The sequence below is a fragment of the Coprococcus ammoniilyticus genome (genome assembly GCF_025567345.1).
Lineage (GTDB): Bacteria > Bacillota > Clostridia > Lachnospirales > Lachnospiraceae > Coprococcus > Coprococcus ammoniilyticus.
The window spans coordinates 455,213-512,883 of record NZ_JAOQJS010000001.1 but is presented as its reverse complement, the minus strand read 5'-3'; the positions used below and the strand labels follow the sequence as shown (position 1 = coordinate 512,883).

Here is a 57,671-nt window from a genome sequence, read left to right as displayed (position 1 = left end):
AGCAGGATACCGGGGTATGACATCTGCCATCTGCATCGGTACTGTTATCTGCATAATTGCAGCCATGGCAGGAGACACCTCGCAGGATCTGAAAACGGGGTATATCGTCGGTGCAACCCCATATCTGCAGCAGATTGGCGAACTGATCGGATCGATCGCATCCGGTCTTGCGATTGGCGGCGTTCTCTATCTGCTGAATGCCGCATGGGGATATGGTTCTACCGAGCTTCCTGCTCCGCAGGCAACCCTTATGAAAATGGTCGTTGAAGGTGTTATGAATGGCAATCTTCCATGGGGACTTGTTATTGTCGGCATTTGCATTGCTGTCGTTGTCGAGATCTTAGGTATCCCGGTTCTGCCATTTGCCATCGGACTGTATCTGCCGATTTACCTGACAGTTCCGATCATGATCGGTGGTCTGATCCGCCTTTTCGTGGAGAAACGCCGCTTTGCCGATGAGGGTTCCCGCGAAACCGTCCGTAATAACGGTATCCTTTTCTCCTCCGGTATGATCGCAGGTGAAGGGCTGGTTGGAATCCTGCTTGCCATCCTTGCCGTATTCGGCGTAAGTGATCGGATCAATCTGGGACTTATGGGATTCCATCTTGGAAAATGGGGCGGCTGCCTGTTCTTCCTTGCCCTGCTTTTCAGTATGATCTACATGATCCATAAAACGAAGGATAAACAATCATCCAATAACACACTTTAATATCTTCACCCGGAAAGGATTTATTTTCTCATGCAAAAATATAATATACAAAATGTCATTGCAAAACAGAACCATAATCGTAAAGATACCCTCTCGCAATTTTTTATAAAAAGATCAAAATCCGGTTTTCTTTCCCATACTGCAAACTATATGGACAAAATCCCCTGCATCAATCTGAATTATACATGGGAACAGTCGCCCGATGGAATTATTGTGATTGAGATGCCGCATACCGGTTTTTATCACAAGATCGCCCAGAAATATTTTCACAAACCAAAGAAAAGCCATATCAGGCTTGACCGATATGGCAGTACCTTATGGGTTCATATAAATGGCGACAACACGGTATTCAATCTGGTATCCATCATGGAAGAACAGTTCCCCGAAGAAGCTCCTGATATGTTAAAACGTGTTATCGCCTTTCTTGAAACGCTGGAGAGAGTAAGGTTTATATATTTTTAGTATTATTGTGTGTAGTCTTCCCATACAGCATACTTATAATCAGTCTGAAAACTAACTCTTTTGGAAAGCTCTGCGCCTATCCCTGGAAACATTTGAAGGTTTTCAAATTTGTTATAAATCTCCTGTACTGTCCGTGCTGCATACTCCTTATTATCTTCTGCAATATACTCTCGAATTTCTTTCAAATCCTTAACAACAATCGGATTGATCCGTAATTTTAACATTTCATTCCCCCATTTGTTCTTTTAGTTCTTCTATGCTAAGCCAGCCTTCACCATCCTTTACCGCTTCTTCTGTTTCCTTTTCTTCATTGTCCTGCTGCTGAAGATAGAACATTGCCTTTTGAGTTTCAATCTCCGCTTTCAGTTCTTCTTTTGTCGGCAGGTATAATTTGTACTTTGAAGCAAATAATTGTTCATTTCCGTGCATAACAGAATAACGGGCAATATCATCATCTGTATCGGAACAAAGGACAATACCGATTGTTGGGTTATCGCCCTCGCTGCGTTTCAGTTCATCATACATACGGATATACATATCCATCTGTCCTACATCTTGATGTGTTATCTTCTCTGTTTTCAAATCAATAAGGACAAAGCATTTCAGTATGTAATTGTAGAATACAAGGTCGATATAGTAGTCCTGCTTCTCCGTATGAATATGCTGCTGTCTTGCCACAAAAGCATATCCTTTTCCAAGCTCCATCAAGAATTTCTGCAAATTGGAAAGAATGCTTTTCTCAAGGTCACTCTCTGTAAAATCTGTGTTCTGAGAAAATCCTAAGAACTCTGCAACTACCGGATTTTTGATAAACTCCAACTTATCATTCTGATACGGTGCTGTCAGTTCCTTCATTTCACTTTCTACAAGCTCTTTTTTCTGTGTCTTGAGCATACGGTAATAATATTGAGAAGAAATGTTCCTCTGCAAAGTACGGACACTCCAAGTTTGTTCTGCGGCTTCTTTCTCATACCAGTCACGAGCTTCCTTATCTTTAACCTGTAATAACGCTGCATAATGTGACCAAGACAGTAGTCCAACAGATTTTCCAGACGGTGTCTGGAAAATCTCAGGGTAAATCTTATAGAAAGAATAAAAGCTGTACAGATTTGACTTTGTATATCCTTTTCCATATTCAGCCGATAATTCTTTTGCTAACTTTTTTATAATTTCAGCTCCATATTTTGCCCTATCCTCGCCCTGCAATTCTTCACTTGCAATTCTATAACCAAGGAGCCAATTTCTCTGTATCAGCGTTGTATTGACCGCCCGATATGCAGCTTTTTGTGAAGATTCAATAATCCCACACATATCCTTTAAAATGTCATCGGTTTTAACAAAATTATCCATAAAATTATTTTGACCGATTTTTTCTAATTTATTCTCCATAGCCATCGCTCCTTTGGATTTCATTTTCAAATTATTCGCTTTCCTGCATATTCTCATCAGCTTTTGCAATCATCTGTCTGTACTGTTCTTTCACACTTCCCGGTGCAAGTATCTGTACCTTGCCATTGAAGCCAAATACCCAACCGAAAAAGGTAGGACTGGCTGATACTTCGGTCTGTACCCTGAAAGACGTCATATCATACGCAAGGGTTGTCACATCTTCTCCGAAACGGTCAACCATTGTTTTCATCAGACTGTTATCACACCGTAAATCCACAAGAACTTTCTCGCCTGAGAACATGAAGAAAACTTCCTTTGCGTAATTCTCAATATCAAAATCATCAGGCATAGGAATAATATCTTTATCCAATATTTCCAGCTTGGAAGCAATACGGTCTACCCTGAAATTGATAACCTTGCTTTTCTTCTCTGAATATCCGAGAACATAATAATAGTCCCCACACCAGAGAAGTTTATACGGACTGAGCTTATACACTTCGCCCTTGTTCTTCAGAACCTTTTTCTTTAATCCAGTATAATCGTAATACTGGAAAGAAATCTGTTTACCTGCGTTGATGGCATCATTTATAGCGTCGATGATGTAATATATCTGCTCATTATCCGGCTTAATGCGATTGACCACATAGTTATTACGCTTCAGCTTTGCCACCTGCCCCGGACTGGTCATCGTATGTATCTTCTCAATCAGAGTTTCGCTTTTCTTCTTTGTAATGAACTTCGATGACTCTACTGCATCTATCAGCAGTTTCAGTTCCGGCAATTCAAACTTATGACTGGCTACAAAGTATTTGCTCTGAGTAGAATGGATAGTAACGATGTCAATTCCAAACTCCTGAAGTGCTGCAATGTCTTTCGTAACAGTAGTTCTATGTGCAGATATTCCATATTCATCATTCAATATATTGATTAACTGTGTTGTGGAAAGAGGATTTTCTTCATCTGTTCTTTCCAGTAAAATCTTTTGTAAATATAAAATTCTTGGCTTTGTTTCCATAATTCTTATATACCAATCGCTCCATCAATAGTATCTGTCTGCTTTTTCTTTTTTGGCTTAGGTGCTGGTAATTCATCGTACATTGCATTAAATAGTCCTGTTAAAAATTTCTTATTATCCACATCTTCTACAAGCAGCATTTCCTTTGCCCCATCATACGGCAATTCATAAGCAGCTGTCGGCATATATGAAATTGCTGATTTTATCGGTTTTACAAGTAATCTGTCATCATAAATTCCGCCGACAATTTTACCACGATAATAAATAATAAATTCGCCCATCATCGCACGGTAAGTAATCTCGTCCAATTCTGCCAACTGCTCTAATACAAATTCCAAATATTCTTTACTTGATGCCATTAGTTGTCCTCTGACCTAATTTCATTTTACTCAATTTATGCCTTCTTTATTGGGTGTCTTATTACTGTTTTGCATTTCTCCGGTGCAACTTTTCTTGGGTCTGATAAATAGATTTCATGATGGCGTCGCTCACCAATAAAATCATTTACATAACCGTTTTCTTCAAGATATTTATCCATCATTGTCACGGTTGCAGGTTCATCATCAAAAGCTCCTATATGCATTATCTGTACGCACAAACCTTCGTCAATACTCAAGAACTCTGCACCAGAGCAATCCATCTTTTTCTTTTTTGAAGCAGTTTCCACCGCCCAATCAAAATCTTTCTTTGCAATAAAATCGGGCAGACGAATAACAGAAATCCAGTTGAAAGCTGATTTATCGGTATAATCTACACCTTCAACATTATCCCGCCACCAAAAGCCCTCAAGCGGTGGTACAACATATTCAAAAAATCCTTCTATTTTGTAATCCGTCTTATAGCTCATCTTGAGAGTATATGCAACAGCATACAAAACACCAATAGCAGTTTTATATTCTCCGCCTTCTTCATTAGGATTTCCTTTACCTCTTACCGCTATATAATTTGCCTTTGGAATTGTCACAATCTGTGGCTTATTCTTCGGCATATAGAACTCTTTATATTCTTTCTTAAAATCAAATGCCATTCGTTTATCCTCTCTGAAAAATCATTCTACTTACCTTATAATTTATAAAACACAATTTGTATATATTTCAAATAAGGCTAAAAGGAATAAATCTTCCATTGTTTCTATAACTTCTCCATCGTATCCTCCCGGAGAACCGTATGATTTATCAATGTTTTTATTTTTATTCCCATAGATTGCTGCAAACTCTGCTATAACAGTGACCAACTGGCATGCCTCTATTTCTTTGCAACTTCCAAAATTATATTCTACCGCCAACTGCTGAATTGGTGTTTCTTTTTTGTCATTGCTATTAAACGCATTGGCTAAAACATCTGTAATATGATTTTGATATCCAAACTCTTGATGTGGAATTGATTTATCTGCATAGTATTCTATGCTACGAGCAAAATATTTTCCTCCATCGTAAAAAACACTTTTATCATCAGGAAAGTATTCACTTAGCACACTTTCTATTGCAGCCAAACACTTTCCATAAATATTGGACTCACCGACTCGTAAATCCAAATCACAATATTCCAAAATTCTATTTTGAACCTCTTTAGTACAACAGCAAAATTCTCTATACATCTCTCTGTTGTAATAAAACAAATCATTATACATCGTGGCTATTGCACATAATGGAATAAGCCCTCTGTCCTTATAATATTTAGAAATGAATGATACCGCTTGTGCTTTTACACTTTCTTGATGACGTTGCTCATCACGCTTGTCCTGCCTTTTTTCAAACCTCTCCATACGGTTGCTTTGTCTTATTTGCAGGACTGCAATAATAACTGTGACTATTAAAGCAACTCCCGCACAAATAATACTTATCCAATCTGAAACACTCATCATATAGTTTCTCCTTCTACTGTAAACGATAATTTAGAGCAACAAATGCACCTGATTTTTGAAAATATGATGGCTAAAGCAGCAACCCACAAACTTTCTGGAAAATACACTATTGCTCAAAATCTTGCAACCGTTGTTACGGGTAAAGAAGATGCTAATTTTTCTGTACCTAATGGAAAATACAAATTCTTTACTTGCTCAAATACGCCTTTGTCGTGTGATGAGTATTCGTTTGACGCATCTTCTATACTTATAGCAGGTAATGGAGATTTTAATGTCAAACATTATTCTGGAAAGTTTAATGCGTATCAAAGGACATACGTTCTTACTCCAGATAAAAAATATTTTGGTCTATTATATTTAGCAAGCCTATACAGGATAAATTCTTTTAAATCACGTTCTTCAGGCTCGATTGTAAAATTTATTACGAAAAGTGATGTAGAAAATATTCCTGTATTTATACCAAACGACAGGTTTTACTTGCAAGAATTAAACAAATTAATTTATTTACAAGAACAAAATAAACTTGAAAACGAATTACTTGTTAATCTTCGTGACTGGTTGTTGCCTATGCTGATGAACGGTCAAGCCACCATCAGTGATTGATACAGTAAATTATCGTTTATATTATTATTCAAAGCGATTTTTTCATCAATTTTTGAAAGTATATTAGCAATTTTACGCTGCACTTTAATTGAAATATTAGGAACTGTATATGTCGGAAAATCTTCTACAGAAATTCTATTTACAGTGCTACCTTTTATAATCTTGCTTTGAATAAATTGTTTCCACTCCGGCGAAAGAAAATAATAGTACAGCCACAATGTGTCAATATCCTTACTTACATTTCTGATAATAGCTAATCTTCTTCCTAAACACCCATAAAAGTCTTTAGGTATTAAAGCGTACCTTCCCAATGTTGCTTCATACGAAAAAACAATATCTCCATACTGTGGGGTTACTCTTTTTGTCCACTTAATATAATCTTCTTCTGACAAATGAGCAAATTCTTTTGCATTTATTTTTCCATCATCAGTTATTGCATCTATTCCCAAGTAAACTGGACCATCGACTGTTTTCTTTGGTGTAGCGTGTGGACCATCGTACACTTCGCATATCTCTTTTATCACTATTCTTTCTGACATAAATTCCTCCGCTATCCGATATATTTTCTATGAGCCAATTTAACATTGCTCTGTTTGACCATTGCATACTGCAAAGTCGTATCTATTTTTCTATGTCCCAAAAGCTGCTGTAACTGTTCAATAGGCATTCCTTTATCTATTGCCATAGTTGCAAGAGTACGTCTAAATTTATGTGGATGTACCTTGCTAAGACCTAATTGTTTTCCAAAATTTCGCAATCGCACTTCAATACCCCCTATTTTTAATCGCTCATAAGGAGCTTTTAACGATACAAATAGTGCCGGATTATTATCCATTCTGCTCTGCAAATAATTCTGCAAATGTATTTTTGTTCTGGCGTCAAAATAAACAACTCGCTCCTTATCGCCTTTTCCAAAAACAACACATTCACGCTCATTGAAATCTATATCTTCTCGATTTAACAGAACCATTTCTCCAACTCGCATACCCGTTGAAGCAAGCATATCAATCATTGCCAAGTCCCTGAGTTCCGTGCAATTATCTCTCATCAATTCAAGTGCTTCATCTGAATAAGTTTCCTTAATATTCGTTCCAGTTTTAACCTTATGTATTCTTCTGACCGGACTTTTCAAAATATAGTCCTCGTCCTCAAGCCAAGAAAAAAAGCTGGAAAGTATTCGTCTTATATTATCAATCGTAACTTTACTTGAATTTTTATTTGACTGATATTCAGTAAGGTAACAGCGTATATCATCGGTTACAATATATTTAATACCTTTACCTATACTATCAATCATTGCCTGTATAGTTGCTTTGTAATATTTCAAAGTTTTCTCGGAACAGCCCTCAATTCTCTTTGCCGATAGAAACAGTTCAACCAAGTTTTGCTCCGATAATCCTTTATCACTTTCTGTTTTTGCAACTTCATAATCAAAAAGCGTATGTTGCAGTACCTCCTGCAATCGCTGTGTTTGTGCATTGTTCAAATAAGGTAGCATACCCTGAACAATATCCATAATTAAATTCTGTTTCATAGTCAATTCTCCTTTTATTTAACTTAGAGAACAACTATGAGGCGGTAGTCCCCTAATTTAACTCCCGCCACCCACAAGAGTTATGGGTTATATATTAAACGATAATTTATCGTATCAGTCGCTGATGGTCGCCTGACCGTTCATTAACATAGGTAAAAGCCAATCTCTAAGAGATGTTAGCTGCTGATTTTCTCTTGTGTTTTCAGAAATAATATCAAACATCGGCATTACTTGACGGTTAAATGCTTCTAATTCCATTTTTTCAGGAACATAGATAGGTCTGTTTTTAAGTAAAGGCTTTTGCAAATGCTTCAGCCCTGTTCCTTGGAAGAATTTTTGGTCAAGTTCGGGCTTAATTGAAAATAACATTAAGTAGAGATAGTCTGACATTTCGGATTTTGCAGAAATGCTCCAAGTATCTGTTGAATAAGCTGCTTTACCAACATAAAATTTAACATCAGCGTTACCACCAGTATTTAAAAAGCAATTTCTACCATCAACAAATGGTTCGTTCCATTTCAAAATAGTTGCACCACTTGTAAAGAATGGATATTTGCCATTTGATGTTTTTGCTTCTCCGACCTGAATAGCTGACTTTTCAGCTTCAGTTAAAATATCTTTCAGTTTAGCATTAGGCTTTTTGGGGAAAAAAGTATGCATATAAATGTCATAAGCCATTGCTGATAAATTATCGTTTATCATATTATTTATAGTTCTTTTTCTATTAATCATCTCAAAGAAACTTGCCACTTCTCGTTGCCCATGCTCTATAACAGGTATAATTATTTCCTTCAAATCAGGAATACATAAATTACTAACAATAGAACCTGTTGCATCAGCTCGTCGAAACTGTGTTTGAACAAAATCAGACATTAAAGTGTTTAGCAAATAAAATGGATCACATTTTTGCTTATTAACTTTTAACAAAACTAGCCTCTGTCCCAGGCAACATTTTAACCCTTTGGGAACAATTCCAACCACTCCCATAGGTGCTTCTCTTGATATGATTATATCACCCTCCTCAGGAACTGCTCTTTTAGTTCTTTCTATATATGTTGCTTCATCAACAAAATATCCGTCTATAAAATCAATATTTCCATCTTTTAAATTAAAATTACGAATAACCCGTATCCCCTCATTCTTCCAATTTGGAGTGGAATGAGGACAGTCAATGATATCTATACATAATTCCTGTAGCTTATAATACTTCATTAAACATCCTCCCTAAGTTCCGCATATATTTTTTTCCATTTAGCCGAAGGATGTTTACAAATACAATCTTTTGAAGCGAACGCACATACCCCTTCTATATAACAATATCCACATATATCAGGATTAGTTTGTCGACAACCATAAGTTTGTTTTTCTGTATCATTTTCGTTAAGAGGAGAGCGAATAGGGATACATAACTCTTTAGGAAAACTACTCATACTTTACCTTCTTTAACTGCTCCATAATTTCTGTTTTCAGTTTATCGCCCTCTGCAAAATATTCCTGTAACTTCTCTGCATAAGCACTCATACGAGCATTAAATTCGTCCTGTGATAATTCAACATATTCAATTTTCACATCAAAATACTGTCCTGCTGAAAGTGAATATTTCTTTTCTTTGATTTCATCATAGGTAACAGCAACTGAAAAATCATCAACAGCTTCTTTATTAAGGAATGTATCAACAATTTTATCAATCTCAAAATCACGAAGTCTGCGTTTTTGATTATTACCGTCCTTATATTCTTCTCCCAGTTTTGAAGCATCTATCAGTACAACCTTATCTGTTTTTCTTGAATTATCGAAAAACAATACTGATACATTCGTTCCGGTATTAGCAAATACATTTGACGGCATACTAATACAGCCATAAACTATATGCTCGTCCACAATATGTTGTAATATTTTCTTTTCTACACCTGACTTTGCAGTTATAAATCCGGTAGGAACTACAATCGCACCTTTTCCGGTTGATTTCAATGAATTAAGAACGTGCTGAATGAACAATGTGTAAATTGCCATACTCTCTTTCTTCTTGGCAGGTACTTTCGGAACTCCCGCCCAAAAACGAACAGGCATTGCTGCTATACGTTCTCTTGTATCTGAGAAATCCATTTTAAAAGGCGGATTTGAAACTACATAATCAAAAGTTCTTAATTCCTGTCCATTATCACTCTTGTGATACGGAGCAATCAGTGTATCTCCCTGAATTGCGTGGTCAAGAGAAGATACCAGACTGTTCAGGATAAGATTAAGTTTCAACATTTTATTGCTTCGCTGTGAAATATCCTGAGCAAAAATCGTACACTTATCTTCGCCAATTTTATGAGCAAGAGCCATCAAAAGTGTTCCTGTTCCGGCTGATGGGTCATAACACTCAATGCTGTGTAAATCAGTTGCATTTCCAACAAGCAATCTTGCCATAATCGTTGCAATGGCGTGAGGTGTATAATACTCTGCATACTTACCACCGCCTGCGGTATTGTAGTCCTTTATCAGATATTCAAATATATCTGCGAAGAAATCATAGTGCTTCTCAAATGCTTCTTCAAAAGAGAAATTTACCAACTTGTCAACCAACGCACGGGCAAAAGGTGCTCTTGCTGTATCGTCCGTTACATACTGTGTCAGCTTTTCAAAAAGCGGTATTTTAGTATTCTGAGCAGTCTGAGTTGAAAATATATCAATGTTCTTATCCGCTATATCTGTCATCGTGCTGTCAAAAATCAAATCAAAATCGCCCTTTGCCTGCTGATTCCATAAGTTGGCAATAAGATGTTCCGGGTTAAGTAATGGAATATCTGACGGTAAACTATCAAAAATATCCAATCGGTCATCTTCCGACATTTCAGCATAAGCAAGTTCCCATTTTTCGGCATTTTTAAGAACAGGACTGACTTTTTTTACTTCATATCCGAATTTATCATTAAGAAACTTATAAAGGAAAACCTGAGTGATAATTTTATATTCATTACCATCGTTTCCCATACCATAGGTCTGACAAGTTGCTTTTAAGGCATCTATCAATTCTATGGTTTTTTCTTTTATCGTCTTTGTTTCTTCCATTGTGTTCTCCTTTATGCCACTGAATAAGTCTGGTTGTACTGATCAAGATACTGTTTTGTAATCCTGCTCTGTATAAATACTCTATCCTCACGAGCACTCGCTACTCCCAACTTATCAATGCCTGCTTTTATTTGTGTCATAACCGTTCTCTCAAAATATGCGTCTTTCTTCAATATATCATTTCTGTCATACACTTTCTGGTCAATATCAGACTTAATAGAAAGCAAAACATTCATAATAGACATATCATACTCTGAAACAATCGGCTGTTTATTTGCTGCTTTTCGAGCAAGATTTTCTTCCCTGATTCTTTTATGAACCCTTGCGAATTTCGCATCGCCATTATATTTCCTCAGCAGAACCGTGTTTTTCTTCTGCAATTCATCAAGCTTTTTTAGAATATCTTCCAGTTCTTTTCCTTGCTCCTCAATCTCAGATACACTCTTAGGTTCAAAGCCGTGTTGCTTGAAGCGAAGCAAAAATGCTTCCTGCAAAGTAATAAACTCAGGGTCATCAGGGTCGATATTCTGTGTAAAAGCACGAACAGTCTTTTTATACTTTTCTGTTACTGCGTCTTTACCACCGACAATTTTTAATTCTTCTTCACTAATTTTGCTGAAATTAAATGTAATATCCTCCATTGCTTCATTGACAAGCAATTTCGTGGTATCATCACTTGCAAAAAGTTCCTTCTGATTTATGCTATCAATATGATGTTGCACCTCTGAAATCAATGATGGCAATTTTGTTAATTCCATTTTTGCAAATGTTTCCTTTAACTCATCATCGCCAAAGGTTCTTACCAAATTACAACAATCACGAGCAGCAATAAGAATTTTTTTAAGTTTAAGCAATTCCTGCTTATCCTCAATCGTGGATATTTCAGAACTAAATTCTTCTGCATTATCTGTGGTGTAGTTAAAAAGAACCTGCTGCACTTCCTGCATTTGTTTAATGAGTTCTGCCGGGTCTTCAATAACCTGTTTGAATGTATCTGTTTCATTTCCAGCACCAACTTCATTCGGGTCATTAAAACGGTTCAGCTCTTTGAGGTATGCTTCATTTGTTTCCTCAAAATTCCTTTTTATATTTGCAAAATCAATGACATAACCATAATGGTTTTCTTTATATGGTCTGTTGACTCTTGTAATTGCCTGCAACAAATTATGGTCTTTCAATTTTCGACCAAAATACAGGCGTTTCAATCTTGGTGCATCAAATCCGGTAAGAAGCATATTGAAAACGATAAGAATATCAACTGTCATATTATTTTTGAAGTCATCAATAATCTTATCTCTTGTATCTTTGTCATCACTATCGTGAAGTATAAGTCCAGCTCGCAAATGACTTTTCATAGAAACGTCTTTATTAAGTTCCGTTTGAATTTCATCAAAATATGCAAACAGCTTCCTTGCCTGCTCACTTGTTTCACAAATGACCATACTGCCGAGCGTATTATCTCCCTGAATTTGTCTAAATCTCTTTAGGTCAGAAATAATATATCTAAGCAACTCTTTGACATAGTTATCGTGTTCAACAATCTGACTTTTCTTTACATCTTTCTTTTCTACCAAGGTTTCAAGTTTTTCATAAATTTCAGAAAGTCGCTCCTTATACTGCGTTTCTATATCCTCACGGATAATTTTCAGCGTATATCCATCTAAAATTGATTTGTCATAATAGTATGTATGAATATAATTACCAAAAACTCTCCAAGATTCTCTTTCTTCTTTCAAAAGCGGTGTTCCTGTCAACGCAATCTTAATCGCATTTTTATCCGCATCAAGAAGATTAGCCAAGAATGAGCCTTCTGGTTTATATCCTCTATGTGCTTCATCAATAATAAATACTCTCTGCAAATTCGTTGCATACGCAGGAAGGTCAACTTTTGACCTATCTTCAGCAAAACGCTGTATATTTACAACTGTAATTTCTGGTTTTCCCGTATTTCCCTCTTGTGCCTGATTGTTACGGAACTGTTCCATAAGTTCAGCACGGGAACTTGCTGTTTTTACAACCAATCCACGAGCTTCAAATTCTTCTGAAGCCTGTTTCAGCAAATCAAGACGGTCAACAATGAAATAAAACTTTGCAACCTTATTTTGCTTGCTAAAATAGTCAGAAAGAACATAAGTCAGGTAATAAGAAAGGGCTGTTTTTCCACTACCTTGAGTATGCCATATAACACCTGAATTAACACCTTCATCAATCTTACTTCTTACTGTTAATGCAGCAAACATCTGTTGATAACGCATTATATGTTTCTGCTCAATAAACTCTATCTTGCCATTTATTTCTTTATGAAAACGAACATAGGCAATTCCATATTTTAATATAAATAACAATCTTTCAGGACTGCACATAGATGTCAGTACTCGATTGGTCGGTGTATAGGTATCTAAATTTGTTTGATATTCCGGAGAAGTATGAATAACCTGACAATTAAAGTCAGTCAATATCTTCTTTTCAACAATCGGGTCAATATCCTTATATGGGAAATCTGCATTATAAGGTGCAATATCCAAATTTGTAGGATTTTCTTCTCTGAAACAGTTGAACGGTGCAGACTGTTTTGCCGTCGTACAATAGAATGCCCCCTGAACCGGAACAATACCACCCATAGTGTCATATTCCATATTATTAGAGAAAATCATCAACTGTGTAATATTCAAAAATCTCCTAAATTTTTTATTAGGAAATCTCTTTTGGTTCATTCTCTTGCTTTCTGCAACCATACCGCCGTGATTATTCGGCTTTTTTACTTCAACAAATACAAGTGGAAGTCCATTTACAAACAATGTAATATCAGGTCTAAATTCATCTTGGTCACGCTTACAAGTGAACTCGGCGGTAAAATGATATGTATTATTCTTTGGATTTTCAAAATCCACCAATCTAACAGGCGAAACAGACGATAAACGCTCGTAAAAACTGCGTCCTATATCATCATTATCTAATTCCTGCCTAATAGTTTTCAATGTCTGTTCCGCTTCTCCTGCGTAGGTAGGATTAAGCCGTGCGAACTGCTCCTTGAAAACGTTAATTAAGATATTGGTATCAGGATCATATACTGTGCCTGCCATATCTTCAGTTATTTTCCCGAAATAGGTATAACCAAGGCGTGTCAAATGAACCATTGCTGGCATTTGAACACGAGTAGCTTCGTTAAACATATTTTTCTTACCACTTGCCGCCATCTTCAGACCTCCTCATATCATTCGTCTAATATGACTTCACATACATCGCCAATATCACAATGAAATACTTTGCAAATTCTCATAAGCACATCAAGGGATACTGTTTCATTCTTATTTAATTTTGTTGCAACAGACGATGAAATCTCCGCAGCACGCATTAAATCTTGTCTTTTCATTTGATTATCAATCATAAGTTTTTGAAGTTTGTTGTAGCTTATTCTCATCTGTAACGCTCCTTCGTATTCTCCGTTCCTTTTTGTTACAGTTACTCATTTGACATTATACTATAAATAATCTATTTTTTCAAGATATAGGGGGTTATTCGCAACTCTCAACCGGAAAGGTGTCACTTTTTACCAACACCTAATACGACATTTTTGAGGATAAGAAAACGTAAAGTGCGTTTCATCGTATCCAAAACATCTTACTATTTACTGTAACCCTGTATTAAAATATCCGTATTCTGTGTCCACATTATAGATTGCATAGCAGTCAAGTGCCTCCGGTATAGGCACACTGTAATAATGGAAACCTAACCAACGCTGCATCCCTTCCGGCATATCTGCTGTCGGTGCACCCGGAAGATACACTGTAAATGTCGTTCCACCCGCAATTCCGTAAAGTTCTGTAAATGTGGTTTTGTATCCGTTATCATTTGCAACCACTTTACCGATCTCATCATCATACTTTAAAGTGTCCAGCTCCATTGTGTAAGTATATTTATCAACCTGTTTAATATTCTTAAATGATCCGGAACCGCTGGACGTTGATCTGCCCTCATAATTGCTATCATAATAAGATGCCGTAAAGGTTCCGTCCGGCTTGATATCCATACTGGCTCCCCATGCGCCTACTCCACTCGTCAGAATAAATTTTTCCGGCAGATCCTCCGGCAATGTCATTGCTACCTCTCCTGCATTTCCGGCAGAGACTTCTTTCTTATCGGCAGATTTCTCCTGCTTTTTGTCAGATGCCGTTTTGTCCGTTTTTTTCTGTGTGATCTTTCCCAGATATTCCATAGCTTCATCATAGGTCATGGCGGTATCATCCAGCGTACCAAGAACCTCCTTGGCTTTATCCTTGCCCTGGCCATTATACATTAACAAGGTATCAAAATTCTTCTGTAATTTCTTTACCTGCGTATCATACTTATCCTCTGATATCTCAGATCCATTCTTGGTACATGAAACAACCGTTGCCGAATAATCCTCATTTGGTCCTTCTTTTCTTGCCCAGGTTGTTGCTTTCTGAAGCATACCGGAATCATCTAATGCAAATTTGATATACTGATCCGTATATCCCTCATCTCCGATTCCACTATATGCATATAAGGTTCCCTTCTTAGTCGTAAACAGGTAATAACTGGTTCCGGAAGCGGCATTTATATCCCAGCCACCATATTCTTCCATATCCGTTCCAAAGATTCTTTTTGCATTTGTTCCGTCAAAGCTATATATATCCATCTGCGCAATTGAAGCTTCGTTCTGTTCCGATCTTACCAAGATCATCTCCGGCACACCATCACCTGTAACATCGGCAAATACGATCGGTGTCTGTTCCTCTTTTGCAGTCTTTGTGGAATAATCATATTCATACTGCCAGTAATAATTGTCGATCTGTGTCTTATAGGATTCAAGTACCTCTTTGTATGCTGCTTTATAAAGACTTTCATCAATGGCTGCCTCTGTCGTTACCTCTGTTGGTTCTTCCGTTGTAACTTCAGTGGTTACCTCTGCCTTTGTTGTCACCTCTGTTGTAACAGTATCATCACTTGCTTCCGAAGTGACTTCTGTTGTTGCATTCTGATCTTTCTTCTTATCCTGTGAGTGCTTATATGCAAATCCTGCTCCGACCGCACCTCCTACCAGGGCAACGGAAGCGGCTGCGATCACGATCTTGCCTGTTACCGTTTTTATAAATGCCTGCTTTCCAACTGTAGCTGCGATAGCCTTTCCGCCTTCTACTGCACCAGCAGTCGATCCTGCAGCTCCTGCCTGAGTGACCCCTCCTGTTGCTGATCCTGTGGCTCCTGCCTGAGTGACTCCTCCTGCTGCCTGTCCTGTGGCTCCTGCCTGTGCAGCTCCTCCTGCTACCTGTGCAGCCCCGCCTGTAACATTGCCTGCCATCTGCATAGCACCACCATGAATGATGCCGGCTGCAACATTTCCACCAATGCCTGCCATCTGCTCAAATACATGCGTAACGATCATATTTCCACGTTCTGCCATAAGCAGATATACAAGAAGACACATCGGTGTGTAGCTGTAAAGCTTGTAGCCTTTCTTCTGAAGCTCCTCTGCCTTTGCCTTGATATTCTTACGTCCATAATTCAGTCTGGACTTTACGGTGTTCTCGGAACAGTTCAATACTGTGGCAATATCCTTGATACTGTAACCCTCCAGATGGAACATAAGCACACAGATTCTCTGTTCATTCGACAGGGAATCGATCAGCTCCCGCACCATATCCTGTGTCTCCTGCACGGTACATGCCATCTCCGGCTGTGTGCTCATGTTTTCATCTTCCAGAGTATACTCAAAGACATCCCCTTCATCATTTTCATTCTGCAGATCAGAAAACAAGATTGCCTTTTTCTTCTGAAGTGCATTGATCGCAGTATTTGCCACGATCGTACTCATCCATCCCGGAAATACATTTGCATCCTGCAAACTATCTAATCTGGCAAATGCCTTTATATATGCATCCTGAAGGACATCCATTGCATCCTGCTCATTCTTCATATACTTCATTGCAATGTAGAGTTTATTCCGATATGTATTCTCATATAAGAACGTAAATCCTTCTTCACGCCCTGCCTTTGCCTGTTCCACTGCCTGTGTATAATCCACACAGCTTCCGCAAAACGGACAGTTGTATTCATTCCCCTGTAAATCATTTCCACATGTTCTGCACTTCATGTTATCCTGCTCCTCCTGCTTTTTATCTTATTTCTGTAATTTATATATTATCTTTATACCTTTATTTATCTGGACTGCCTGTCATGCTCGATTCGATCAAATAATTCTTTCTTGCGTTCCGGATCGTCCGGCAGCTCCTTTCGTTCTTTTCTTAACAATGCAACAAACGCGCGCACTGCCTTCCACACATCCATATATCTCACCTCCTGTTTATTGGACAGATCAGGTGGGTAAAAAGTTTTAAGTTTTTGGATATTTTTTTCTTTATTATAGCATACCACAAAATCAGGATAACATTATATTCTATTTCTTTATCTTTACAGTCTTATATTTGCCCCATGCAGAATAACATTTCTTCTCGCGGAAACCTGCCTTTACATAAGAACGGACACGGACATAATAAGTCTTGCCTTTTTTCAGATCCCAGAATGTACAGTTATTGTAATTCTTAAATGGTGCATCATATACCTTCTTATTTTTCTTGAATTTCTTATCCGTTGCGATCTGGATCTGATATCCGGTCGCCTTGCTCTTGCACTTCCATGTTACTTTTAATTTTCCGGATGAAAGATTCTTTACCTTGCTTACAGTGGTCTTCGGAACATCTGTAAATGTCGTCTTAAATGTATACATTCCGGCATAATTTGGATCAACACTATATGGCCAGCCTTTGGTCATCGTGATGTAGTAGGTTCCCTTTGGCAGGAAAAATGTGTATTTTCTGGTTCCCGGTGTAACACCCGTCTGAATATAGTGAATGTCACCATTCGTATTCTCGATCACAACATTCATTTCCTTGATCTTGCTGTTGATCTGAATGTTCATGTACTGGTTCTTTGTCATCTTCATCTTATAGATATCTGTTGTCTCGTTAAATGCAAACTGTCCTTTATAGGTCGTACCTGCCTTATAGGTAAATGCCATCGTTTTCTCATCGTTCTGTGACAGCCATGCCTCGGAACGTGTCTCGCCGGATGCCTTGTATGATGCGGTAAATGTAAACTTGCAGCCGGTATAAAAACCTGCACACAGTGATAATTTATAATCACCTGCTAATAATTCTGCCTTATAGCTGCCATTTCCTTCACTGACTGATGCTGTATAGATCTCATTATCATACATATCGCTGACTTTTATATAATTAAGCCCGGTGTGGGTCTTTCCAATTTCCTCCGTCGCAATCGCAAGAGAAAATGTACCGGATTTCTTCATCGTAAATGTATACTCATATGTATTCTGTGCATCCTCCAGCTCGCCACTGTAACTCTGTCCCCATACGATCTGCTGTGGACTGTTTAACACCTCTGCGGATACCTTTCGTGCAGGACTTACTGCACACATCATCACCATTAAAATTACTGCTAACATGATCTGTTTCATTTTTCTACTCATAATAATCTGTCCTCTCTTTCTACATTCTTTTTACTCAACTACTTCAACATCCATCATCTGCTCTTTGTATGCCTTACGGATCGGGATGATCGGCAATCCGATAAAGACCATGATCGAGATGAAGAAGGATACCATACCTGTAACGATGTCATATGGAAATGGTACGATGAGCCAGCCCCATTTTGCTATCTTGCCTGCCATTCTCACCGCAGTTCCAAACCCTCCGAAGAAGTAGGAAACAATGCCTGCCATAACTCCATACCCCATCATAGACATCGGGATCCTGCCACCAAAAATACCGGAAAGGACAAATCCTAAAACGGTTAAACAGGTTGCTCCCAATGCGATGTACTGTGCGATTTCGATTCTTTTCATTTTCTTCATTTTTTTATTCTCCTTTTCTTTATCTGAGGAGCATTTCATCCGGAAATTCATCCATAAAAAATGCAACCTCTGTATCGTTTCACCTATATGACACAGAGGTTGCAAAAAAGTTTTATATTTTTTGAATTTTTTTAAAATTAATTTTTTAATGCTGTAATCGGCACAACATATACGCCATCCGGTCGTTTATATGCTGCATTAGACAAACCACAAATAACACACAATATTTTTGCAGGCTTTCCTTTGGGATCATTTCCAATCTTTTTGTTTATATCTAATAAACTCTTCGCAGCGTCATCAATCTGATTTGCACCTAATTTAATTTCAAATGCACACCATTCACCATTACTAAGTTCAACAACTGCATCAATTTCTTTATTATCATAATCCTGATAATGATATAACGAGGCACCAAACGATTCTGCATATATTTTCAAATCCCGTTCACAAAGAGACTCGAATAAAAATCCAAGTGTTTGCAGGTCATTGATCAACATCTCCGGTGTCGCATTCAGCAAAGCGCAAGCAAGAGAAGGATCACAAAAATGCCGTTTCTCCGCTTGCTTTATTCTAACAGATGATCGGATATTTGTTGAAAATGGCATTTGATTATCTATAATAAAAAGTCGTTTGAATATATCCAAATAATCAGCAATAGTATCTTTATCAAGATCAGTATCGTCCATTTCTTTCACATCTTTTGCAAGTGAAGTATTGGTAACTGTAGTTGCTTCGTTTCTCGCCAAAGACCGAAGTAACAGTTTCATTTTCTCCTTATTACGTTTTATTCCATCCATTCTATATACATCATCGTCAATTATGGCATCAATATATTGAATTGGCAAAAGTGCTGCCTGTTCAACAGGTATATCTATATTACCGGGCCATCCTCCACGAATAATATACTCAATTAAGTTTTGCAGATTAACTTCACCGGTCATAACCGGAATTATATTATCATTGCATAACTCTTTTAATGAAATTTCGCCGGACGAGTCACCAGATTCATAAAGTGACATTGGATGCATCTTTATTCTTGCAATTCTTCCTGCACCACTATGCATGATTCCCTTATGATTAGGAGTTGCCGAACCTGTTAATATAAACTGTCCCTTTTCTCCTGTTTGATCAACCTTATATCTAACTGCATCCCACAATGGAGGAACTTCCTGCCATTCATCAATTAATCTTGGCTTATCACCATTCAATACCAAATCCGGCGACATTTGTGCCAGCGTTCTATTTTGAAAATTACCTGCAGGATCTCCCATATAAATTTCACTATTGCTATGGTAAGAAGAAGTCCATGTTTTACCACACCACTTTGGTCCTTCTATACATACAGCTCCAAAGCTCTCCAAAAATTGTTCAATTCTATTATCAATTATTCTTGTTTTATAAGCATCTTTTATCATATTTTTATTATCACCTCTAATACGGATTATATACCAATCGGAGAGTTTTGGGAAGTATAATCGGAGAGTTTCGTAGTTTTCAATCGGAGAGATTCCGGAAATATAATCGGAGAGATTCGGCGTTTTCAGTCGGAGAGTTTTTCCTTTATAAAGTAAAAATGTCTTCGACTGATTCTTAAAAAACAGCCGAAGGCATTCTAATAATTTTTTATTTATTCTTTTTTAAATATTTCAATGCATTTGCATAGGACATTTCACATCCGTCACTTGCTCCTCCTAAATTTCGAGCTGCCATTATATTTCCTGACGAATCCCTGTTAATATTTGCCAACTGATCATATATGCCATTAGGAGCTGTCGCCGCCATGTTCTTCAGAACCTCACTATCCACTTCTTGATATATTTCGTCGCGTTTTGTCTGATATTCTTCCCATGCCACAGATATACCGTCCCGTTCTGCAAGCAGTGCTGTTTCTTCATCCCCCACTTGTTCTGCATGACAGGTCCAGACAATCGGCTGCAGATAATCTCCACTAGATGAAGCCACATCGAATTCTACAATCTTATCTACGACCCCAATCTCCGTATCATCACTCTGTCCATCACTGCATAGTATGTACATCCGGCATCCATTTTCTGAAGCTTCTCTAGTGCAAACTAATACATATGGTGTTCCTTCTGCTCCCCATTTGTCCCGGTTCTCATCTGACCTTGTATCAAGTTCTCCACTATAAACCTGTACTGCTTCATTATCTATATATGTATATATATGAAGATCCGCTTTATTCGGATCTGATTCATCCCGTGCCGCAAAGATCAGTTCCGGAGTATCATCTCCCATAATATCAGCAACAGTAATCGCTCTGGATTCTCCTACCAACGTCGGTTCATTCTCCCTCACTTGTGAAGTCTGCCAGTTATACTTCTTAATTTCCTGTTCGTATTCTTTTATTATTTCGGTATATGCATCCTGCCAGGTATTCTTATTGTGATTATAGATTGCTACTCCGGCTGCTCCACCTGCTACTGCTACCCCGGCTGCCGCCATCGTGATCTTACCGGCTACTGTCTTTAAAAAGGTCTGTTTTGCCGCTGTGGCTGCCGCAGTCTTTCCTCCTGCCGCTGCACCTGTTCCGACTGCTGATCCTGCAGCCCCGGTCGCTCCGGCACTTCCGGCGGCAGATAACGCACCTGCTGCTCCACCATGGATCAGTCCGGCACCGACTACACTTCCAACACCTGCCAGCTTGTCGAAGGTTCCTGCTACCAGCATAGTTCCTCGTTCTGCCATGAGCAGATAGGTAAGAAGTGCCATAGGTGTGTAGCTGTACAGCTTGTAGCCCTTCTTCTGAAGCTCCTCTGCCTTTGCCTTGATATTCTTACGTCCATAATTCAGTCTGGACTTTACTGTATTCTCTGAACATCCAAGAACTGTCGCAATATCTTTTATGCTGTATCCTTCAATATGGAACATCAGCACACACATTCTCTGCTCATCCGACAATGAACCGATCAGTTCCTGTACCATTTCCTGCGTTTCTTTCGTTGTACATGCCATCTCCGGCTGGGCTGTCATGTTCTCATCTGCGATCGAATATTCAAATGCCTCCCCATCCTGATCTTCTCTCTGCATATCCGAAAAATTCACTGTATGGCGGTCTCGCAATGTATTCCTTGCGGTATTTGCAACAATGGTACTGAGCCATCCAGGAAATGAATTTGCATCCTGAAGACCGGAAAGCCGTTCAAATGCTTTCACATAGGAATCATGCAGAACATCCATCGCTTCATCCTCATTCTTCATGTATTTCATCGCAATATACAGCTTATTCCGATATGTCATCTCATACAGATAGGAAAAGCCTTCTTCCCTTCCGGCTTTTGCCTGCTCCACCGCCTCTGTATAATCAACTGCCGCCCCACAGAACGGACAGTTATATTCATTTCCCTGCAGATCATTCCCACATGTTTTGCAAATCATTTGTAGCCTCCCACACGCCTGTTTTTTCATTTTTGTATACTTTTAATAGAAATATGTCAGATCCGTTTTTTCTGTTTAGCCTATTATAGCCTTTACTGCACTAACATCCAGATTTGTTATCTCGACAATCTGATCCAAAGAATAGCCTTTCTTATGCATATTCAGTACAATCTCTCCAGATTTCATTGTAACGTAGTTCACAGGGGATAGCAAGATGAAGAAAATAAAGGCAACAAAAAACTGACATACGGATCAGGTATCTTTTCTTCCGAAAATATGATGATCCATATGTCAGTTTTTGTACTTATTTATGTAGGGTTGTATTTATTATTATTTAATCTTAACAGTCTTAACCTTACTCCAAGAAGAATAATAATATTCATCCGGAGTACTACCATAATTATCAATTTTCACATAAGAACGAACACGAACATAATATGTTCCTTTTTTCAAATCAACCATATACATTCCTGTATATTCATCCTGCTTTGTCTTTTTGCCCTTTTTAAACTTTTTGTCTCTTGCAATCTGGAACTGATAGCCATTTGCCAATGAATTTTTCTTACACCGTATATACATCGTCTTATACTTATTATCCGGTTTTGTTTTAGTAATAGTTGGCTTTGGTATTGCAGTTACAGAAGTTCTAAAGGAATACTTACCTGTATAATGATAGTCCGTTGCGTAATTTACACCACCTCTGAACTTGACATAATATGTACCCTTTGGTAAAAATACTCTGTATTTATGAAGTCCCGCTTCAATATCTGATATACTAACATTCCGACTGCCACTTGTGTTTACCAAATTAATGTTCAGTTCACGGAGCTTACTAGATACCGTCAGATTCAGATACTGACTTTTTGTTACTCTCATCTTATAAATATCTATATCATCATTCAACGCTAACTGTCCTTTTACAGATTTACCAATCTTATAAGAGGTTGCTGTTCCCATCTCATTATTCTTTGCCATTGCATGCTCGGACTTCGTTTCCTTAGATGGCTTAAATGATGGTGTAAATGTAAAATTACAACCATCCATACCACCTTCCATGCCTATTCTTAATGTATAATTACCTGCCAGCAAATCCAGCGATAAACTACAATCTCCCACATTATAAATCTTGTATACTTCTTTTCCTGTTTCGTCCAAAACTGTTATTTTACCCATACTGGTAAATGCATATCCAGCATCCGATACCTGAAATACAAAGGTGACATTTCCGGATTGTTTCAAAGAAAATGCATATTTATAACATTTACTGGTCTCTGTACTGCCACTATACGAACTGCCCCATTTCAGTTTTGGTCCCTCTGTTGTTCCTGCTGCAAATGCCTTCTGCACTGGCATCACTAACATTACGAATGCTGCTGCCAGCATTACAATTAACCCTTTCCATAAACTCTTGTTTTTCATCATTTTTCTTCTCCTTTTCATTTTTTTATTACAACAAATATTTACAGATGCAAGAGAAATATTATATTTTCCTGCCTTCTACTATATAAGACAGGGGCAAATGGAAAAAGGTTTTAAAGTTTTCAAATTTTTTTCACCTTGACTCATACTGTCCAGATAAAACGAAAACGCCGTCTGTGATATTCCTACCACAAACGGCGCCCCCACTCTTGTTATTATATATTTTTTATTTTGTTACCTTGACCTTGGAAGATAAGCCTTTGCTCTTAAACAGCTTCTGATAAGAGGAAACCTTCTTCTTTGGTACTTTAATCGTAGTAACCTTTGTGATGCCCTTAAATGCATTTTTAGAAAGCTTCTTTGATGTAATCTTTGAAGACTTAATTGTAATTGTCTTCAGCTTCTTACATCCGCTAAATGCCTGATCTCCGATCTTCGTTGTCTTCGCCGGAAGCGTAATACCGGTAAGAACTTTGCAGCCCTTAAATGCATATGCTCCGATCTCCGTTACGTTCTGTCCCATAGTAACGGTTTTAAGTTTTATTGCTCCATTGAAAGCATTCTTGGAAATCTTACTAACATTGCTTCCGATTGTAACCTTTGTTACCTTCTTATTATTCTTGAAAGCACCCTCTGAGATCTGTGTTACTTTGTATTTCTTACCTCTGATCTTCACGGTTGCCGGAATGCTGACAGTCTTAGCCTTTTTATTTACAGGTGCTTTATATGCAACTGTTTTCTTGGATGTGCTTATAACCTGAACCTTTGCAGCTTTACTGTCATCAGAAACCACATCCCCCTTCTTGAGCGGTTTTACTATTGGTTTTTCCGGTGTTGGCTTCACCGGTGTCGGTTCCTGAAGTTTTGCGATTGGCTCTGTTCTTGTCTTTTTGCAGACACTGCAGGTATATGTCTTTACACCCTCTGTCTTTGTAGTTGGCTGTGTTGTAACCTTTCCTTTATCCCATGTATGTCCGGTTGCCTTCAGTTCTTCTATATCCATAACCTCATTACACTCGGTACATCTATATGTGATAGAACCATTTTTCTCACAGGTTGGCTCAACTCTTGTTCCATTATCTTTGATATGTTTTGTATGTGGTGCCTTAACCTTGATTATTACTACATATTCGTCAGATGTATATGCTCTTTCTTCTGTATAGGATGTTACTGTAATTGTAGTCTCACCGCATCCCGTTATAGTAACTTTACCGGTCTCATCTACAGCAGCAACCTCCGGATCAGCCGAAACATACCGTAATGCAGAGAGCTTGGATTCAAGCGCTGCATCCTTCAAAGCCACATCCAGTGTAAATGCGCTATCGCCAAATACCTTCTCATAAGTCTCCGTACCGGTTAATTCAAGTCTGGTAGTTGGAAGAACCGTTACTGCAATCCTCTTTGTTGTAGCGCCCTTACCTGTACTTGCAGTGATAATGGTCGATCCCTTGCCTAACGCAGAAATGGTAATTCCATCACAAGCAGCTATCTCTTCGCCGCCTTCTGCGACCTTATAATCAATAACATCTGTTGATTCATCGTTAAGTTTGGCATCGATCCAGATCTTCTCGCCCTTATAAAGCGTCACCTTATATTCACCGGCTGATGCATCCCACGCAAAATCATCAGAATCGGAAGTGATCGTAATACTGGTTCCCTTTACATACTTTGTTAATGTAACATTTATGGAATGTGATAATTCAGAATCTGCATAGTAGTTTACTGCACTATCCTTAATTGTTACATTAACAGCGATTTCTGCTGTTCCTGCCTTTGAATAGGATGTATCATAAGCAGTCGTGATAACTCCGTTTGATACATTTGCCACGATATTTGACTGATCGGATATCTTCTTATAAGATACAGTATATTCATCTGCTGCAAGGCCTTCGATCTCGCCAAATTCTATCTGAAGCTCATGCTTTACATCATTCTGAACTGTAAATTCATTTGATCTTACAAGTGCATCGATATCCGTAAGCTTCGCTTTTGCAATTGTAAATGTTGCTTCCTTACTGTTTGTAGTATGAATACCATCACCCTTGATCGTAAGTCTACCGGTACCGGCATTCACATTCTCACCATACTCTACCGTATACTGATCGTCCGGAACAACTGCGCCATTGATTGTAACTTCGATATTTTCCTTATCCGGTGTCTGCTGCGTTCCATCATAGGTATATTCGCCATTTACTGCTACTGCTGCCTCTGCAAGATCATAGTATAAGGTTGGCTGTGTGATCACTATTGTATACTGGATCACTACTGTTTTTGCTTTATCTACATATATATCTGCTACATATGTTGCCTCAACCGCATTCTGTCCGACTACCTCACTTGATACAAAATCGATCTGACCAACTGTATTGGTAAATCCCTGTACCTGAAGACGGATCTTATCCTTCAGTGCTGAGATATCACCGACATTCTTACCTAATGCAAACTTAACAACATGCTCCTCATTATCTACATCTGTAGCAACAAATGATTCGCCGCCCGCAGTAAGTGTGGTCTTTGCCTGATTTAAGCCTGCAAAATCAAATACAGTTATCTCATAGGATGCTGTAATATCATCACTGTATCTGTCATCTGCAATATACTGAAGTGTTACCGTCTGTGCAGAAACGCTGTTCATATCATAGCCTGTAACCTTCAGCTCTTTATCAATATCAACCGGTGCAGTCTTCTTATTCTTATATGTCTTTACTACCTTCAGACCATTCAGATCAAACTCTGCCCCTTTGGCAAATGCTGTCTTATTTGGGAAACGTTCGATGCTGATCGATTCTACGGTTGATTTTGCTTTAACTGCAAATTTTATCGTCTCACCACGATATTCAGATACCGATAATACTACATTGTACTCTCCTGTTTCCTGATTCTTTGTAACATAACTGCTGTCATTTATAATGGACTTGCCATCCAACAGGATATCTGTGATCTGGAATCCGTCATGTGCAACAATGTTATTAATTGCATATGTACCGGTAGTAGTATCCTCCAGGCTGGACTCATCAATGATCAACTGGTTCTCTGCAAGATTTCCCTTTGCATTGTAGGTTACACCATCATCAATATCCAGTTCAAGGTATACTGCAATCTCCCCTTCCTCCGGAGTCTGATTCTTTCCCTTTGTGATAACACCATTTCCGGTATATTTACCATTCATAAAGAACTTACCATAAATATTAGCATTTTCTTCCAGATTAAGAGAACCATTCAATACAATGATACCATATTCGGAATCCATCGCCATTGTTCCCTTAACTGTTAAAGTACCATTGATGATCAACTGTGCATCACTGTCAGCTGCCCAGACAAGTGCACCCGGAAGTACATCATCATGCTGTGGATCAACTACAAGTTCAACGTCCTTAGGAATGATCAACTTGGATGATGACGGTAATTCTAATGTTGTTCCTGCTTTAATATGTGTACTCTTGCGAATGGTTGCTGTTCCATAAACCTCATATGTCTTTCCTACGAACAGAACAGAATTAGAAACAGTTCCCAGAACAGGAACATCCTCTGCCTTTGCTCCACAGATATTATCACCGATAATTGTAATATCAGAAGCAGATGAGCCATTCAGTGCTCCTACTGCAATACCATTTTCAGCACTAAGGTTGACTGTTGCATCTGTTAAGACATTTACGTTCTTAACATCTCCTGCATAAGCACCAATTGCCGGACCATTTGCAGCAATAACTATAAGCTTTCCTTTTGTCTCAACGACCTCGCCGATAATATTAATATCCCTTGTCTCTGAATTCAGACCGGCTCCGATACCGGCTCCATTTCCTCTTGCTCTGATACTAATAAAACCTGTATTTGAAATATTAATATTTGTTGCCTCTGATACAGTATCTGTTGCTCCGGAACCAATACCGGCTCCGTTTTCTGTACCATCGACAGTCAGATTTCCTGCATACTCTAAATAAATATTGATATTATCAACGGATGCATTCTTACCGGAACCGATACCGGCTCCGTCTGTTCCTGCTGTTACCGTTACAGCTACATTTCCTGAAATGTAAATATCGGAGGCTGCACCTGCCAGACCGGAACCGATACCGGCTCCATTTGCTCCACCAACTGCTGTTACAGTTCCACCTGATATCATAATATATGATACCTTTGCATTTGCTCCCGAGCCAACACCAGCTGCATCTGTGCCGCCTGTTGCTTTTTTTACAACACCGCCTGTTACCTTAATCTCTGTTGCTTCTACATCAGATCCGGAACCGATACCGGCTCCGCCGTCTCCACCGGTCGCTATTACAGTTCCTCCTGAAATGGTAATACCGGAAGCAAGCTTTGCTTCATCATTTATGTAAGCACCGGAACCAATACCGGCTCCGCCAATATTTTTAGAACCGATCGTTCCACTTCCCGCTGTTGCATTTACGATTCCGCCTGCAATCTCGATATTGGCAGCATCAGCATTTGCACCGGAACCGATACCGGCTGCTCCGTTTGCACCAATTGCTGTTACGTCTGCATTTTCTGAGATCCGGATGCCATCAACCGGCATATTGTACTGAGAACCGATACCGGCTGCTCCATATGCTGCATAGCTTTCATTTGATGGCTGTGATCCCCTTGCTTTTATAATTACATTTCCATTTATCTCAATATTTGAAACAACCTTTAAGGTTTTGTCTGTACCACCACCGATACCGGCTGCTCCATATGTCGCATTGTTACCGGCAGTTGCATTTATAGTACCTTTCGTCGTAGAAGTCAGCACCAGCTTACCGCTTCCATTCTTCTGGATCGCTGCATAAGCTCCCGATGATGTCAGATTGTTTGTTCCGTAAGCAGTGATCGTCACGGTCTTACCCTCTGCCGGATTTACTGTGATCGCTGCCCCCTGAGTATTCCGTGTGATCGTCAGACTACGGATCGCAAGATTCACATCAATATCCCCTGCTGCCTTGATCTGACCCTTCATAACCTTACCGGATTTTGTTCCGAACAGGATCATCTCCTTATCAGATTTGATCGTAAGTCCATCCGTCTCCGAATAAGAATAGTCATCTTTTGTTGCTGTTTCCGCTGTGCTCTTTACTCCAAGCCAGAGTCCTTCCTCCAGCTTCGTATATTTGTCATAGCCATATGGATCAGTGATCGTATTTGTAAATGTACCATACGCTGTCTCCATACCGGATTTTGACACCGCATATTTTGTAGTATTACTTCCTACCTGATACATACCGGTATTATCATATGAGATCGATACACCGGATGTCTTTGACTCTACATATCCTCTATGATATTCACCATCAAAAGTAATCCTTATATCATTCGGAATCACATAAGGTGCTCTCTTACAATAAAGATAAATATATGCACCTCCGGCATTTTTATTGAGATCTCCATCAATCTTGTTCCAGTTGCTGTCAACATTCTCGACCCTCTCTGCATTCTGGCTTTTAAGACTGCTTCCTGAATTTCCTCCGGCATACTGCAGCTTTTTATCAGTGTCATTCCAGATACCAAGTGATGAGATTGGATCTCCAGCATTCCTGTCCTTTGTTGCATAGATGTAGATATAACCGGATTTTGAACCTACACCATCATTCAGGTCACCCGTCTTTCTCTCAACGCTATATCCGTCAAGACTGCTTGAAGTACCTGAATTATTCTGCCATACAGACCATATCCTTGTATATGCCTGTGCCGGATCTGTGGTCGTCTTTACCCAGATGTATTCATCTGAACCTTTACCACATCCCCTGTTTACATTTCCCGCATTTCCATCACTAGACAGTCTTGTATATCCTGCATAATTGGCACTAAATCCACCGGATTTAATATCACAGATATACAGCGTCTGACGTGTCGCCGCTTCCGACTTTATATTCGGAAAAAAGTTACCGATACCTGCAACCGTTGCAAACACCATAACTGCAGCCACTACCACTGACATGAAACGCTTCACAAATTTAATTTTCTGTTTCAATCTTATTTCCTCCTTTTTATTTTTCTATATAAAAGAGCCAAATGCTCTTATATATTAAAGCGTCTGTTTTATAACAGACCAATCTCCCGACCGCGTTCGACTGCCTCCTGACGCGTCGGAACCTGCAGCTTACGAAAGATATTACAGCTATGGAACTTCACAGTTCCCGTCTTTTTGCCCAGTTGTCGTGCAATATCATCATTACTTAAGCCCTGTGCCATCAAACGAAAGACTTTCTCTTCCATCTGAGTCAGAGGTTCATAATATTCATATGGAGATTTTAAATAATCAGGGAAATAAGTACCGACCGAATATGCAAGTTCCTTAATCTCACTTATGAAGGAATCTTCTTCATATTCTTTCTGATAAATTGTCAGCATTTGTACCATACAATTGCCCGTGTCCGCAAGCAGTCTGATATAACCGCACCTTTTTGCAAGCACAATAGCCTTGGAAAGCTCCTCACACATGCCTTCCATATTCTTCATCTTATAATATATGATAGCTGACAACATATAGCATTCACACAAATCCATATAACGTCTGCCCGGAATCAACAATGCAATAAGCTGGTGTGTCAATACATAGGCAGCCATATATTTGCCTGTCTGTATATAACATCGCACCTTAACCATCCATGCATACATATCCATCATGAAGATGCCCTTATTCTCATCCGGTGCTATCTCATCTAACCAACGCTCTACATCCTGTAGTCGCCCATCATAACAGGCACCAAGACATTCGATTGCGTTCAGACTTGAAGTTAATTCATCCCATCCCGTAATCTGTATCCGTTTCCGAATCTTTTCCACCAAAGGACGTGCAGCTTTTGTCTGTCCATTTACCAAAAGGATCTTCATCTGAAGTGCAAGTGCCACAAACAGACAACGCATATCCCTCTCCTGCTCGATCAATGGAATCGTTCCGGTAACAAGAATCAGTGCTTCAAAACAATTATTGTTCTGATAATACCACTCTGCCAGCATGATCTCATACACTTTCTGTCCAACACTTCCACCATATAATCGGCATGCGGCTTCTGTTATCTCGTCCTTGCTTTTTTTCAGATATTTTCCATATCTTGTAAAGTCGCGAAAACCATTCAGTATACTTGGTCTGCATGCTGAAAGCGTAAGACCCATCACAGGCACCAGTTCTTCTTCAATTAGAAAGCTTACGATCCGAAAAAACATTGCATCACTTATATATGGCATGACAAGTTCTGTTTTGATACGACAAATGTCCATCATATCATATGTATCCATTTTCACCAGCCGCGGTGTCTTCCCCATAAACTGTACATATGCTTTTGCCTGACTCAAGTCCCCATCCATAGCAGATAGCAATGCAAGATGAGTAAACAGAACCGGATGTGCGGACAGCTCTTCTTTTTTCAGCCCGTAGAAATATGCCCGGCACCCCCAAAGTACCGGCATAGAAAATGGTTTCTTCACAAACTCATCAAAAACAATCTCTAACAGATGGCCTTCTTTTTTTGCTGTCGCTAATATCAGCAACACTTCTTCTTCCGATCGTGGATAAATTATCTCGTTATTCATTTGTTTCATACATACCCCCATAACCCTGACGCTTATAGATTATATTATTTATTCCTGTTTTTGTATAGCAAACCTTTCAGACATAAAAACCAAACCCTTGCCCAAACCCTTGTGATTTTCACACCTGAACGGAACGCTTTTTTACAGAACATATTTTGTGAATAAAGTAAAAAACGGATCCACCTTCCGATGAACCCGTCTATTGTCACAATTGTTTCCTTACATAATATCTACATCTGCACTGTAATCTACACCATCGATCTTAAATCCGAACATATTGTAGAACTCATCCCAGTATCCATCGATATCTGCAAGTTCTTTTACATTTTCGCTGGTAACCGCATCCCAGTTCTTTGCAACTGCTTCCTGAATGTCATCTGCCATTTCCCAGTCATCCATACGAATAAATCCATTCTCGTCTGTCTCTGCTTCTCCAGCCATCTTATCAAGGAAAAGTCTTGCCATCTGCTCGATACAGCCCTCATGAACACCCTTTGCCTTCATCTGCTTATATAACAGCGTGATGTATAACGGAACAACAGGAATTGCTGCACTGGACTGTGTTACAAGTGCCTTGTTGATTGCAATATAAGATGTAACATTTGCAAACTTCTCATTGATAATATCACTTGATCTGTACAGATCCTTCTTTGCCATACCGATCGAACCTTCCGCATAGATTGGGAATGTGATCTTTGGTCCGATATAAGAATATGCAACAGTTGTCACATGCTCTGCCAGAACACCTGCATCTGATAATGCCTGCATCCAGTCGATCCAGTCCTCACCACCCATAACCTTGATGGTGTTCTCAATCTCTTCCTCGGTTGCTGCCGGGATATGTGCCATTGTTACTGTATTGTCCTTCAGAACTAAAGTCTTATTGGAATACTCCTCACCTACAGTCTTAAGTACAGAAGAATACTTATGCCCATCCGGTGTTACACGTCTTGGTGCTGCAAGGCTGTAAATAACCATATCGACAGTTCCAAGATCTGCCTTGATCGTATCAATTACCTGCTGTTTGATCTCCAGTGAGAATGCATCTCCGTTGATGGATTTTGCATACAGACCAGCCTTCTTTGCTTCTTCTTCAAATGCTCTTGTATTATAGAAGCCTGCGGTCGCTGTTCTTCTTCCATTGGATTCCTTCTCGAACATAACACCAAGTGTATCTGCATCATAGCCAAATGCAACTGCGATTCTGGAAGCGAGTCCATATCCGGTCGATGCTCCGATCACAAGTACCTTCTTTGGTCCCTCAACCTTTGGCTGTGCCTTTACATACTTAATCTGATTCTTTACATTTTCTGCACAACCAACCGGATGAGCGGTGGTACAGATATAATCCTTTACTCTTGGTTCTACTACCATTTTAATTTTCTCCTCTGATCTTCCGATTTATTCGGACTTTCTTTCTCGATTTATATTTATACATTCCGTATTAATATCTTTTTTCTGATCCGTTACATCTGCGGGTGCTCTTTATTTGCAAACTTCGTGTAATCCTGCATCCATACAAGATCAACGGAACCTGTCGCACCTTTTCTTTGTTTTGCGATGATGATCTCAGCGATACCTTTTTTCTCGGTATCCGGATTGTAATAATCATCACGATAGATGAACATAACAACATCGGCATCCTGCTCGATCGCACCGGATTCACGCAGATCGGCAAGCACCGGCTTATGATCCGGTCTGGAGTCAACTGCACGGTTCAACTGTGACAGGGTAATAACCGGAACATTCAGTTCTCTTGCAAGCACCTTTAATGCTCGCGATGTATCAGAAATAAACTGCTGTCTGGACTCTACATGCTTGTTCGTGCTCATCAACTGTAAATAGTCGATGATAATAAGCCCCAGGTCGTTGTTCTGTTTTAATTTTCTGCATTTGGAACGCAGGTCGGCTACCGTGATCGCAGAATTATCATCAACAAAGATCGGGGCATCAGCAATAACCTCTGTACTCTCCATGATCTTATCCCATTCATCATCTACAAGCTGTCCCGTCTGGATCTTCTGTGAATTAACAAGTGAATCCAGCGCGATCATACGTGTTACCAACTGTTCCTTCGACATTTCCAAACTGAATATTGCTACCGGAATACGCTTCTTTACAGCTACATGATGTGCGATATTTAAGACAAATGCAGTTTTACCCATAGCAGGACGAGCCGCTACCAGGATCAGTTCCGATCCATGCAGACCTGTCAGCATGTTATCCAGATCGATAAATCCGGTCGGCACACCGGTAACTCTGGTGTTCTGTCTGGATGCAGCCTCGATCTGATCGATAACATCTAATACGATCGAATCGATTGACGCAAAATCATTTGCACCGTTTCTCTGCTGTACGATCTTGTAGATCCCACTCTCTGCTGTCTCAAGCAGACCATCCACGTCATCCGTATCCAGATAACAGTCCTTTTCAACATCCTCACACATCTTGATCATACGGCGAAGCACCGCTTTATCTGCTACGATCTTCGCATAATACTTGGCATTTGCCGAGGTTGGCACTGCGGCTATGATATCTGCAATATAACTCATACCCGCCACATCTTCCGGAATATTCTTCTCCCGGAGCCGGTTATTCAGCGTGATCAGATCGACCGCCATTCCTTCCTTGAACAGCTCGATCATGTTCTCATACAGAATCGCATTCTGTGCACTGTAAAAGTCTTCCTTCGTAAGTATATCCGATACGTCTACGATCGCATCACGATCCATGATCATAGAACCGATAACTGACTGTTCTGCATCCAGGTTATATGGTTGTTTCTTCCTGATAAATGCGTCTTCCATTAGTCAGCCTCTTCTACCTTTACTGTTAGCTCTGCCTGTACCTGTGGATGCAGCTTGATCTTAACAGTAAATGTTCCCATTGCTTTGATCGCATCCTTCAGCACGATTTTCTTTTTATCAATATCATAATGCAACTGGCTCTTGATCGCATCTGAGATCTCCTTGGAGGATACAGAACCAAATGCCCTTCCGCCTTCTCCTACCTTGATACCGACGGCTACAGATGCCTTTTCAAGCTCTGCTGCCAGCGCTTTTGCTGCTGCAAGATTCTCTGCTGCAACCTTTTCTTCATGCGCTTTCTTTAACTTATAATCATTCAGGTTCTTCGGTGTTGCCTCAAGTCCCAGCTTTCTCGGGATGATATAATTTCTGGCATGACCGTCACTGACATTTACCAGCTCTCCTTTTTTTCCGAGACTCTTTACATCTTCCAGTAAGATAACCTTCATATTAAATATCTCCTTCCTTATACATCTCCTCAAGTAAATTGACAAGCTGTTCCTTTACTTCTTCCTTTGTTGTATTCGTAAACTGTGCGGCTGCAATATTCGCATGGCCACCGCCACCCATACGTTCCATGATGATCTGTACATTTACATCATCGATCGACCGGGCTGATATCTTAACATCATCTCCAAGCTGTGCAATGACAAAGGAGGCACGCACGCCTGCTATATTTAACATCTCGTTTGCCACCTTCGCTGTCAATACGATCGGTGACTCCGGACCTTCTTTCGGTTCAAATACAGATACCGCAAACATTCCGAGAACCATCTCGGCATTTCTGACACCATCTGCCTTCTGTCTGTAAGAATCAATATCACTCCGGAACATCTTACGGACACGCATAACATCCGCACCGCTTCTTCTTAAATATGCGGCCGCTTCAAAGGTACGCACGCCTGTCTTTGTCAGGAAATTATCCGTATCGATCAGGATCCCGGCATACATAGCATCCGCCTCGGACGGACGCAACTTAATTTTTTCATCCATGTACTGCAACATCTCTGCGATCATTTCACATGCAGATGATGCAAATGGTTCTACATAAGAAAGGGTTGCATTGGCAATGACATCCTTGGTCTGTCTGTGATGGTCGAATACAACTACCGTCTTTGCATAGGAGATCAGCTCCTCACATTCCGTCAGACTTGGATTATTGACATCCACAACAACCAGCATGGTATCAGCATTGATCATCTCGATCGCCTGCTCATTGTTGATGATCATATCATCCCCATACATACTGTTGGCAGTAAAATTACCATAGATCGGACTGATGGCAGAGGACACTTCATTGATTACGATATGTGCCTCCTTATTCATGGAATTTACCATCCGGTATACGCCGATCGCCGATCCAAATGCATCCATATCCGGATTCTTATGCGCCATAATGATAACTTTTTCTTTTGTTTCCAGTAATTCCTTGAATGCCAGTGTCTTAACACGGGCTTTTACTCTAGTTGATTTCTCAGTGCCCTGACTACGTCCGCCGTAATAAGTGATCTTGTCATTCGACTTTAATACAACCTGATCACCACCTCGTCCAAGTGCAAGTTCCATTGCAGAACGGGCAGCTTCAAAATCTTCTATAAAGCTCTTATATTCCGTGCCCAGACTGATTGAAAGCGTCAATGGAAGATCATTTCCGATATTGATTGCTTTTACTTCATCCAGCAACGCAAACTTATTCTCCTGAAGCTGTGGAAGATATTTTTTCGGCATAACAAACATGTACTTGTCCTTCTCAAAGGAACGTACAATGGCATCTACGTTTGCCATATATTTATTGATCTTTCGATCGACGAGAGCAACCAGCAGAGAATGTCTTACCTCTTCCAGGTCATCAAATATCTCATCGTAATTATCAATGTAGATCAGACCGGTCACCAGCTTCTGCTCTTCATTCTCTTTTGCCAGTTTATTCCGTTCTGTCATATCAAACAGATACATAGCGGTGAAGTTTGTAACTCCTGTATGTTTTTTCCGTTTGATCGTTTTCTTCTCCTGTGGCTGGTCCTCTGTAACCGGCAGATTCTCCATTTCCTCCTCATGTTCTGAGGTCTCCTGTTCCTGGACACTGTCTACCGGTCCATCCGGATTTACGCGAATATTCTTAATCTCAACCCTGTACTCTTTTCCATCGTATTCAATATCCGCATGTACCGGCTCATCACACTCACCCGGTATCATCTCATGGGTCAGTCCCTCAAATACCTGCATCGCAGTCAGACGCATCAGCTTCCGCTTGCTGGTGTTCGTAATATGAGCAAATTCATCATTCGCCCATGCGATCCTGCCTGTCTTATCCAGTATCGCATATGGAATCGGGAACTCACGGATCAGATCTTTCTGAACCCGCCCATTTTCCATTGCACGATTTGCGTATGCGGCTTCACTGGACACTCTGGAAGAAATATAAAGGACTATCACCACAACCGAGTACACTGCAGTAAATATGATCCCTACAATTCCTGCAACAACACTGACCGTCAGCATCCAGATATCACAAAGTACAAATAATGCGATCACATAAAGCGGCATCTGTAAATATATTTCATGTCTGGTGTCTGTATGTCTGTTATCATTCATGGAGATAATCCTTTCCGGGCATCCTGAAAAATGCCCTGTCTTTATTCATATTTGTATGTGAGTCTATGATCTATTTCTCATTGTCTTTCTTATACTGACTCATTCTGGTATCAATCTTGTTTGTAATTCCAAGACCAAATGCCTGCTCATTTTCCTTATACTGCAATAACGCACGGAACATGTATACATCCTCCGGTGTTGTTACCTTGATATTTCCTCTGTTGCCTTCTACGATATGTGCAACGATATTCTGGCTTCTGATGATCGTACATGCATCTACCATTCCTTCATAACCGGTTGGTGTAGCGCGGACAACATCATGTGCTGCAATGATATCCTTCAGATAGAAGGACTGTGGAGCCTGTGCAGAATAAGTATCCTTTCTTGGTGGCACGGAATCGATCTCGATACCATCCTCACTGATCATAATCGTTTCATAGCAGGCTGTTGATGTGATCGCATTTCCATATTTCTTAACGGTTGCAATATTGTTTGCAATAACATCATAAGATACATATGGACGAACGCCATCATGGATCAGCACGATAGAATCCTCCGGACACTCTGACTCTGCCATCTTAAGTGCGTTGTAAATAGAATCCTGTGAAGTTGCTCCACCTGCTAATACATGCTTTACCTTTGTAAGGTGATATTCATTTGCAAGATCCTCTACATAAGGAATATAATCCTTCAGAACAGAAATATAGATCGCATCGATCTGATCATGATACTGGAATAACTGTAATGTATGGATCAGAATTGGCTTTCCATTGATCTCAAGAAACTGTTTTGGGACACCTGCTCCCATTCTTACTCCGCTTCCACCTGCAAAAATAATTGCTATATTCATCTACTGTTTTCTCCTTTTTTCTCTAATTATTTTCATGAAACCGGACTGCCGTCTGGCAATCCCCTCACAGAATGTTCCTGTATATACTTATCCCATTCTGCATAGATATATTAATATTATAACGTATTCACAAAAAATTCAACTATAGGTTTTTCACAACCTCCAAAATCCGCTCCGTTGCCTGTCCATCACACATTTGCATATGGTATTTCAGGCATTTCCGGATCTCATCTGTCCTATTCTGTGTGAATTCCCGGTCTATCGCAGCCGCCAGCTTCGTTCCATCGGATACGATCTGGCATGGGAAAGAATCATATGGAACATAGAATCCTCTGGCATGGTCAAAGGAATCAAAATCCGGTGCAAAGAATAAAAACGGCTTCTCATATACCATATAGTCAAATAATACCGACGAATAATCCGTGATCAGCAGATCTGCAACTGCAAATATTTTCTCGGATGGCAGATCGCAGTTCGACTTCATTCCCTTTTCTTCCAGATGCGGATGCAGCTTGATCACCCAGTAATACCGGTCTGAGGTTTCTTTCATGGCGCTCTGTATTTCTTCCATTCCACAGAGCGTCGGCATAGCTGCATTTCCACGAAATGTCGGAGCCCACAGGATGACTTTTTTCCCTTTTGCATCTGGATATTTCCGGTAAAATTCCTCACGGTTTGCCTGATTCCACGCTTCATCATAATAACAGTCTGAACGGCTGATCCCGGTTGCCTGTACAACACCCGGTGCAAGCCGCATCGTCTTTGTAAATACCGGCACACAGCATGATGCACTGACTGTCAGCAGATCATAGTTTTTGTAAACCGAATCACCTTTATACATCTTCGGAATATCTTCCGTCGTGTCATATCCGCTTTTCTTAAGCAGTCCTCCGGAATGCCAGAGCTGCACAACCTTCGTCTCCGGACGTTTTGTGCAGGCAGAAACCGGAAGGAAATTATCACAGATAAACACATATTCGGCGACCGCATACCGTTTCATAAACTGCTTCAACCATTTTAACAGGCTGCCATATCCCATCTTTCCAAAATCAGTGACCCACGTTTCATTCTTATACTCTGGATTTCCCTGCAGTGTTTCATACATTTTTCTCATGGAAAAAGGTAGATCCTCATGATGTGCATCGGCAAAAATTACCAGTCCCTTTTCGACCGGCTTTCCGGCATACCGTTTGTAGAGCATCGGCAGATAGATCTGCTGCATCGCCATTTTCAACACCTGTTTTATATAAAATACTATCTTCATGTGCTTCAAAATAAACCTTTCGACTATTTTGAAAACCGGCGGCATCCGCGTTTTCATGCGTATGCCGCCGGCTTATCGTCATCTTCTATCTAACTTTATTAACCATTGATTCTGGAAAGAAGCTCTTTGCCAAGTTCTTCGTTTCCTGGTTTGCCAAGTAATGCGAACATGTTCTTCTTGTAGCTTTCTACACCTGGCTGGTTAAATGGATTTACACCAAGTGTGTATCCACTGATACCACATGCAAACTCAAATGTGTAGAACAACTCACCTAATGTGAACTCATCGATCTTGTCGATGTTAATCTGGATGATTGGGATTCCACCATCAACATGTGCAAGAATTGTTCCGTTCATAGCACTCTTATTTGCAAAATCTACTGTCTTGCCTGCAAGGTAGTTCAGACCATCAAGATCACAATCCTCTTCTTCCATAACGATCTCACATGTTGGATGTAACACATTGATTACTGTCTCGAAATGGTTCTGTGAACCCTGCTGGATAAACTGTCCTAATGAATGAAGGTCTGTTGTAAAGTCAGTTGCTGTTGGGAATAATCCCTTACCATCTTTTCCTTCGCTCTCGCCGTATAACTGCTTCCACCATTCTGCTACGAAATGTAATGCCGGCTCAAAGTTGGCAAGGATCTCGATAGACTTGCCCTTTCTGTACAAAATATTACGAACTGCTGCATACTTCATAGCATCACTGTCGTCGAAGTTCTCTGCAAGGCAATCCTTTCTTGCTGATGCAGCACCTTCCATGAGCTTATCAATATCTGCTCCGCTTACTGCGATTGGAAGAAGACCTACTGCTGTCAGAACTGAGAAACGTCCACCTACATCATCAGGTACTACGAATGTCTCATATCCTTCTTCTGTAGCAAGGGTCTTTAATGCTCCCTTTGCCTTATCTGTTGTAGCATAGATTCTCTTAGCTGCTTCTTCTTTGCCATATTTCTCAATTAATTTCTTCTTGAAAATTCTGGATGCAATACCAGGCTCTGTTGTTGTACCTGACTTGGAAATAATGTTGATAGAGAAATCTCTGTCTCCGATCACCTGTAACAGATGTGCCATATAGGTACTGCTGATATTACTTCCTGCATAATAGATCTCAGGGGTTTTACGAATCTCTTTATCTACTGAATTATAAAAGCTGTGTCTTAAAGCTTCGATCGCTGCTCTTGCACCAAGGTAAGAACCGCCGATACCGATAACTACCAGAACATCTGAATCTGACTGGATCTTAGCTGCCGCTTTCTTGATTCTGGCGAACTCTTCCTTATCATAGTCAACCGGAAGATCGATCCATCCAAGGAAATCGTTTCCTTCACCAGTCTTGTTTACAAGTGTTGATTTTGCTGCAACAACTTCTTCCTTAATAGCTGCGATGTCCTCAGCGGAAGCCATACCAGCAACATTCTTAAAATCGAAACTTACTGTCTTTGCCATTTTATTATCTCTCCTTGCTTATATGATTTTTCAAAGCTATGGATAATTGTAGCAAAAGGAACCCCCATAATCAACTATTTTTCGAACATTTCATCAAGTGATACAAATCTGTAACCAAGTTCTGTTAAATTTGACAACACCGTATCTAACGCCTGCGCATTTGACTCCGACACATTATGCATGAGCGGGATCGCTCCATTATGATAATATTTATCAAAATGCTCGATCACATAATCCTTCCCCGGCTGATTATTTACATCATAATCTAAATATGCCATGCTCCAGAAGATGGTCTTATACCCCATATCCTTTGCCAGTTGGAGTACCCTTTCACTGTACTCACCACTTGGCGGTCTGAAATACGGATCCATCCGGTAGCCCGTGGCCTCCTTCATATAATCGGCACAGGTCTGCAATTCTTCCTTCTGTTTCTCCACACTGATACCGGGCATGGAAGGATGGGTAACGGTATGGTTGCCAACCTGGTGGCCCTCCTCTTTCATTCTTTTTACCAGCTCCACATTATCCCTGATATACGTCTGTGTAACAAAAAAACAAGCTTTTGCATTATGCTTCTTTAACGTGTCCAGTATCTGTTCTGTATATCCGTTCTCATAACCGCAGTCAAAGGTCAGATACATAACTTTGTCATCTCCTGCATCCTGATCCACATAATATGCATCATACTGTTCGATCGAAAAACTGTGATCGCAGTCACTGATCCCATGATTTTTATCCCGTACAATGTACCATGAAAACTTCTTATTGCTGACCGCATCATAATCCCGAAGCAGCGTCATATCCTCCGTCGTCGCCTCTGTCTGGTCTTCTACACTTCCATTATCATTTCCTCCTTTTCGTCCATCCGTACTGTCATTTTGTCCACCGGAACCATCAGCTGCCTGATTTCCCTCTTTCTGCACCCGACAGTCTCCCGGTGTTGCTACATTTCCGTTTTTACCAGCTCTGCTCTTTGCCATTCCGGCACAGCCTGTCAGAAACAGACACATCATAATTCCCGAAACTACATACAGTTTTTTGACTGCAACCACTTCCAATTGTTATTTTGGATATAATATATGCTGTTTCTTCTGCTGTTTATACCTATACCTGTCAGGTTGTACTGATTCCCTGCAGCAGCTTGTCAAATAATGCATCACACGCCGCAATCTGTTCCTCCGTTACCTCCCGCTCTTCAGCCTTTGCGGTCTGTTTCAGAGACTGCTGCTCTTCAACTGCCGGCTGCCGCCGGTTTTTCTCTGATCTGCGTTGCTCTGCCCGCATTGTTTTTTTCGATTTTGCCGTGATTCTTTCCCGTGCAGGATCAGACTCCTGCATGTTTTTCTTCTTGCTATCCGCTTCCCGTCCTTTTTTACGCTCTGCTTCTGTCTGTTTCTCGCTCCGTCTGTCCTTCTGCTCTCCCATCTGTGCCAGCGCCGCATCAATATCAATCACATTTGGCTCTATAATAGCCGCTGCTGTCTGTTTCAGACCACTCCGGCTTCTGTCTTCTGCTTCCTGTTTACTGCTCTCCATCTGTTTTTCCTGTTCCCGTTTCAGGCGGTTTGCCAGGCTGTTATTCATATAGTTGACAAGTTCTGCTGATAGCATTTCACATTTTCTCCGGGTATTGAATATATTGTAGACCATCTGCATAACCCCACATGCAACAATGCCCCACATGCCAATCTGTGTACTTGCAAATATAGAACTGCCTGTCCGATATTCCCACCAGGTTCCGATCAGCCCTGTTCCGGCGGCAAGGATCATCATATTACTGCAGAAGCTGTTCCAGGAGCTGACGTAGCTCTTACCAAGCTTCAGTTTATATATGTATTTCTCGACAAACGATCTCGTATCCCGGATACCCACATCAAGATACGATAACTCCTCGTACCTTTTTCGTATCTCCACCAGTGCTTTCTTTTTTGTACTTTTCATACTTCCGACTTCTCTGACCAGCCCCTTTAAAAATCCATTCATTATCAGCTTTGCTGCAATTCCACATATTCCCGTTGCCGCGATCACATACAAAAAAATACTCTGTTCCAAAATAGTTCCAAACATAACCATTTCCCCTTTTCAAATAATTTTTCATGTTTTCAGTTCCGATACCCCGCTCCGGATTCAGGGTGGTTCCATTATAGTTTTGAATTTTTTGATTTTTCAAGCCAAATCACACGACAAATGTTTACCTTTATTTTCATTTTTGGTATACTGGTTTCGATTTGAACCCATTTAAGAATGTATATAGTTATTTTGGACTATAATAGAAAAGAGGTAATTTAATATGGATTACAAAACAAAAGGAACCTGCTCTACTAATATTCATTTTGAAGTAGAAGATGGAAAAGTTAAAAATGTTTCTTTCACCGGTGGCTGCAATGGTAACCTGAAAGGTATCAGTGCCTTAGTCGAAGGTATGAAAGTAGAAGATGTCATTGATAAACTGGAAGGAACAACATGCAGCTTTAAGCCAACATCCTGTCCGGATCAGTTAGCAAAGGCGCTTAAGAATTATCTTCAGGGGGCATAAATATATGAAACGAATCATCCTTACCGGTGGCGGAACTGCCGGACATGTTACACCAAATATAGCGTTGATACCGGAATTACAGAAGCTTGGATATGATATCCATTATATTGGTTCTTATAACGGAATGGAACGTAAGCTGATCGAGGATCTGAACATTCCTTATCATGGAATCTCCTCCGGTAAGCTCAGACGTTATTTTGACCTTAAGAACTTCACGGATCCATTCCGCGTTATTAAGGGTATGGGCGAAGCCAAGAAGTTAATGAAGGAACTGAAGCCGGATGTCGTATTCTCAAAGGGTGGCTTTGTAACAGTTCCTGTCGTATTTGCAGCCAAATCCTGCAACATCCCTGTCATCATCCATGAATCTGATATGACACCGGGACTTGCAAATAAGCTGGAGCTTCCAAAGGCATCCCGTGTATGCTGTAACTTCCCGGAGACAAAGGATATGTTCCCGGAAGGCAAGGCAGTTGTGACCGGAACTCCGATCCGTAAAGAGCTTTTCAACGGAAATGCAGTTGATGCGATCAACTTCTGCGGATTTACAGACAACAAGCCTGTCATCCTGATCGTTGGCGGCAGCTCAGGAAGTGCCGTGATCAACAGAGCGATCCGCGAAAATATTGATAAACTGCTGGAGCGTTTCAACGTGATCCATCTCTGCGGTAAGGATAATCTGGATCACAGCTTAGATAACAAGCCGGGCTATGCCCAATATGAATATATAAAGAAGGAACTGAGCAGCATGCTCGCTCTTGCCGATCTCGTGATCTCCCGTGCCGGTGCAAATGCGATCTGTGAATTACTTGCCCTTCGCAAGCCGAATATCCTGATCCCGTTATCCGCTGCTGCAAGCCGTGGCGACCAGATCTTAAATGCGGAATCCTTCAAAAAGAGCGGCTACAGCTATGTGATAAAGGAAGAGGAATTATCCTCCGAAACATTATTCGCTGCGATCGATGATGTATACAACAACAAACAGACTTACATCGAAACAATGGAGAAGAGCAATCTTACAGATTCCACTTCTATTATAGTTGGTATGATCGAGGAGCTGGTGAATAACAAATAAACACAGCAGCAGTCAAATACAGACTATTCGCTACACCAGTTGGCTTGCAGTTACCAAATGCCGGCATAACGCATATAAAAAACAGGCACATATCAAAATGATATATGCCTGTTTTTTATATGGTATGTATTAAATTACTTCGCTGCATTTGCAATCTTCTCATATGCGGCTGTCTTCGCCTGATCTGTAGAAAGAATATCTCCCTTGATCTCCATTACGATATCAACCTGAGAATTATTTCGAACTGTAAATGTTACCTTCATCGGCTGTTCTGTATACATCTGATCCATACCTGCTGTTGTCAGATCCATTGTTGCCTTTGAACCATAGAATGTAACCATCCAGTCACCATTTGCCTCTTCTTCATAGTACCATGCACAGCTCTTACAAAGTCCTTCAAGTCCTGCACCGAATGTCTTCTCAGTTCCCGGAATCTTGGTTTTCTTGATCTTATCAACCTGAGTCTTAGCTGTTTCATTTGTACGGTACTGAATATTTCCCTTTACATACATCTGAGATGTTTCCGGAAGAATACAGTAAATTCCAAAACATAATGCTCCAACAATGATAATTGCTACTAATATCTTCAAAAAAGTTTTCATATTAACACTCCCATTTCCTTTACACTATTAAATCTAAAATAGCTCTTTTTCCAACTGAAAGATAAATTCTTCAAGAAGCTGCATACGCTTATTGTATTCCACTCTTCCTGCATCGGTTTTACAACGTCTGATCTTCGGTTTATTAATCCTGTAAAAGTTTTTAATTCTGTAATATGCTCTCTTATAGCTGGCGTCATCCTCCAGCGCTGTAGCCATTGAATCCCAAAGTACACTGACAGCTCCAACCTCATCCAGAAGATCAGCATCCATAACGATACGGCATTCCAATGACAGGTCTGCATCTGTATCCTTTTCTTCATGGATCATAATGATCTCTCCGATCTTGGCAATCTTCTCCGGATCAACTCCTATGCTGTCAAGATATTCTACTGCAATCTCTGCTCCAACCTCTCCGTGAGGTCTGTTCTCATCCCATCCAATATCATGCAAAAGTGCCGCAAGTACAATAATATCCAAATCACCGCCTAATTTAGACTGTAATTTGATCGCCCATCTGTACACGCGCATTGTATGCTCGAATCTACTTCTAAACTCATAATTTGGCGGTCTGCCATTCTCCGCGGTCTGCGTTTTGACAAACTCAATTACATCAGCGTAGTTCATCTCTGTTCGCCCCTTGATATCTACCTTTTTTGTATCTTTCGTACTGTCAGAATATCTGAAGTCCTACTAAATATCATTTCTCCAGAACTTTCCCATAAAAAAAGAAAGTATCATTATCTATGATAGCATCTTTTATATAGATTTGCTATATTTTTTTGAAAATTTTATAAATATTTTTATCAAAAAAATCCATGCAGTTTTCTCTCGAAATGCCGCCATAAGCGTTACCTTAGCAGTTAGCTCAGCCCAGGCACCCTCGCGGCACACAGGAGATTCTCCTTAGTGCTGCTTCGTCTCCGACCTGACACGGTTCGAAGAGTCCTGTTGCGCAAGACCCAGACATCAACGCCACTTACTAAGGGCAGCCCTACAGTGGACATCCCTCAAGAAAACTATCACCCCTGCTATAGCGGATTGCAGGTTCAGGGCACCGCTACTTCCCCGGTTGCATGGAAACTTTATAACATATTAAATTGTACGCCATATTTTGACGCATACTTGATTATAAATGACGATCGCACATACGTCAACCTGTTTATTTTTTTGAAATAACACCTTTCCGCAGGTCTGCAAAAAAGTTCTTCATCAGGCTGCTGCACTCCTCCTGCCGGATACCATATACGGTTTCTACCTGATGGTTAAATGCAGGCATATCAAACATATTCAGGATTGAACCGGCACAGCCGGCTTTCTTATTCATACAGCCGATCACAACCTTCTGGATCCTTGCCTGTACAATAGCTCCGGCACACATCTGGCACGGTTCTAATGTTACATACATCGTGCAATCCTCTAACCTCCAGTCACCGAGTTTCTTTGATGCCTGCTCGATCGCAAGCAGCTCTGCATGTGCCAGTGTTGTCTTCTTCAGATTTCTCTTGTTATATCCCCGTGCGATCACCTTATCATCCTTTACGATCACACAGCCAATCGGAACATCCCCCTGCACATAGGCTTTCTGCGCCAGCTTAATCGCCTTTGCCATATATGCTTCATACATTTTCCTGTCTTCATCGGATATCTCCGGTTCTGTCACCTGTTGATCTGCACGTATATCTTTTTCTTCATCTTCTCTGTTCCGTATATTCTGATCATCATTTATTCTTTGTTCTATTACATTTTCTTCTGTACTCTGTTCCATTTTCTTCTCCACACCGGCATTCTCCGTCATTCAACCAACATTACTTTTTGCCGCAATCCTTTTTATTTCAGATCTACCACCCAGTAACCAAAGCTTCCGGTCTTGATCCTTGTCTCCTTCACCGGTATAAAACGATCAAATCCAAAGATTCCCGCAAGATATTTTTCTTTGGATGAATACTCTCCCGGCACTCCCAATATGTATCCATTCGTATCTTCTTCATCAAACAGCACCCTGCCGAGCATCAGATATTTGTAGCTGTAAAATCCATGTGTCAGAAAGCTGTTCACCCCCAGCCGCCAGTTATCCATGTTCAGCAGTCCGATATCGTTCGGATTGATCTTCACACACTCGATCACTCCATTTTCTCCATCCGGACAATTCGGCAGAAGCGGAAGTTTTTCCCGGTTCGCCATCAGTTCTGCTGCCCTTCCGTCTTCTTTCATTGTTTCTAAAACCTCAGCTGCCGTTACCCGCTTCTCTGTTTCCTCATCGGTCTGGGAAAATGTCTTTTCATCCGGAGACTCCTCCGTTTCCGGCAAAACGGTTTCCGGGTTGTCTGTATCTGTATGTGTCGTTTCTTTCACCTCTGAAGCCATTGTCTCCGCCTCAGATTCGCTGTCCATGTTTTCTGATTCCTCCATCGTCTCGGACACGATTCTTCTCCGATCATACTCCGTTGCTGCAACATCTGCTCTTCTTTCCCGTTCAGCTTCTGCTGCCTCCCGCCGGGCAAATGCCTGACTGTAATCCACGATATTATCCGTCCATGAGGAGCAGAAAATATCACTTTCTTCTTCGCCCATCCGTCTTATGATAATGCCGCTCCATGCTGTGATCGGCCGACCGGTATGATTGACATTATTCCAGTCAAAGGTAAAGCAGTCTTCTCCTCTTCCGGATTTCAGGCTTAATTTTCCAAGATACAACACAACCGGAATCATGCTGTCCGGCACAGCCTCCGGATATTCCTCCGGATCTGCAAGCGTCTCACGATACAGATAAACGGAATACAACCCCTCTTTCTTGACCTGATCCTTAAAATTCACCTGCATCTTGCCCTTCTCATTCTGCTTCTGCACCTTCGCAAATCCCGTGTTCTCGCATTTGTCATATTCGTGATACCTGAAAATATATGATATAAATCTGTTCCAGTAAACCATAGATACCTCCGTCTCTTTTTTCTATCTGACATTTTTTGTCCGACAGGAAGTCATGTCTGCGTCCGACATTCTCCCCGAAAGACAAGCCTTACTTGTATCTATGCATTTTTACTGTAACTTATTCCTTTATTCTTCGGAAATAATATCACTTAACTTTGCAAATTCTGCCAACGTTAAACTTTCTCCCCGAACATTTGCGGCAAGTCCCATTTTTTCCAGAGCTTTCTCCACCTGTGCTTTTGAATATGGAAGCTCCGGGCTGTTTGCGATTCCATTCTGTAACGTCTTTCTTCTCTGGTTAAAGGATGCCCGGATCAGCTTGAACATCAGACTCTCATCCTTTACTGTCACCGGCGGCTCCTCATATCTGGTCAGCCGTATCACCGCAGATCCTACACCCGGTCTTGGGATAAAACAGTTTGGCGGCACATTTGCGGCAATATACGGTTTTGCATAATACTGGACTGCAAGTGACAACGCACCATAATCTTTCGATCCCGGTCCTACCTGCATCCGGTCTGCTACTTCCTTCTGTACCATGACCGTAATTGACTGTAATGGTACATGACTTTCAAATAAGCCCATAATGATCGGAGTTGTAATATAATATGGCAGATTGGCAACGACCTTGATCGGCTTGCCTGCATTTTCTTCCTCCACCAGCCGGTTGATATCTAACTTCAATATATCTTCGTTGATAACGGTTACATTATCATATTCTGCCAATGTTTCTCCAAGGATTGGGATCAGGTTTTTATCGATCTCAACTGCGATCACCTTTCTGGCTGACTCTGCCAGATACTGTGTCATTGTTCCGATTCCCGGTCCGATCTCCAGTACCAGATCGTCCTTCGTAATTTCTGCCGCATTTATAATTTTTGTAATCACATGGTCATCGATCAGGAAATTCTGACCGAATTTCTTCTGAAATGCAAACTCATATTTCTTTATTGTCTGTATCGTAACCTGCGGGTTACTTAATTTCTCCATGTCTTGTCCTCCATCTATGCATTCTTACGCTTTCATCTTATCACGCAGTCATTCTTTCTACGCCTCTGCCTGCATATTTTCTTCCATTCTGTACAACTTCAGACTGTTCTTAAATGTCACGTCATACACTTCTTCTTCCGTAACTCCCTTTAATGCTGCGATCTCTTTTGCCACATAAGGAATATTAAGGGCAGAGTTCCGTTTTCCACGGAATGGTACAGGTGACAGATACGGCGAATCCGTTTCTAATACGATACTGGTAAGCGGAATGGCTTCCACTACTTCTTTCAGCTTACGTCCATTGTTAAACGTCACTACGCCGCCAACGCCGATATAATATCCCATCTTAATATATTCTCTTGCAATCTCTGTACTGTATGAAAAACAGTGAATGACGCCACCGCAAAGTCTTCCCAGCATCTCTTTCATGATATCCATGGTATCCTTTGCCGCATCCCTGCTGTGGATCACAACCGGAAGCTTCAATTCTTCTGCCAGCTCCAACTGCTTTCGGAACCAGTGGATCTGCACCTCTTTTGGAACATCCTCATGGAAATAGTCCAGTCCGATCTCTCCGATCGCCTTTACCTTCTCATCTGCTGCCATCTGCCGATACATCTCGATCGCCGCATCTGAAAGCTCCGGTGCATCATCCGGATGCGTTCCGATCGCTGCATAGATAAAATCATATTGATGCGCCAGTTCGACAGATGCCTTTGAAGTCGCAATATTAGCTCCTATATTCATAACATACCGGATATCCTGTCTCTGAAATTCTTCTAATAACTGCTCTCTGTCTGTATCAAACTGCTCATCATCGTAATGTCCATGTGTCTCAAATATCATCTTCATATTCCTCGGTCATTTATTTTCTCAAACTGCTCCAGTCTGTATGCTTCGCTGCATCCCATTCTTCTTTCCGGCTCTCGTACTGCTCATTGAGCCAGTCTACCGCTGCAAGTTTTCCTTCTTCCGAAAACGAAAATTCCTTTGTCAGCTTCTTTTCATCATCCGTATTCTCGTAACTGAACGGCTCCGGCCAGACCGTTGCCATCAGAGTTCCGGCATCCTGTACTTCTTTCGGTTTAAAAAATACATTTTCAAGCGGATTTCTGGCAAGGCGGAACCGCATGCCCTGATAACTTCCCTTAAATGCCTTTCCATACAAATAATAATTAATATGATAAAATGTTGTTTCTTCAATCTTTGGTGTGTCACCCATATCTCTCATCTGCCTTTCATCTGCCGGCACATTTTTCTTCATTCTTTTAAGTATACACTACTAAGATCGGCATATGCAACCAACTGTTGTCATTCTTTACGCCAATCGGCTTCCTTTATGCCACACAATTCATCTTTTTCATGCCAGTTAATCCCCATACAAAAAGACCCTTATCCACATCAATTCTTGTATATCTGCTTCCGCTCCTGTGAACAAAGGTCTTTTCTATGAAAATCTATATTCTGTTTATGCTTCGTCTTTTACTGTAAAAATAACACCTACTACCTTTGGTCCTGCATTCGAAGCAACCGCTGCTCCGATCTGGAAGAAATCGTCCGGCGCATAACCAACCTTTTCTGTCATCTTGGCAGCCAGTTCATCCCTGCATACATCATCGCATCCATATACGATCTGATATGGCGAACCCGGAAGCATCTCTGCTGCTGAGACATCTGCCATCTTTGCCAGTAATTTCTTCTCGCCGCGGCATTTGAATGCTGTAACGATCTCATTTGCCCATATCTTCATGATCGGTTTTACGCCAAGTGCATCACCGACCAGTGCTGCTGCACTTGGAATACGTCCCGATTTTGCTGCATATTTCAATCCATAGATACCGAAGTAGATCCGTCGTTTCGGAAGAATGTCTGACAGATAAGCAGTGATCTCATCCACTGTTTTTCCTTCTTCTGCCATCTTTGCTGCCTGCACAACCGGATATCCATACTGACCGCTATATCCAACACCATCAAAGATCTGGATCGTTCCTTTTCCTGCATACTCCGGATGCTCCTCAAAGAATTCATTCTTTGCCATGACTGCATTATCATGGGTAGCAGAACCCTTTTTATTGATGCTGACAAATATAATATCTGTATATCCTGCATCAAACTGCTCCTTATACAGCTCGTCGAACTGGAATGCTGTGATCTGCGCCGTCTTTGGCAGCTCGTTTGGATTTTCCTCCATTAACTTATAAAAACCGTCATTGTCAAAATCGACTCTGCTCATATAAGATTTGTCACCGATCGTTACCGGAAACGGAAGGATTAATATATTATATTTCTGTTCCTCAGCAGTCGAAATATCACTAGCTGAATCTGTTATGATCCTGATCTTGCTCATAGGTAAAACCTCATCTTTCTATTTGTAAACCGGCACTTCAAAACTCTTATACACTCTACTAATTTCAAGTTTCAAAAATGCCTGTATCCCTTAACTTTTTATAATATAGATGATTCAAACAGCAAATGTCAATCGTAGTTTCTATATAGAAAAGCCATGGTTTTCGGGGCTTTGTAACATGGTTTGAAAGACTAGATATTTTTTTACTTTTTCATACAGAGTTCCCTATCCCGCAATAAATTGTGTTACAATAAAATCCATAAACAAACTTGAAAAGCAGCATTGCATGTGATTCACACATGCAGACAGGTTACATAAGGGGATTGCATATGTTAAATTTAAAGGCAAATGATCAGAAACCACCTAAGAATAAACCGACAATCGAAACAGATCTCTCTGAAGCAGCAGAGAAATCTGATCCTCCATATTCACAGGAATATTTTGATCTGATGGATATGATCGACAATACCGATAAACAGATTGAATATTATAAAATGGTATATACCGCCGAGATCGACGGACTTCCTAAGAGGAGGCACAGTCTGAAAACACATTTTATCTATAATGTGATTTTCTTAATTCTTCTGCTTGGATATGATTATTTTCATCTTACAGTCATTGTTATGGGTGGAGGAATGATCCTGCGGACGATCACAGGTTTGATCGCTTTGGGTGTTTTAATTCTTGCTACTATATACATGATCGGTCACACCATTCGTGCCTATATTCTTTACCAGATCAATATGCTTCCCAATTTTATGACAGATTACCTGCAAAAGTATAATATCCATACCATGGTGGAGGAAGAAGCCTATTGCAGAAATGTTCTCCGACAGATGTTAGCATATGAAACAACACTGGCTCATATCAAAAAAGCAGCTCCGAAAACAACAACAGAGATCAACGCTGCTATGAGCGAGATCTCTGCTATGAATTTTGATATTAAAGATTTCCATTATAACGCCGGTCGGACGATAAAATAATATATATTTTCTGATCTGACCATTTCTGCATCAATGTCGGCTGTTTAACAGCTTCTGTTTCAGATCATATAACGGTTTTGACAGATCGACAAATACCTCCTGTGGATTTACCAGTCGTCTGGTCTCATCCCAGAGTGTATTCAGTTCTTTCTGGCAATACTCGCGGATCTCCATCGTGGATGGATTCTGATATACGCACTGTCCCTTCAAGAATACCGGGACAAGCATCTCACGGATCTCATAAGAACCACCCGGAAGTGTCGAACGCTTCCATGTAGCCATCTGGTCAAATATCTCCAGATCCGCCGCTTCATTATATGTCTCATCGGAAAGTGTGATCAGATCCGCCTTAATCTTTCCGGTCTCCTTATTATACAGACGGAATACCGTCTTATTTCCTGGATTTGTGATCTTCGCCGGATTCTCTGATATCTTGATCTTCGCTGTGAATTCTTCATCCTCCGGCTTCTTGATCGCCGCAAGCTTATAAACACCGCCAAAAGATGGATTATCTGCTGATGTGATCAGATTGGTTCCAACGCCCCATGACGTGATCGCTGCACCCTGATTCTTCAAACTGTTGATCAGATATTCGTCCAGATCAGAGGATGCTGCAATGACTGCATCCGGATATCCCGCTGCATCCAACATTTTTCTGGCTTTCTTAGACAGATATGCAAGGTCACCGGAATCCAGACGGATTCCATATCTGGTCGGCATCTTTCCCTCTGCCTTCATCTCATCAAATACCCGGATTGCATTTGGCACACCGGATTTCAATGTGTCATATGTGTCAACCAACAATGTACATGCATCCGGATATAATTCTGCATATCTCTTAAATGCTGTATATTCATCCGGGAAGCTCATGATCCAACTATGTGCATGTGTCCCAAGTACAGGCACGCCGAACTGCTTACCGCAGATTACATTTGAGGTTCCGACACAGCCACCGATAACTGCCGCCCTCGCACCGAAGGTTCCAGCATCCGGTCCCTGCGCACGGCGAAGTCCGAATTCCATGATACCATCCCCTTTTGCTGCATAGCAGACTCTGGATGCCTTTGTAGCGATCAGACTCTGATGGTTCACAATATTTAACAATGCGGTCTCAACCAACTGCGCTTCCATGATCGGTGCAACCACCTTCACAAGTGGCTCATACGGAAATACTACAGAACCTTCCGGAATCGCATAGATATCACCTGTAAAATGAAATCCTGCAAGGTAATTCAGAAATTCTTCATCAAACATATTCAGACTTCTTAAGTAATCAACATCTTCATAGGAAAAGGACAGATTCTTGATATAGTCGATCACCTGTTCCAGACCACAGGCGATCGCATAGCCGCTTCCGGATGGATTTTTTCTGTAGAATGCATCAAATACAACGATATCATCTGCTTTCTCACGGAAATATCCCTGCATCATCGTCAATTCATAGAAGTCTGTTAATAAGGTAAAATTTCTCTTTTCGTCCATGTCTCTGTCCTCCTGCCTTTCTTTTTTCAGCAGTTTATAATCTCTACTATTCTATCATACATGATCGGCACATCGTTTTCTCACACATTACTGCCCATATAACATCTCATTTAACTCATGGTACAACCGGGAAAGCGGAAGTCCGACAACATTGTCATAACTGCCCTTGATTCCTTTCACAAACAGGCCACCCTGTGTCTGTATCCCATAGCTTCCTGCTTTGTCAAACGGATCTCCCGTCGCAAGATATCCGACAATCTCCTCATGCGTCATCGGATAAAATGTAACCTCTGTATTCTCGTAAAATGTCTTTGTCCGGCATTTCTCTCCGTCGTAGTACATAATAGAAACACCTGTATATACATTATGTGTCTGTCCTGACAAACTATTCAACGTATTATATGCATCGTCATAATCAACCGGTTTTCCAAGGATCCTGCCATTTAATGCGACGACCGTATCGGAACCGATCACGATAAACGGCTGTGTCTCTGCTTCCGTACCGGCACGATCTGTACATACCTTTTTATATACATTTTCTGCCTTTCTCCCGGCAAGCTCCATTACCATATCCTTTGGAAAACGGATATCAGTAGCTTCATCGCAGTCACTTGGCATAACAGTAAATGTATAACCGGCTCTTTCAAGCAGCTCTTTTCTTCTCGGTGAATTCGATGCAAGTATGATCGGAATCTGTGTAACCATGATGTTCTCCTTTGATTACTCCATCTCTTTTGCAAGCTTCATTGCTTTTTCAAATAACGGAAGTGCGCGTTCTACCATCTCTGTTGTGGTACAGTAAGCAAGTCTCATATGTCCCGGGCACATAAAGCTGTCTCCCGGTACCAGGATCAGATCCAGCTTGCTGGCTGTCATACGACAGAATGCATTTGCATCCGCGATCGGAGTCTTTGGAAACATATAGAAGGTTCCGCCCGGTTCTACACACTCATATCCCATATTTGTAAGCTCTTTATATAAAATATTCTTATTCTTCTCATAGATTGACAGGTCAGCTGTCTTATCGATCACTTCTGCCACACCAAGCTGGATCATGGATGGCGGACAGTTATGTCCTGTAAATCTGGAGATCTGACCACACATCAGAACGATCAGCTTCGCATCCTTACATTTCGGATTTACCGCTACATATCCGATACGCTCACCCGGAAGGGAAAGTGACTTACTGAATGAATAACAGCAGATACTGTTGTCATAGAAGGATGAAATAAATGGCGAATCCGTTCCTTCAAATACGATCTCACGATAAGGCTCATCGGAGATAATATAGATATCATGTCCATATTCCTTCTGCTTTTCTTCCAGAATTGCAGCCAGCTTCTTGATCGTCTCTGTTGAATATACGATACCGGACGGGTTATTCGGAGAGTTAATAAGAACTGCCTGTACATTTGGATTTAAAAGCTCCAGAAATGCATCAAAATTGATCTGGAAGGATGTAATATCCGCCGGCACGATCTTAAGCACCGCACCTGTTCCGTCAACATATGGAACATACTCAGGGAAATATGGAGCAAATGTGATCACCTCATCTCCCGGCTTTGTTACACAACGAATCGCATGTGCGATCGCACCTGCTGCACCGGAGGTCATGAAAATATCATCTGCTGTATATTCCATTCCAAATCTTCTATTTAAAGAATCTGCAACCGCTTCTCTGACGGACATAATACCAAGTGTCGGACTGTATCCGTGAAGCGTCAAAGGATTTTCTTCTTTTAACATCCGTTCCAATGTCTCTGTAAACTCCGGACATACCGGAACAGAAGGATTGCCGATCGTAAAGTTATATACATTTTCCTTTCCGATCTCTGCAGCACGTTTTGATGCATACTGCGCAAATTCTCTTATTATAGAACCTTTGGTTGTCATATCTGCATATTTTTCCGAAATCATACCTGTTATCCTCCGTCTGTTGTGAATTTAATAATGGAAGTATACCGCCGAAAAGGCAAAAAAACAAGTGGTAATAAATCGGGGAAAAGACTTATTACCACTTGCAAAAAATGAGGGGAGAGAGGATTCAAATAAATGAAAAACTCTTACAATACATAGTATATAAGGGATGTGTGTCTAAATTGTGTTTATTTTCTGATGTGTTTATAAACAGATTCTGCATTCTATTTACAAATTCTTTATTATATTGTCCAGATCGGAACAATGTAATTTTCTGAATCAACAGCTGAAAGTTTCGGACGCATACAGATGATTGCTCCTTTTCCTCTTGGAACTGCTCCTTTATCCAGAATTCTGAATGCCCTGGTCAGTTCACTTCCTGAATTTACTGAGCGTTTTATCTCTAACGGATGCACCATACCATCACTTTCAATCACCATATCAATTTCATTACTGTCTTTATCTCTGTAATACCACATAAGGCATTCATCCGCTTCATTTTGATATGTCTTCCGAATTTCGGAAACAACATAATTTTCCAGTATTGCCCCATTAATCGCCCCGTTTTCAAGTATTTCCGGAGTTGTATATTTTGTGAGATACGAAACCAGGCCTGTATCAAAGAAATATAATTTTGGTGTCTTAACTGTTCTCTTTAACAGATTATTAGAATAAGGACGTAAATAAAAAATAATATCGGACTTCTCAAGCACCTGCAGCCATCGTTTAATTGTCTCATCTGAAACGCCAACATCATTTGCTATATCATGTATATTTAACATTTGTGCACACCTGCATGCTGCAGCTCTTACAAAGTCCATAAATACAAGTTTATCAACATTTGTAATCAACTCTGATACATCTCTGTCAATATATGTTTGAATATAACTAGAATAAAAAACATTTCTGTCTTTGTATCGTCCACTTCTATAACCCGGCATAGATCCCATCCAGATTCTCTCATATAGCTCCGGCAACTCCACCTTTGTTCCATTTTTGCTTCGATGCTTTAATGTTTCCAGATCAACACTAAACTTAATATTCTCGCCTGCTCCATACAACTCATGCTGTGACAAAGATGACATGTGAATAATAGCAGTTCTTCCCGCCAAAGATTCCTGTGCAAGCTCCATCATCCGAAATGCCTGCGATCCGGTCAACCAAAATGATGATGCCGGTGCTCCATTATCTATCGCCATCTTAATATATGGAAATAATTGCGGAGCATATTGTACCTCATCTATTAAAATCGGAAGATCATGCATCTGCAAAAACATAGCAGGATCTGTCTGTGCCAGTTTCCTTTCTTCCAGATCATCCAGGCTCACCACTGTCCTATTCTCATCCATTAATTTTTTAAATAAAGTTGTTTTTCCAACCTGCCTCGGTCCTGTAATTAATATACAGGAATAGTCTTCTGCTAATTCTTTTATCTTTTTTTCTAAATCTCTATGAATATATTCCATATATCTGCACCTCTTTTTTCGGCTAAAATAAGATCAAATCTTATTTTAGCCGAAAAGTAATAATTTATCAAGAATAAAGAGCCGCATACGACTCTTTTGCACCCAAACAATATTATAAAACAAAAAACAAGTGGTAACAAACCGGGGAAAGATTTATTACCACTTGCAAAAAATGAGGGGAGAGAGGATTCAAATAAATGAAAAACTCTTACAATACACAGTATATAAGGGAAGTGTGTCTAAACTGTGTTTATTTTCTGATGTATTTATGAAGATCATAAACAAAACTTTATAAAACTAACACAGCATTACAAAACATATAAACCAACCGCCTGTCCGCCCCTGTCGGTCTCCTTGGCTGGTATGGGTGGCTGGCATGGGCAGTTGGCCTCCCCACTATAAATGGCTTGCTGCGATTTCCGTTCGTTGCACATGCCTGATTCGTAAATACTCCTGTGCTAACTCGCCTTCGGCTCAAACAAGCACCCGTATTTACTGGCAATGTGCATCTCACGACGAAATTCTCGCTGATGCCATATTATAGTGGGGAGGCCAACTGCCCATGCCAGCCACCCATACCAGCCAAGGAGACCGACAGAGGTGGGCAGGCGGACTGCGACTTCCCCCAATTTCAGGCTTGTAAGAATAATTCGTTTTATGTATAATAAAACGTACGGTGTTTTTTCCACACCGCCTTGATTTTTCAAGGAAAAATGAGGTTTTATGATGTTCGGGCAGACAGATATATCTGACCAGACCAAAAACGTCAATATAATAATAGGAAAAGAGGATAAACATGTTAGAAAACAACCATGAAAAAAAGCCAAAGAAATACGCTGGTATTCTGGCACATCCGACTTCATTTCCAAGTCCTTACGGAATCGGTGATCTCGGCAAAGGTGCATACCGGTTTATAGACTTTCTGGCAAATTCGGGCTTGAATCTGTGGCAGGTACTTCCACTTGGACATACCGGATTTTGTGATTCACCATATCAGCCATTCTCCGCATTTGCCGGTCAGCCGTTAATTATTGACCTTGATGCATTAAAAGAATACAAGCTTCTGTCAGAAGATGATTTTACTGATATGCCGGAATGGGATCCCGTTCACATCGATTACGGAACCTTGATCACATTTAAGACAAAGCTGTTAAAGCTCGCTTACGAACGTTTTACTGATCCTGACTACGAGGACGGATTATCAACAGACGAGGAACAGATGGCAGCATTTGCTTCTTTTAAAAAGGATTCCTCCTGGCTCGCTGACTACTCCCTGTTTATGGCAGGTAAGGATTTCCATGAAGGAATGCCTTGGTATATGTGGGAAGATTCCCTGAAAGCACCTACCAAAAGACAGCGTACCACATGGGAAAAGAAGCTTGCAAATGAGATCGGTTACTATGATTTCATCCAGTTCTTATTCCATACACAGTGGATGGCGATCAAGGAATACGCAAATGAAAAGAACATCAGCATCGTAGGTGATGCTCCGATCTTCCTTGCATGGGA

Annotated in this window: 49 protein-coding genes, 1 other RNA gene and 1 pseudogene (2 of these 51 running past the window's edge); 7 read left to right on the top strand and 44 right to left on the bottom strand. The window is 40.5% G+C overall.

All coding sequences use genetic code 11. From position 1 onward, the window contains the following. Together OCV60_RS02185 and OCV60_RS02180 are read left to right on the top strand one after the other, a co-directional pair. Nucleotides 1-709, top strand: the final stretch of a protein-coding gene (locus OCV60_RS02185) for an OPT family oligopeptide transporter (RefSeq protein WP_262529184.1). It extends 1,190 nt beyond the left edge of the window; only the last 709 of its 1,899 coding nucleotides appear in the window; the start codon falls outside the window, past its left edge; it ends in the stop codon at nt 707-709. A gap of 150 nt (nt 710-859) precedes the next feature. Then, nucleotides 860-1,171, top strand: a complete 312-nt coding sequence (locus OCV60_RS02180) for a PqqD family protein (RefSeq protein WP_161117480.1) — start codon at nt 860-862, stop codon at nt 1,169-1,171. A gap of 11 nt (nt 1,172-1,182) precedes the next feature. Here the strand turns inward: OCV60_RS02180 and OCV60_RS02175 are convergent. From OCV60_RS02175 to OCV60_RS02150, 6 genes and pseudogenes are all read right to left on the bottom strand, one after another. Further along, nucleotides 1,183-1,395 (bottom strand): annotated as a pseudogene (locus OCV60_RS02175) (type II toxin-antitoxin system RelE/ParE family toxin); the annotation flags it as partial. A gap of 1 nt (nt 1,396) precedes the next feature. Continuing rightward, nucleotides 1,397-2,560, bottom strand: a complete 1,164-nt coding sequence (locus tag OCV60_RS02170; RefSeq protein WP_330659675.1) for a PDDEXK nuclease domain-containing protein — start codon at nt 2,558-2,560, stop codon at nt 1,397-1,399. A 31-nt stretch (nt 2,561-2,591) separates the two neighbouring features. Next, nucleotides 2,592-3,575: a helix-turn-helix transcriptional regulator gene (locus tag OCV60_RS02165; RefSeq protein ID WP_262529183.1), complete on the bottom strand. Its 984-nt coding sequence runs from the start codon at nt 3,573-3,575 to the stop codon at nt 2,592-2,594. A 5-nt stretch (nt 3,576-3,580) separates the two neighbouring features. Further along, nucleotides 3,581-3,934, bottom strand: a complete 354-nt coding sequence (locus tag OCV60_RS02160) for a TfoX/Sxy family protein (RefSeq protein ID WP_262529182.1) — start codon at nt 3,932-3,934, stop codon at nt 3,581-3,583. A 35-nt stretch (nt 3,935-3,969) separates the two neighbouring features. Then, on the bottom strand, nt 3,970-4,602 hold the full coding sequence (locus OCV60_RS02155) for a GyrI-like domain-containing protein (protein ID WP_262529181.1): 633 nt from the start codon (nt 4,600-4,602) through the stop codon (nt 3,970-3,972). A gap of 42 nt (nt 4,603-4,644) precedes the next feature. Continuing rightward, nucleotides 4,645-5,436, bottom strand: a complete 792-nt coding sequence (locus tag OCV60_RS02150) for a hypothetical protein (RefSeq protein WP_262529180.1) — start codon at nt 5,434-5,436, stop codon at nt 4,645-4,647. 69 nt (nt 5,437-5,505) lie between these two features. Between OCV60_RS02150 and OCV60_RS02145 the strand changes: the two genes are divergently transcribed. Next, complete coding sequence (locus OCV60_RS02145; protein ID WP_262529179.1) at nt 5,506-6,042, top strand: restriction endonuclease subunit S; 537 nt, start codon at nt 5,506-5,508, stop codon at nt 6,040-6,042. Here the strand turns inward: OCV60_RS02145 and OCV60_RS02140 are convergent. From OCV60_RS02140 to OCV60_RS02020, 25 genes are all read right to left on the bottom strand, one after another. After that, nucleotides 6,021-6,581, bottom strand: coding sequence for a restriction endonuclease subunit S (locus OCV60_RS02140; protein WP_262529178.1), 561 nt, complete (start codon nt 6,579-6,581; stop codon nt 6,021-6,023). The two genes, OCV60_RS02145 and OCV60_RS02140, sit on opposite strands and share 22 nt — an antisense overlap. A gap of 11 nt (nt 6,582-6,592) precedes the next feature. Beyond that, on the bottom strand, nt 6,593-7,576 hold the full coding sequence (gene xerA / locus OCV60_RS02135) for a site-specific tyrosine recombinase/integron integrase (RefSeq protein ID WP_262529177.1): 984 nt from the start codon (nt 7,574-7,576) through the stop codon (nt 6,593-6,595). A 114-nt stretch (nt 7,577-7,690) separates the two neighbouring features. Beyond that, entirely contained in the window at nt 7,691-8,788 is a 1,098-nt protein-coding gene (locus tag OCV60_RS02130) for a restriction endonuclease subunit S (RefSeq protein ID WP_262529176.1), read from the bottom strand. Further along, complete coding sequence (locus tag OCV60_RS02125) at nt 8,788-9,006, bottom strand: hypothetical protein (protein ID WP_262529175.1); 219 nt, start codon at nt 9,004-9,006, stop codon at nt 8,788-8,790. The genes OCV60_RS02130 and OCV60_RS02125 overlap by 1 nt, the downstream gene beginning before the upstream one ends. Further along, nucleotides 8,999-10,633: an HsdM family class I SAM-dependent methyltransferase gene (locus OCV60_RS02120; protein WP_117808059.1), complete on the bottom strand. Its 1,635-nt coding sequence runs from the start codon at nt 10,631-10,633 to the stop codon at nt 8,999-9,001. The genes OCV60_RS02125 and OCV60_RS02120 overlap by 8 nt, the downstream gene beginning before the upstream one ends. 11 nt (nt 10,634-10,644) lie before the next feature. Then, a complete protein-coding gene (locus tag OCV60_RS02115; RefSeq protein WP_262529173.1) occupies nt 10,645-13,830 on the bottom strand; it encodes a type I restriction endonuclease subunit R in 3,186 nt (1,061 codons plus the stop codon). Nucleotides 13,831-13,847: 17 nt separating this feature from the next. Continuing rightward, entirely contained in the window at nt 13,848-14,054 is a 207-nt protein-coding gene (locus OCV60_RS02110) for a helix-turn-helix domain-containing protein (protein WP_008789334.1), read from the bottom strand. A gap of 207 nt (nt 14,055-14,261) precedes the next feature. Further along, complete coding sequence (locus tag OCV60_RS02105) at nt 14,262-16,748, bottom strand: RNA polymerase sigma factor (RefSeq protein WP_262529170.1); 2,487 nt, start codon at nt 16,746-16,748, stop codon at nt 14,262-14,264. A gap of 65 nt (nt 16,749-16,813) precedes the next feature. After that, nucleotides 16,814-16,942 carry a hypothetical protein gene (locus OCV60_RS02100; RefSeq protein ID WP_021944656.1) on the bottom strand — a complete coding sequence of 43 codons (129 nt, stop codon included), beginning with the start codon at nt 16,940-16,942 and terminating at the stop codon, nt 16,814-16,816. 109 nt (nt 16,943-17,051) lie between these two features. Continuing rightward, the gene (locus OCV60_RS02095) at nt 17,052-18,140 is read right to left on the bottom strand and encodes a fibronectin type III domain-containing protein (RefSeq protein ID WP_262529169.1); all 1,089 of its coding nucleotides are present in this window, start codon (nt 18,138-18,140) and stop codon (nt 17,052-17,054) included. Between the two features lie 30 nt (nt 18,141-18,170). Further along, a complete protein-coding gene (locus tag OCV60_RS02090) occupies nt 18,171-18,524 on the bottom strand; it encodes a hypothetical protein (RefSeq protein ID WP_117808056.1) in 354 nt (117 codons plus the stop codon). Nucleotides 18,525-18,661: 137 nt separating this feature from the next. Beyond that, nucleotides 18,662-19,939 carry an ATP-binding protein gene (locus tag OCV60_RS02085; RefSeq protein WP_262529167.1) on the bottom strand — a complete coding sequence of 426 codons (1,278 nt, stop codon included), beginning with the start codon at nt 19,937-19,939 and terminating at the stop codon, nt 18,662-18,664. Nucleotides 19,940-20,147: 208 nt separating this feature from the next. Then, complete coding sequence (locus OCV60_RS02080) at nt 20,148-21,920, bottom strand: RNA polymerase sigma factor (RefSeq protein WP_262529166.1); 1,773 nt, start codon at nt 21,918-21,920, stop codon at nt 20,148-20,150. Between the two features lie 330 nt (nt 21,921-22,250). Continuing rightward, nucleotides 22,251-23,339 carry a hypothetical protein gene (locus OCV60_RS02075; protein WP_262529165.1) on the bottom strand — a complete coding sequence of 363 codons (1,089 nt, stop codon included), beginning with the start codon at nt 23,337-23,339 and terminating at the stop codon, nt 22,251-22,253. A gap of 226 nt (nt 23,340-23,565) precedes the next feature. Then, nucleotides 23,566-29,304 (bottom strand): leucine-rich repeat protein, encoded by a 5,739-nt coding sequence (locus tag OCV60_RS02070; protein WP_021944650.1) that lies wholly within the window; start codon nt 29,302-29,304, stop codon nt 23,566-23,568. Nucleotides 29,305-29,372: 68 nt separating this feature from the next. Next, nucleotides 29,373-30,875, bottom strand: coding sequence for a LuxR C-terminal-related transcriptional regulator (locus OCV60_RS02065; RefSeq protein WP_021944649.1), 1,503 nt, complete (start codon nt 30,873-30,875; stop codon nt 29,373-29,375). 210 nt (nt 30,876-31,085) lie between these two features. Beyond that, the gene (gene fabV, locus OCV60_RS02060) at nt 31,086-32,240 is read right to left on the bottom strand and encodes an enoyl-ACP reductase FabV (RefSeq protein ID WP_021944648.1); all 1,155 of its coding nucleotides are present in this window, start codon (nt 32,238-32,240) and stop codon (nt 31,086-31,088) included. 92 nt (nt 32,241-32,332) lie between these two features. Continuing rightward, nucleotides 32,333-33,673, bottom strand: coding sequence for a replicative DNA helicase (dnaB, locus tag OCV60_RS02055; RefSeq protein WP_021944647.1), 1,341 nt, complete (start codon nt 33,671-33,673; stop codon nt 32,333-32,335). Beyond that, complete coding sequence (gene rplI, locus OCV60_RS02050) at nt 33,673-34,122, bottom strand: 50S ribosomal protein L9 (protein ID WP_021944646.1); 450 nt, start codon at nt 34,120-34,122, stop codon at nt 33,673-33,675. The genes dnaB and rplI overlap by 1 nt, the downstream gene beginning before the upstream one ends. Nucleotide 34,123: 1 nt before the next feature. Further along, the gene (locus OCV60_RS02045) at nt 34,124-36,268 is read right to left on the bottom strand and encodes a DHH family phosphoesterase (RefSeq protein WP_021944645.1); all 2,145 of its coding nucleotides are present in this window, start codon (nt 36,266-36,268) and stop codon (nt 34,124-34,126) included. 70 nt (nt 36,269-36,338) lie between these two features. Next, on the bottom strand, nt 36,339-37,118 hold the full coding sequence (locus tag OCV60_RS02040; RefSeq protein ID WP_021944644.1) for an IspD/TarI family cytidylyltransferase: 780 nt from the start codon (nt 37,116-37,118) through the stop codon (nt 36,339-36,341). Nucleotides 37,119-37,260: 142 nt separating this feature from the next. Further along, nucleotides 37,261-38,346, bottom strand: a complete 1,086-nt coding sequence (locus OCV60_RS02035) for a CDP-glycerol glycerophosphotransferase family protein (protein ID WP_262529163.1) — start codon at nt 38,344-38,346, stop codon at nt 37,261-37,263. Between the two features lie 134 nt (nt 38,347-38,480). Then, nucleotides 38,481-39,836 carry a glucose-6-phosphate isomerase gene (locus OCV60_RS02030; RefSeq protein WP_008402430.1) on the bottom strand — a complete coding sequence of 452 codons (1,356 nt, stop codon included), beginning with the start codon at nt 39,834-39,836 and terminating at the stop codon, nt 38,481-38,483. A gap of 74 nt (nt 39,837-39,910) precedes the next feature. Then, nucleotides 39,911-40,816: a polysaccharide deacetylase family protein gene (locus OCV60_RS02025; protein WP_243100452.1), complete on the bottom strand. Its 906-nt coding sequence runs from the start codon at nt 40,814-40,816 to the stop codon at nt 39,911-39,913. Between the two features lie 133 nt (nt 40,817-40,949). Continuing rightward, on the bottom strand, nt 40,950-41,903 hold the full coding sequence (locus OCV60_RS02020) for a hypothetical protein (protein ID WP_021944641.1): 954 nt from the start codon (nt 41,901-41,903) through the stop codon (nt 40,950-40,952). Nucleotides 41,904-42,126: 223 nt separating this feature from the next. On the opposite strand from OCV60_RS02020, the gene OCV60_RS02015 reads away from it, so the two are divergent. Both OCV60_RS02015 and OCV60_RS02010 read left to right on the top strand, forming a co-directional pair. Further along, nucleotides 42,127-42,372 carry a TIGR03905 family TSCPD domain-containing protein gene (locus OCV60_RS02015; protein WP_008402427.1) on the top strand — a complete coding sequence of 82 codons (246 nt, stop codon included), beginning with the start codon at nt 42,127-42,129 and terminating at the stop codon, nt 42,370-42,372. Between the two features lie 4 nt (nt 42,373-42,376). Beyond that, nucleotides 42,377-43,447 carry an undecaprenyldiphospho-muramoylpentapeptide beta-N-acetylglucosaminyltransferase gene (locus OCV60_RS02010; protein ID WP_021944640.1) on the top strand — a complete coding sequence of 357 codons (1,071 nt, stop codon included), beginning with the start codon at nt 42,377-42,379 and terminating at the stop codon, nt 43,445-43,447. Nucleotides 43,448-43,581: 134 nt separating this feature from the next. Here OCV60_RS02010 and OCV60_RS02005 read toward each other — a convergent pair whose 3' ends face one another. The 9 genes from OCV60_RS02005 to OCV60_RS01965 form a co-directional block, all read right to left on the bottom strand. Then, nucleotides 43,582-44,049, bottom strand: coding sequence for a hypothetical protein (locus OCV60_RS02005; protein WP_021944639.1), 468 nt, complete (start codon nt 44,047-44,049; stop codon nt 43,582-43,584). Nucleotides 44,050-44,082: 33 nt separating this feature from the next. After that, nucleotides 44,083-44,673 carry an HD domain-containing protein gene (locus OCV60_RS02000; RefSeq protein ID WP_021944638.1) on the bottom strand — a complete coding sequence of 197 codons (591 nt, stop codon included), beginning with the start codon at nt 44,671-44,673 and terminating at the stop codon, nt 44,083-44,085. A 189-nt stretch (nt 44,674-44,862) separates the two neighbouring features. After that, nucleotides 44,863-45,126, bottom strand: an RNA gene (gene ffs, locus OCV60_RS01995) — signal recognition particle sRNA large type. 82 nt (nt 45,127-45,208) lie between these two features. Continuing rightward, nucleotides 45,209-45,673 (bottom strand): tRNA adenosine(34) deaminase TadA, encoded by a 465-nt coding sequence (gene tadA, locus OCV60_RS01990; RefSeq protein ID WP_117784725.1) that lies wholly within the window; start codon nt 45,671-45,673, stop codon nt 45,209-45,211. Between the two features lie 203 nt (nt 45,674-45,876). Beyond that, nucleotides 45,877-46,977 carry a DUF6128 domain-containing protein gene (locus OCV60_RS01985; RefSeq protein WP_021944636.1) on the bottom strand — a complete coding sequence of 367 codons (1,101 nt, stop codon included), beginning with the start codon at nt 46,975-46,977 and terminating at the stop codon, nt 45,877-45,879. A 126-nt stretch (nt 46,978-47,103) separates the two neighbouring features. After that, nucleotides 47,104-47,967, bottom strand: coding sequence for a 16S rRNA (adenine(1518)-N(6)/adenine(1519)-N(6))-dimethyltransferase RsmA (rsmA, locus tag OCV60_RS01980; RefSeq protein WP_021944635.1), 864 nt, complete (start codon nt 47,965-47,967; stop codon nt 47,104-47,106). A gap of 57 nt (nt 47,968-48,024) precedes the next feature. Continuing rightward, on the bottom strand, nt 48,025-48,813 hold the full coding sequence (locus OCV60_RS01975; RefSeq protein WP_021944634.1) for a TatD family hydrolase: 789 nt from the start codon (nt 48,811-48,813) through the stop codon (nt 48,025-48,027). Nucleotides 48,814-48,832: 19 nt separating this feature from the next. Beyond that, on the bottom strand, nt 48,833-49,189 hold the full coding sequence (locus OCV60_RS01970; protein WP_262529159.1) for a hypothetical protein: 357 nt from the start codon (nt 49,187-49,189) through the stop codon (nt 48,833-48,835). A 246-nt stretch (nt 49,190-49,435) separates the two neighbouring features. Further along, nucleotides 49,436-50,314 carry a DegV family protein gene (locus tag OCV60_RS01965; protein WP_021944632.1) on the bottom strand — a complete coding sequence of 293 codons (879 nt, stop codon included), beginning with the start codon at nt 50,312-50,314 and terminating at the stop codon, nt 49,436-49,438. Between the two features lie 329 nt (nt 50,315-50,643). On the opposite strand from OCV60_RS01965, the gene OCV60_RS01960 reads away from it, so the two are divergent. Next, a complete protein-coding gene (locus tag OCV60_RS01960; RefSeq protein WP_021944631.1) occupies nt 50,644-51,297 on the top strand; it encodes a metal-sensitive transcriptional regulator in 654 nt (217 codons plus the stop codon). 30 nt (nt 51,298-51,327) lie between these two features. Here the strand turns inward: OCV60_RS01960 and OCV60_RS01955 are convergent, their stop codons facing one another. The 4 genes from OCV60_RS01955 to OCV60_RS01940 all read right to left on the bottom strand — a co-directional run bounded on the left by OCV60_RS01955 (nt 51,328) and on the right by OCV60_RS01940 (nt 56,162). Continuing rightward, nucleotides 51,328-52,779, bottom strand: a complete 1,452-nt coding sequence (locus OCV60_RS01955) for a nicotinate phosphoribosyltransferase (protein WP_021944630.1) — start codon at nt 52,777-52,779, stop codon at nt 51,328-51,330. An 87-nt stretch (nt 52,780-52,866) separates the two neighbouring features. Continuing rightward, nucleotides 52,867-53,484 carry a Maf family protein gene (locus OCV60_RS01950; protein WP_021944629.1) on the bottom strand — a complete coding sequence of 206 codons (618 nt, stop codon included), beginning with the start codon at nt 53,482-53,484 and terminating at the stop codon, nt 52,867-52,869. Between the two features lie 15 nt (nt 53,485-53,499). Beyond that, nucleotides 53,500-54,696: a pyridoxal phosphate-dependent aminotransferase gene (locus OCV60_RS01945; protein WP_008402408.1), complete on the bottom strand. Its 1,197-nt coding sequence runs from the start codon at nt 54,694-54,696 to the stop codon at nt 53,500-53,502. A 242-nt stretch (nt 54,697-54,938) separates the two neighbouring features. Continuing rightward, nucleotides 54,939-56,162, bottom strand: a complete 1,224-nt coding sequence (locus OCV60_RS01940) for an ATP-binding protein (protein ID WP_021944628.1) — start codon at nt 56,160-56,162, stop codon at nt 54,939-54,941. A gap of 796 nt (nt 56,163-56,958) precedes the next feature. Between OCV60_RS01940 and malQ the strand changes: the two genes are divergently transcribed. Continuing rightward, a protein-coding gene (gene malQ, locus OCV60_RS01935) for a 4-alpha-glucanotransferase (RefSeq protein WP_021944207.1) crosses the window boundary here: on the top strand, nt 56,959-57,671 show its start. 817 nt of this gene lie beyond the right edge of the window; 713 of the gene's 1,530 nt are visible here — the first part of the coding sequence; the start codon lies at nt 56,959-56,961; its stop codon lies off the right edge, out of view.

What these genes read in the sequence shown, in the direction of transcription:
- OCV60_RS02120 (WP_117808059.1), bottom strand. Translation starts at nt 10,633, where the DNA reads ATGGAAGAAACAAAGACGATAAAAGAAAAAACCATAGAATTGATAGAT.
- OCV60_RS02025 (WP_243100452.1), bottom strand. Translation starts at nt 40,816, where the DNA reads ATGGCAAAGAGCAGAGCTGGTAAAAACGGAAATGTAGCAACACCGGGA.
- OCV60_RS02095 (WP_262529169.1), bottom strand. Translation starts at nt 18,140, where the DNA reads ATGAGTAGAAAAATGAAACAGATCATGTTAGCAGTAATTTTAATGGTG.
- OCV60_RS01975 (WP_021944634.1), bottom strand. Translation starts at nt 48,813, where the DNA reads ATGATATTTGAGACACATGGACATTACGATGATGAGCAGTTTGATACA.
- OCV60_RS01985 (WP_021944636.1), bottom strand. Translation starts at nt 46,977, where the DNA reads ATGGTTTACTGGAACAGATTTATATCATATATTTTCAGGTATCACGAA.
- OCV60_RS01960 (WP_021944631.1), top strand. Translation starts at nt 50,644, where the DNA reads ATGTTAAATTTAAAGGCAAATGATCAGAAACCACCTAAGAATAAACCG.
- OCV60_RS01940 (WP_021944628.1), bottom strand. Translation starts at nt 56,162, where the DNA reads ATGGAATATATTCATAGAGATTTAGAAAAAAAGATAAAAGAATTAGCA.
- OCV60_RS02035 (WP_262529163.1), bottom strand. Translation starts at nt 38,346, where the DNA reads ATGGCGATGCAGCAGATCTATCTGCCGATGCTCTACAAACGGTATGCC.
- rplI (WP_021944646.1), bottom strand. Translation starts at nt 34,122, where the DNA reads ATGAAGGTTATCTTACTGGAAGATGTAAAGAGTCTCGGAAAAAAAGGA.
- OCV60_RS02125 (WP_262529175.1), bottom strand. Translation starts at nt 9,006, where the DNA reads ATGAGTAGTTTTCCTAAAGAGTTATGTATCCCTATTCGCTCTCCTCTT.
- OCV60_RS02090 (WP_117808056.1), bottom strand. Translation starts at nt 18,524, where the DNA reads ATGAAGAAAATGAAAAGAATCGAAATCGCACAGTACATCGCATTGGGA.
- OCV60_RS02075 (WP_262529165.1), bottom strand. Translation starts at nt 23,339, where the DNA reads ATGAAAAACAAGAGTTTATGGAAAGGGTTAATTGTAATGCTGGCAGCA.
- OCV60_RS01955 (WP_021944630.1), bottom strand. Translation starts at nt 52,779, where the DNA reads ATGGACGAAAAGAGAAATTTTACCTTATTAACAGACTTCTATGAATTG.
- OCV60_RS02085 (WP_262529167.1), bottom strand. Translation starts at nt 19,939, where the DNA reads ATGATAAAAGATGCTTATAAAACAAGAATAATTGATAATAGAATTGAA.
- OCV60_RS01970 (WP_262529159.1), bottom strand. Translation starts at nt 49,189, where the DNA reads ATGGGTGACACACCAAAGATTGAAGAAACAACATTTTATCATATTAAT.
- OCV60_RS02140 (WP_262529178.1), bottom strand. Translation starts at nt 6,581, where the DNA reads ATGTCAGAAAGAATAGTGATAAAAGAGATATGCGAAGTGTACGATGGT.
- OCV60_RS02045 (WP_021944645.1), bottom strand. Translation starts at nt 36,268, where the DNA reads ATGAATGATAACAGACATACAGACACCAGACATGAAATATATTTACAG.
- dnaB (WP_021944647.1), bottom strand. Translation starts at nt 33,673, where the DNA reads ATGGAAGACGCATTTATCAGGAAGAAACAACCATATAACCTGGATGCA.
- OCV60_RS02105 (WP_262529170.1), bottom strand. Translation starts at nt 16,748, where the DNA reads ATGAAGTGCAGAACATGTGGAAATGATTTACAGGGGAATGAATACAAC.
- OCV60_RS02170 (WP_330659675.1), bottom strand. Translation starts at nt 2,560, where the DNA reads ATGGAGAATAAATTAGAAAAAATCGGTCAAAATAATTTTATGGATAAT.
- OCV60_RS02020 (WP_021944641.1), bottom strand. Translation starts at nt 41,903, where the DNA reads ATGTTTGGAACTATTTTGGAACAGAGTATTTTTTTGTATGTGATCGCG.
- OCV60_RS02145 (WP_262529179.1), top strand. Translation starts at nt 5,506, where the DNA reads ATGGCTAAAGCAGCAACCCACAAACTTTCTGGAAAATACACTATTGCT.
- OCV60_RS02010 (WP_021944640.1), top strand. Translation starts at nt 42,377, where the DNA reads ATGAAACGAATCATCCTTACCGGTGGCGGAACTGCCGGACATGTTACA.
- OCV60_RS01945 (WP_008402408.1), bottom strand. Translation starts at nt 54,696, where the DNA reads ATGATTTCGGAAAAATATGCAGATATGACAACCAAAGGTTCTATAATA.
- OCV60_RS02155 (WP_262529181.1), bottom strand. Translation starts at nt 4,602, where the DNA reads ATGGCATTTGATTTTAAGAAAGAATATAAAGAGTTCTATATGCCGAAG.
- OCV60_RS02100 (WP_021944656.1), bottom strand. Translation starts at nt 16,942, where the DNA reads ATGGATGTGTGGAAGGCAGTGCGCGCGTTTGTTGCATTGTTAAGAAAA.
- tadA (WP_117784725.1), bottom strand. Translation starts at nt 45,673, where the DNA reads ATGTATGAAGCATATATGGCAAAGGCGATTAAGCTGGCGCAGAAAGCC.
- xerA (WP_262529177.1), bottom strand. Translation starts at nt 7,576, where the DNA reads ATGAAACAGAATTTAATTATGGATATTGTTCAGGGTATGCTACCTTAT.
- OCV60_RS01950 (WP_021944629.1), bottom strand. Translation starts at nt 53,484, where the DNA reads ATGGTTACACAGATTCCGATCATACTTGCATCGAATTCACCGAGAAGA.
- OCV60_RS02080 (WP_262529166.1), bottom strand. Translation starts at nt 21,920, where the DNA reads ATGATTTGCAAAACATGTGGGAATGATCTGCAGGGAAATGAATATAAC.
- OCV60_RS02000 (WP_021944638.1), bottom strand. Translation starts at nt 44,673, where the DNA reads ATGAACTACGCTGATGTAATTGAGTTTGTCAAAACGCAGACCGCGGAG.
- OCV60_RS02165 (WP_262529183.1), bottom strand. Translation starts at nt 3,575, where the DNA reads ATGGAAACAAAGCCAAGAATTTTATATTTACAAAAGATTTTACTGGAA.
- OCV60_RS02110 (WP_008789334.1), bottom strand. Translation starts at nt 14,054, where the DNA reads ATGAGAATAAGCTACAACAAACTTCAAAAACTTATGATTGATAATCAA.
- fabV (WP_021944648.1), bottom strand. Translation starts at nt 32,240, where the DNA reads ATGGTAGTAGAACCAAGAGTAAAGGATTATATCTGTACCACCGCTCAT.
- OCV60_RS02150 (WP_262529180.1), bottom strand. Translation starts at nt 5,436, where the DNA reads ATGAGTGTTTCAGATTGGATAAGTATTATTTGTGCGGGAGTTGCTTTA.
- OCV60_RS02040 (WP_021944644.1), bottom strand. Translation starts at nt 37,118, where the DNA reads ATGAATATAGCAATTATTTTTGCAGGTGGAAGCGGAGTAAGAATGGGA.
- OCV60_RS02005 (WP_021944639.1), bottom strand. Translation starts at nt 44,049, where the DNA reads ATGAAAACTTTTTTGAAGATATTAGTAGCAATTATCATTGTTGGAGCA.
- OCV60_RS02015 (WP_008402427.1), top strand. Translation starts at nt 42,127, where the DNA reads ATGGATTACAAAACAAAAGGAACCTGCTCTACTAATATTCATTTTGAA.
- OCV60_RS02065 (WP_021944649.1), bottom strand. Translation starts at nt 30,875, where the DNA reads ATGAAACAAATGAATAACGAGATAATTTATCCACGATCGGAAGAAGAA.
- OCV60_RS02115 (WP_262529173.1), bottom strand. Translation starts at nt 13,830, where the DNA reads ATGGCGGCAAGTGGTAAGAAAAATATGTTTAACGAAGCTACTCGTGTT.
- OCV60_RS02030 (WP_008402430.1), bottom strand. Translation starts at nt 39,836, where the DNA reads ATGGCAAAGACAGTAAGTTTCGATTTTAAGAATGTTGCTGGTATGGCT.
- OCV60_RS02180 (WP_161117480.1), top strand. Translation starts at nt 860, where the DNA reads ATGGACAAAATCCCCTGCATCAATCTGAATTATACATGGGAACAGTCG.
- OCV60_RS01965 (WP_021944632.1), bottom strand. Translation starts at nt 50,314, where the DNA reads ATGAGCAAGATCAGGATCATAACAGATTCAGCTAGTGATATTTCGACT.
- OCV60_RS02160 (WP_262529182.1), bottom strand. Translation starts at nt 3,934, where the DNA reads ATGGCATCAAGTAAAGAATATTTGGAATTTGTATTAGAGCAGTTGGCA.
- rsmA (WP_021944635.1), bottom strand. Translation starts at nt 47,967, where the DNA reads ATGGAGAAATTAAGTAACCCGCAGGTTACGATACAGACAATAAAGAAA.
- OCV60_RS02130 (WP_262529176.1), bottom strand. Translation starts at nt 8,788, where the DNA reads ATGAAGTATTATAAGCTACAGGAATTATGTATAGATATCATTGACTGT.